We start from the raw sequence: 43161 nt of genomic DNA on the forward strand, positions 1-43161 counted from the left end.
CCGGTCGCCCTGGTGGCCCGGCCGGTGCCCCTGGGCCCCCCGGCGGCACCGGCGGCACCCACCCCAGCATGGGACATGTCACCCAGAACGGACCGCACGTCCCTCCCGGCACGCCCCTGCCTGGCCAGAACCCTCCCTCCGGCGCCCCGAACCCAGGCAGTCCGCAGAACGCTCCCGCCCCGCAGGGACGCCCGCCCCAGGCTCCCCCCGGACACCCCGGACACCCTGGTCAGCCCGGCCCGCAGGGACAACCGGGTCCACAGGGACGGCCTGGCCAGCCAGGCCCCCCCGCTATGGGGGCCCCTAGAGGCCCCGGCGGACCCTCTGGCGGCCAGCCGCCCATGAACCAGCAAGGACCTCCCCCGCCCAACGCCCTTCCCCCCGGAGTGCCCGGCGGCCCCGGAATGCCGCCGAACGGCCCCCCGCCCGGGAACCCCGGCGGCCCTCCGCCCCACGGCGGCCCGCCCAACCCCCAACACGGCCACCCGGCGCCCCCGCCGCCTCAGGAGGAGCCCGTCTTCCCCGCTGAGGCGATGGGCTCGACCCAGAACCTGCGGGCCGTTCCCGGCCCCGGCGCGAGCGCCGGTGAGCGCCCGCTGTACCGGGACGAGGTACCTGAGGACGCCGGAGCCGACACCGCGCAGTTCGAGGTCACGGGTGTCCAGGACTACGACGATTACGACGACTACGGGGACCCTTATCCCCCGCAGAACTCCAAGAAGCGCACCATCCTCATGGGCTCGCTCTTCACCGCCCTGCTGGTGGTGGCGGGCGGCGGCGCCTTCTTCTTCGCCAGCGGCGGCCTCGCCGACGGCGGCGCCAACGCCTCCACCGTCGGGGACGAGAGCGACGATCCGGGCGAACTGGCCCCGGACAGCCTGTTTCCCGAGCAGATCGACGTCGAGGGGCAGGGCTCGTTCAGCCGCGTGGCCATCGACGACATCGAGGACTGCGCCGCGGGCACACACGGCGACTACGGGCAGGTCCTCAGCGACAACGACTGCCGTCAGATGGTCCGCGCCTCGTACCTGAGCGAGGACGAGAACCACGCCGTGACCGTGGGTGTGGCGGCCATGCCCAGCGACTCCGAGGCCGAGGAGGCCATGGGAGCACAGGACCTGGTCGCCGCGCAGTGGTTCGCCGGCCTGCCCGGGGAAGAGGGCACCGCCGCCGAACGGCTCGGCTACTCCGGCGGCCACGGAAGCAGCGGCCAGTGGGGCCGCTACCTCCTCTTCTCCCTCTCCGCCAACAGCGACGGCAGCGGGGAGGAAGCCGAAGACGACGAAGAGGCCGACGCCACCGAGCTGCGCGACATCGGTGACGGCTTCATCGACTCCGCATACGACGCGCTCGCCGACGACCGCGCCTGAGGCGGAGCACCCGCTCCACGCGCACACACGAGGGACCGGAAGGGCGCCCGGATCGGAATCCGGGCGCCCTTCCGGCTGTGCCGGGTCAGAACCGATACCCCTGCCGACTCACTCCCGGTGCCCCTGGCACGGCAGCCCGCGTACTCGGCGGGTGAGGGAGGCGCGCTCCGCCACGTCCCCGTCGGCCGGGTAGCGCACCTCCTCCAGGCTCAGCCCCTGCGGACCGACCACGTGCACCGACGAGTCGCGCACCGCGGCCCCTAGGACCCTCCCCGGCCACTCGGCCTCGCGTCGCCCGTCCCCCACCGCCAAGAGGGCACCCACAAGGGCGCGCACCATGTTGTGGCAGAACGCGTCGGCCTGGATGGTGCCGGCGAGAAGGAACTCTTCCTCCCGGACCCACTCCAGCCGCAGCAGCTCCCGGATGGTGGTGGCACCCTCGCGCTTCTTGCAGAAGGCCGCGAAGTCGTGCTCTCCCAGCAGCAGCCGCGCGGCGCCGTTCATCCGGTCCGCGTCCAGCGGGTTGCGGTGCCACAGCACGTCCCTGCGGCGCAGCGGGTCAACACCGTAGGGAGCGTCGCTGACCCGGTACACGTAACGCCGGAACAGCGGCGAGAAGCGCGCGTCGAACCCGGGCGGGGCCAACCGGACACCGTTGACCCGGACGTCCTTCGGCAGCACCCCGGCCAGTCTCCGCAGAACCCGTTCCCCCTCGTTCTCCCAGGTCGTGAACGGAACGTCGACCTGGGCGACCTGGCCTCGGGCGTGTACCCCCGCGTCGGTGCGCCCGGCACACGTGACGGCGGCCTCCGGCAGCCGCAGCACCTTCGCCAGGGCCGACTCCAGCTCGCCCTGCACGGTGCGCCGAGCGGGCTGCCTGGCCCACCCGGAGAAGTCGGTGCCGTCGTAGGCGATGTCCAGCCGCAGCCGGACCGTAGTTTCCTTGTCGTCCATCCCCACCCCGATCAGTCCCCGGACGCGGCAGCGACGGGGCCGTCAAAACAAAGTGCCCGACCCCCGCAAGGGTCGGGCACTCCACGAGCGTGTCACCCGGGCCGCGGCCCGAGCATGATCCGCCCTACTTGTTCTCGGCGCTCTCCTCGGCGGCCTCGGTGGACTCCGTGGCGCTCTCCTCGGCGGCCTCGGTGGACTCCGTGGCGCTCTCCTCGGCCTTGGCCTCGGTGGACTCCGTGGCGGTCTCCTCGGCCTTGGCCTCGGTGGACTCCTCGGCCGGAGCCGCGGCAGCGGCGGCCGGAGCGGCGGGGGCGCTCATCGCCTCGACCAGCTCGATGATCGCCATCGGGGCGTTGTCGCCCTTGCGCGGACCGATCTTGGTGATCCGGGTGTAGCCACCGGGACGGTTCTCGAACCGCGGACCGATCTCGGTGAAGAGCTCGTGCACGACGGCCTTGTCCGTGATCTTGGTCAGCACCTGGCGACGGGCGTGCAGGTCGCCCCGCTTGCCGAGCGTGATGAGCTTCTCGGCGTACGGACGCAGGCGCTTGGCCTTGGCCTCAGTGGTGCGGATGCGGCCGTGCTCGAACAGCGAGGTGGCCAGGTTCGCCAGCATGTGCCGCTGGTGAGCGGGCCCGGAACCCAGACGGGCGCCCTTAGTAGGCGTGGGCATGGTGTCGTTCTCCTAGTGATGCGGTCCACGGCCACACTCGGCCGGAGACCTTTGGGCGACGAAGGTCTAGTACTGCTCCGTCTCGACGAAGGACTCGCCCTCGTCGTCCTCGGAGCCGAAGGAGTCGGCCGCGGTGCTGGGGTCGAATCCGGGCGGGGAGTCCTTCAGGGACAGTCCCATGTCGATGAGCTTCTGCTTGACCTCATCGATGGACTTGGCACCGAAGTTGCGGATGTCCAACAGGTCCTGCTCGGATCGGGCCACCAGCTCGCCAACGCTGTGGATGCCCTCACGCTTGAGGCAGTTGTAGGACCGGACCGTCAGGTTGAGGTCCTCGATCGGCAGCGCCAGGTCCGCCGCGAGCGCGGCGTCCGTCGGCGACGGGCCCATGTCGATGCCCTCGGCGTCGACGTTGAGCTCACGCGCCAGACCGAACAGCTCGACCAGGGTCTTGCCCGCGCTGGCCACAGCGTCACGGGGACGGATGGCCGGCTTGGTCTCGATGTCGACGATCAGGCGGTCGAAGTCGGTGCGCTGCTCGACTCGGGTGGCCTCGACCTTGTAGGTCACACGCAGTACCGGGGAGTAGATGGAGTCGATCGGGATCCGACCGATCTCCTGCCCCTGCTGCTTGTTCTGCGTCGCCGAGACGTAACCGCGGCCGCGCTCGACCGTCAGCTCCATCTCCAGCTTGCCCTTGCCGTTCAGCGTGGCGAGGTGAAGGTCGGGGTTGTGCACCTCGACACCGGCCGGCGGAGCGATGTCCGCGGCGGTCACCACACCGGGGCCCTGCTTGCGCAGGTACATCAGAACCGGCTCGTCGTGCTCGGAGCTGACGACCAGGCCCTTGAGATTGAGGATCATCTCGGTGACGTCCTCCTTGACCCCGGGCACGGTGGTGAACTCGTGCTCGACGCCCTCGATGCGGATGCTGGTCACAGCCGCACCGGGGATGGAGGACAGCAGGGTACGCCGAAGCGAGTTACCGATGGTGTAACCGAAACCCGGCTCCAGCGGCTCGATGACAAACCTCGAGCGCAGGTCCGAGACGACTTCCTCGGCGAGCGTGGGACGCTGTGCGATCAACATGGTCCGTGTTTTCCCTTCCACATGGCCGACCGCTATATGACGGCCACCGGACGGGCACCTCCGGATCGGCGGTGCCCTCTACTCGGATTCCTACCCTGCCCGCGCGTGCCCCATCCCGGGGCCACGCGGACAAGCACCCACGGAGCACCCGCGCGGTAGGAAGCGCGGGTGCCGGTGCGGATCAGACGCGGCGGCGCTTGGGCGGGCGGCAGCCGTTGTGCGGAACCGGGGTGACGTCCTGGATGGAACCCACCTCGAGGCCGGTCGCCTGCAGCGAACGGATGGCGGTCTCCCGGCCGGAACCCGGGCCCTTCACGAAGACGTCGACCTTGCGGACGCCGTGCTCCTGGGCGCGGCGGGCAGCGGCCTCGGCGGCCATCTGCGCGGCGTAGGGGGTGGACTTACGCGACCCCTTGAAGCCGACCTGTCCCGAGCTGGCCCACGAGATCACCGCACCGGTCGGGTCGGTGATGCTCACGATCGTGTTGTTGAACGTGCTCTTGATGTGAGCGTGCCCGTGGACAATGTTCTTCTTTTCCTTGCGGCGCACCTTGCGCGCGGCACCCTGACGGCCCTTAGGCGGCATGAGCGAAACTCCCAGAGATCATCGGTCCGTACGTTTCTTCTCGGACGCGGTTGGCTGGTCCGAGGCGGACTACTTCTTGGCCTTCTTCTTTCCGGCCACGGTCTTCTTCTTGCCCTTGCGGGTACGGGCGTTGGTCTGCGTACGCTGACCACGGACCGGGAGACCGCGGCGGTGACGGAAGCCCTGGTAGCTACCGATCTCCATCTTGCGACGGATGTCGGCCTGGACCTCGCGACGCAGGTCACCCTCGACCTGGTAGGTGGCGTCGATCCAGTCGCGCAGCTTGACCAGGTCCTCTTCGGACATCTGGTAGACGCGGGTGTTCCCGTCGACACCGGTTTCCTTCAGGGTTTCGATGGCGCGGGTGCGGCCAACCCCGAAAACATAAGTGAGAGCGATCTCCACCCGCTTGTCGCGGGGGAGGTCAACGCCGGCAATGCGTGCCATGTGGGCGAGACTCCATCCATACTTTTGCGGAGGTCTGACCCGTTCCATCCTCTCGTCGCCCAATCGACGAGGCCCCGGCCTCCGACCGGGGGTTCTCCCCCGCGCCCGTACGGGCGGCAGGAGATCGGAACAGGCTCTTGTTGTTACTCACCCGGCGGGAGGTGTCCTCCCTGCCGGGTCAAAGCTGTGCGGAAGCCGCGGAGCGTACCGGGGTCACTAACCCTGGCGCTGCTTGTGTCGCGGGTCCGAGCAAATGACCATGATCCGGCTGTTACGGCGGATCACGCGGCACTTCGCGCAGATCTTCTTCACGCTCGGCTTGACCTTCATGGTGACTCCGAACTCATCACATCACCAGTCTTGGGCCGTGCGGCCCCTGACGGGCTACTTGTAGCGGTAAACGATGCGCCCGCGCGTGAGGTCGTACGGGCTCAGCTCCACGACGACCCGGTCGTCGGGGAGAATACGGATGTAGTTCATCCGCATCTTGCCGCTGATGTGGGCAAGGACCGTGTGCTTGTTGTCGAGCTCTACCTTGAACATAGCGTTGGGTAGCGACTCGACAACGGAACCCTCGATCTCGATGGCGCCGTCTTTCTTCGCCATGTCCTCCACGCCTCGCTCATCAATTGGTTGATCATGACAACCCGACGCGACCCCAGTGGCCTCGCATGACACGAAGACTTCGGCGACCGCCGGTAGACCGGGTCGCCAAAGCCGAAACACACTGGAAGCTCGGGCCAACTGCAAGACAGGCGAACGTCGGTGAAATGACGTGGCACAAAGAAGGCAGACTGACCCAACAGCCCGCGTATGGGCAGTGCCAGTCTATCCCCTTCCGGCAAGTACTCCTAACCGAGAGGCGGAGAAGCCTACACCTTCCACACCGTCCGCCCGACGGAACGAACCGCACGGACCGCGGAACCGGCCGGGTTCAGCTCTGTTCGTCGCCTTGGCCGCGCTGGGCGAGGAGCACACCGAATGTGACCACTCCCATCAGGATCCCCCAGGGACCGAGCACCCACAGGAACCAAGGGTAGGAGGCGCCAGTCGTGAAGTAGACGATCAGCCAGATGAAGAAGCACAGGACGTTGACCCCGCCGTAGAGGACCCACGGCACCATCAGGGCCGGGTCCCGCAGGCGCAGCGGCACCGTACCGGCGCCGGAGTCCGTGGCGGCGGCCCGACCGACATCGGCCAGATCCCGCTCGGGCAGGTCGTTGGTGACCTCGGAGAGCTCTTCCACCGTCTTGGCCTTGTAGACCCCGCTGAGGCGCTGGGTGAACTCCTCGTGGTCGAGCCGCCCCTGAGCGAAGTGCTCCTGGAGCAGCTGCGCGACACGGTCGCGTTCGGAATCAGACGTTCGAATCGACGGCACCGGGTCGGACACTGCGCGCACCTCGCCTCTGAGTGGTCACCACCCCACTGCCCCGGTCGGTCACCGGTGGCGCGGGGGTGGGCCCGCCGTCACCAGGTCGGCTGGACGAACCCCATCTGCGAAATTTTATCGCGGTTCGACTCGCGTGCGGTCAACACCATCGGGCCATCCGCCGTGATCGCCACGGTGTGCTCGAAATGGGCGGCGCGGCGACCGTCCTTCGTGACCACGGTCCAACCGTCGTCGAGCTCCACGACGTGCTGCTTGCCGAGCGTGGTCATCGGCTCGATGGCCAGGCACATGCCCTCGACCAGCCGCATGCCGCGCCCGCGCTTGCCGTAGTTCAGGACGTGCGGGTCCATGTGCATCTCGGTACCGATGCCGTGGCCCCCGTACTCGCGCACGTTGCCGTAGCCGCCGTTGGCCGAGATGTGGCCGGCGATCGCGTAACCGATGTCCCCCAGGCGCTTGCCCGGGCGCATCTGCGCGATCCCCTGCCACATGGATTCCTCGCACACGCCCATCATCGTCAGGTCCTCGGACCTGCCCTCGCCGACCACGATGGTGACCGCGGAGTCACCGTGCCAGCCGTCGAGGATCGCACCGCAGTCGATGGAGACGATGTCGTTCTCGACCAGAACGCGCTCGGCGGTCGGGATTCCGTGAACGACCTCCTCGTTGACCGAGGCGCAGATCGATCCGGGGAATCCGTGGTAGCCCTTGAACGACGGGACGGCCCCGGCGTCCCGGATCACCTTCTCCGCGACCGCGTCCAACCCGAGGGTGGACGCCCCGGGCCGCACAGCGGCCCGGATGGCGTCCAGGGCGCGGGCCACGATCTGGCCCGCCGCCCTCATCTTGGCGATCTGTTCCGGCGTCTTGATCTGCACGCTCGGATCCGCCTTTCGAAACATCAGGCGGCCTACCGCTTCTCCGCGATGGCGGCCTTCGCGCGAGCCGTCACCTCGTCCACGGGACCCGTGGCCGAGATGGTGGCCAGCAGACCTTCGCCGGCGTAAAACTCGACCAGCGGAGCGGTCTGCTCGCGGTAGACCTTCAGGCGGTGCCGGATGGTCTCCTCACGGTCGTCGTCACGCTGGTACAGGTCGGCACCCTCGTTGTCGCACTTGCCCGTGCTCTGCGGGGCGTCGTACTCGACGTGGTAGACCCGACCGCACTCGGGGCAGGAACGGCGTCCCGAGAGGCGCTTGACGACCTCCTCCTCGTCGACCTTCAGCTCCAGGACGACGTCCAGGCCGCTGTCTAGGTCGACGAGCATCCCCTGGAGGGTCTCCGCCTGGGGGACGTTGCGGGGGAACCCGTCGAGCAGGAATCCCGTCTCCGCGTCGTCCTGGGCCAGACGGTCCTTGACCATGGCGTTCGTGACCTCGTCCGGGACGAGATCGCCGCGGTCCATGAACTCCTTGGCCTTCTTGCCGAGTTCGGTACCACCGCTGACGTTGGCCCGGAAGATGTCACCTGTGGACACCTTCGGGACCGACAGCTCTTCCGCGAGGATCTGGGCCTGAGTGCCTTTGCCGGCCCCAGGCGGCCCCACCAATACTGCACGCATTTATCGCAGAAAACCTTCGTAGTTCCTCTGCTGGAGGTGACTCTCGATCTGCTTCACCGTGTCCAGCCCGACACCGACCATGATCAGAATGCTCGTCCCGCCGAAGGGGAAGTTCATGTCGGCACCGGTGGCACCGAGAGCGACCATCGGCAGGAGAGCGATCACACCCAGGTAGAGAGAGCCGGGGGTCGTCAGCCGAGTCAACACGTAGTCGAGGTACTCGGCGGTCGGACGCCCTGGTCGGATACCCGGGATGAACCCACCGTACTTCTTCATGTTGTCGGCGACTTCAGTGGGGTTGAACGTAATGGCCACATAGAAGAACGCGAACCCGACGATCATGACGAAGAACGTCGCCATGTAGATGGGGTGAGTGCCCGTGAGGAAGTAGGTCTGGAAGAACTGGGCCACCGGGTGGGTGGAGTCCTGTCCCAGCAGACCGACGATCAGCTGCGGCAGGTACAGCAGCGACGAGGCGAAGATCACGGGGATGATGCCCGCCTGGTTGACCTTCAGGGGGATGTACGTGGAGCTGCCGCCGTACATCCGGCGGCCGACCATCCGCTTCGCGTACTGCACGGGGATGCGGCGCTGGGCCTGCTCCATGAACACCACCGCGGTGATCAGGGCCAGACCGGCGATGCAGATGATGGTGAAGATCCAGACCGAACGCTCCTCGTACAGACCCATGATCGAGGAGGGGAACATCGCGATGACCTGGGTGAAGATCAGCAGCGACATACCGTTGCCGACACCGCGCTCGGTGATCAGCTCACCCATCCACATGATGATCGCGGTGCCCGCGGTCATCACGAAGACGATCGTCACCATGGTGAGGATGTCCTGGTTGGGCATGTAGGTGGTCGAGGGGATCGAGTCCTGGAAAAGCGCGCCAGTGCGGGCCATGGCCACGATGGACGTGGCCTGCAGCACGGCGAGCATGAGGGTGAGATAGCGGGTGTACTGGGTGATCTTGCTCTGTCCGGACTGGCCCTCCTTCTTGAGGGCCTCCAGACGGGGGATCACCACCGTCAGCAGGTTGATGATGATGCTGGCGGTGATGTATGGCATCACCCCGAGCGCGAACACCGCGAGTTGCAGCAGCGCGCCACCGCTGAACAGGTTCACCAAAGCGTAGACACCGGACTGGTCCTGCGCGGTGATGAACTCCATCTGGTCCCGGATCGCCGCCGAGTCGATGCCCGGTGCGGGAATCACCGAACCCAGCCGGAAGATCGTCAGGATGAACAGTGTGAACAGCAGCTTATTGCGCAGGTCGGGCGTGCGGAATGCACGAACGAACGCACCTAGCACGTCTCCTCCTGCGCGGCTTCGGCGGCGGAACGGGTTCCAGACATCGCGGCCGATCCTGAATCGTCGTAGAACGTCAGCACCGGACCTGTCGCCCGGTGCTCGGAAGTCTTCACATTACGTCAAGCGGGGAACTCAAACAGACGGCACTGTAACAGTGATCACTCGACGGGCGGGTTCGTGAGGCATAACGATCGACACTCACCAACACGTGAGGGCGCCCGCCAGCCGGTCCTTCAAAGACCTGCTGAGCGGACGCCCCCCAGTATTCATCGTAGGGAGAACCCTACAGCTCGGTGACGGTGCCACCGGCGGCGGTGATCTTCTCCCGAGCGGAGCCGGAGAACGCGTTCGCGCTCACCTGCACGGCGACGGTGATCTCACCGGTGCCCAGCACCTTGACGAGCTGGTTCTTGCGAACCGCGCCCTTGGCGACCAGGCCCTCGACAGTGACCTCGCCACCCTCGGGGTAGAGCTCGCTCAGCTTGTCCAGGTTGACGACCTGGTAGTGCGTCTTGAACCGGGCGTTGCTGAAGCCCTTGAGCTTCGGGATCCGGCGGATGAGGGGCATCTGCCCACCCTCGAAGCCGGGACGCACGGTGTTACGAGCCTTCGTGCCCTTCATGCCGCGACCAGCGGTCTTACCCTTGGTAGCCTCGCCGCGGCCCTTGCGGGTCTTGGCCTTGTTGCTACCCGGAGCAGGACGCAGGTGGTGCAGCTTGAGCGGCTCGTCGGGGTTGTAGTCGCTCATTCTGCGACCTCCTCGACAGTGACGAGGTGCGAGACGATCGTGATCTGCCCGCGAACCTCAGGGCGGTCCTCGCGGACAGTGGACTTACCGATCCGGCCCAGGCCCAGCGACTGGAGAGTAGCGCGCTGCTTCTCAACGCCGCCGATCTTGGAACCGGTCTGCGTGATCTTGATCTTGGCCATGATCAGGCTCCTGCCTTCGCCTCAGAGCGAGCGCGCAGCATGGCAGCCGGGGCCACATCCTCGAGCGGGAGGCCGCGGCGGGCCGCGATCTCCTCAGGCTGGTTGAGGCCCTTGAGCGCCGCCACCGTGGCGTGCACGATGTTCAGCGGGTTGGACGAGCCGAGCGACTTGCTCAGGATGTCGTGAATGCCGGCGCACTCCAGGACGGCGCGCACGGGACCACCGGCGATCACACCGGTACCCGGGGCGGCCGGACGCAGCAGGACGACGCCCGCGGCTTCCTCACCCTGGACTCGGTGCGTGATCGTGCCCTGGATGCGGGGGACGCGGAAGAAGTTCTTCTTCGCCTCCTCGACACCCTTGGCGATCGCGGACGGAACTTCCTTGGCCTTGCCGTAACCGACACCGACCATGCCGTTGCCGTCGCCGACGACGACGAGAGCCGTGAAGGAGAAGCGACGGCCGCCCTTGACGACCTTCGCGACCCGGTTGATGGTCACGACCTTCTCGATGTAGGAGACACCCTTGTCTGCGGCGCCGCCGCGGCGATCGTCACGGCGATCACGCCGCTCGCCACCGGCGCCGCGCCGCGGTGCTGCAGCCATCAGTGATTCCTCTTCTCGTGCTTGTTCTTGGCCAGTACTGAGGTCATCGAACTAGAACTCCAGCCCACCCTCGCGCGCCGCATCGGCGAGCTTGGCAATACGACCGGCGTAACGGTTACCACCACGGTCGAAGACGACCGCGGAGATACCGGCGTCCTTCGCGCGCTGCGCGACGAGCTCACCGACCTTGACGGACTTGTCGGACTTGGTGCCGTCGGCACCACGCACGTCCGCCTCGACAGTGGAGGCGGCGACCAGGGTGTGACCCTTGGTGTCGTCAATGACCTGCGCGACGATGTGCTTGGAGGAGCGGAACACGGCCAGACGCGGACGCTCGCTCGTGCCCACGACCTTCTTGCGGACGCGGAACTGCCGGCGCTTGCGCGAGGTGGTGGCCTTCGCGGTGCGCTTACGGCTCACGGTGATGCCCATGCCTACTTACCAGCCTTTCCGGCCTTGCGGCGGATGTGCTCACCCTTGTACCGCACGCCCTTGGCCTTGTACGGGTCAGGCTTGCGCAGACCGCGGATGTTCGCGGCGACCTGGCCCACCAGCTGCTTGTCGATGCCCTCGACGTGGAGGATCGTCGGCTTCTCCACGCGGAACGTGATGCCCTCCGGGGGCTCCACGACGACCGGGTGGCTGTAGCCCAGCGAGAACTCCAGGTTCGCGCCGCGGGCCTGGACGCGGTAACCCACACCGTGGATCTCCAGCGTCTTGGTGTAGCCCTTGGAGACACCCTCGACGAGGTTGGCGATCAGCGCACGGTTCAGACCGTGCAGCGACCGGTTCTCCGGCTTGTCATCGGGACGCGCCACCGTGAGGATCCCGTCCTCGAAGGCGGCGGTGATCGGCTCGGTAATCGTGTGCTTCAGGTCGCCCTTCGGCCCCTTGACAGTGACGTCTTGCCCGTTAATCGTGACTTCGACGCCCTTGGGGACCGAGAGCGGCAGTCGACCGATTCGCGACATGCTTTTCGTCTCTCCCTATTACCAGACGTAAGCGAGGACTTCGCCGCCCACGCCACGCTTCTTGGCCTGCTTGTCGGTCATCAGGCCACCGGACGTCGAAATGATCGCCACACCGAGGCCACCCAGCACGCGCGGGAGGTTCTCCTTCTTGGCGTACACCCGGAGACCGGGCTTGGAGACCCGGCGGATGCCCGCGATCGAACGCTCACGGGTGGGGCCGTACTTCAGGTCGAGGACGAGGCTCTGGCCCACAGGGGCCTCCTCGCTCCGCCAACCCTCGATGAACCCCTCCTGCTGGAGGATCTCGGCGATGTGCGCCTTGATCTTGGAATACGGCATCGTCACGGTGTCGTGGAACGCCGAATTCGCGTTACGCAGACGCGTCAGCATGTCTGCGATCGGGTCGGTCATCGTCATGGCCGACTGGCCCTTCCTCACCGCGGTTTCCGAGTGCGGGCCTTCCCAGAGCCTGCGTACCTCGGGGTTACCCCCGGGCACTGCACAAACGGACCTACAGCGTGGTCGTGGGCACCGCGGTCCCTCGCGGGACTGCCGTGCCCTGTTGAATGGATGTCGCGGGCCCGTGTACCGCCTTCTACAGGCAGCCACGGATTCCGCGGAAAAGCCACCAGACGGTGGCAGTTCGGGGGGCCGATCGCGCTAGGACGCGCTCCTGATCGGCCCCACCGGAAACTACCAGCTCGACTTGGTGATACCGGGCAGCTCGCCCTTGTGCGCCATGTCACGGAAGCAGATTCGGCACAGGCCGAACTTCCGGAAGACGGCGCGCGAACGGCCGCACCGAGAGCATCGAGTATACGCGCGAACGCCGAACTTCGGCTTCCGCTGCGACTTGGCAATCAGGGACTTCTTCGCCATCTGTGGTTACCCCTCAGGCTTCCTTGAACGGGAAACCGAGCCGCTTGAGCAGGCTGCGGCCCTGGTCGTCGGTGGTGGCCGTGGTGACAACCGTGATGTCCATCCCACGCTGCCGGTCGACCTTGTCCGGGTCCACCTCGTGGAACATGACCTGCTCGGTCAGGCCGAAGGTGTAGTTGCCGTTCCCGTCGAACTGCTTCGGGGAAAGGCCACGGAAGTCCCGGATCCGGGGCAGAGCCAGGGAGAGCAGCCGGTCGGCGAACTCCCACATGCGGTCGCCGCGCAGCGTGACGCTGGCGCCGATCGGCATGCCCTCGCGCAGCTTGAACTGCGCGATGGAGTTCTTCGCCCGGTTGACCTTGGGCTTCTGGCCGGTGATCGCCGTGAGATCGGCGATCGCGCCCTGGATCAGCTTCGCGTCACGAGCCGCCTCGCCCACGCCCATGTTGATCACGATCTTCGTCAGACCGGGGATCTGCATGACGTTGGCGATGTCGAACTCGTCCTTGAGCCCCGCAGCGATCTCGTTGCGGTACTTCTCCTTGAGCCGCGGCATCGGAGGTGCGGTGATGTCGTTGGTAACCGTCATCAGATGTCCTTACCGGTGCGGCGGGAGACCCGAACCTTGGTTCCGTCTTCCTCGAAGCGGTAGCCGACCCGGGATGCCTTGCCGTCCTCCGCGAGCGCAACATTGCTCACGTGGATGGGGGCCTCCTTGGTGACGACCTCGCCCTGCTGGCCGCCCGCCGGGTTGGCCTTCCTGTGCTTCTTGACCAGGTTGACGCCCTCGACGACGACACGGTCTTCCTTCGGCATGGCCTTGACGACCTTGCCGGTGGCACCCTTGTCCTTGCCGGCGAGAACGATGACCTCGTCGCCAGATTTGATCTTCATCGCTTAGAGCACCTCCGGCGCCAGCGAAATGATGCGCATGTACTTCTTGTCACGCAGCTCACGGCCGACCGGGCCGAAGATGCGGGTGCCTCGCGGGTCCCCACCGTCCTTGATGAGCACGGCAGCGTTCTCATCGAAGCGGATGTAGGAGCCGTCGGGCCGGCGGCGCTCCTTAGCGGTGCGCACGATAACGGCCTTGACGACGTCGCCCTTCTTGACTCCAGCGCCAGGCAGGGCGTCCTTCACCGTGGCGACGATGGTGTCACCAACCCCGGCGTAGCGCCGACCCGAGCCACCGAGAACACGGATGGTAAGGATCTCCTTGGCACCCGTGTTGTCGGCGACCTTGAGTCGCGACTCCTGCTGAATCACGTCTGCTCCTGATGTGATGCGTGCGGTCCACTGCCGCACGGCTAGGTGGTCTCACCCCTCGCGTCGGCGGCCGACAACCAGTGTCGGCCGCCAACAGGCCGGGGTTACTTAGCCTTCTCCAGGATCTCCACGACGCGCCAACGCTTCGTCGCGGAGAGCGGACGGGTCTCCATCATGCTGACCCGGTCACCGACACCAGCGGAGTTCGCCTCGTCGTGCACCTTGTACTTGGTCGTCCGACGGATGACCTTGCCGTACAGAGCGTGCTTGACGCGGTCCTCAACCTCGACAACGACGGTCTTGTCCATCTTGTCGCTGACGACGTAGCCCTCACGCGTCTTGCGGTAGTTGCGCGCTGCGGTCTGGTTCTCACTCATTCGGCTGCTTCCTTCGTCTCCTCAGCCGACTCACCAGACAGCGGGACGATGCCCAGCTCGTGCTCGCGCATGACCGTGTAGATCCGCGCGATCTCGCGCTTGACAGTGCGCAGACGGCTGTGGTTGTCGAGCTGGCCGGTGGCGGCCTGGAAGCGGAGGTTGAAGAGCTCTTCCTTGGCTTCCTTGAGCTTCGTGACCAGGTCCTCGAGGGACTGGTCGCGCAGCTCGTGGGCAGTCACGGACTTCGCCACTACTCCCACACCTCCCGCTTAACAAACTTGCACTTCATCGGGAGCTTGTGCATCGCACGGCGCAGGGCCTCCTTGGCCACGGCCTCGGGCACGCCCGACAGCTCGAACATCACACGCCCGGGCTTGACCGGCGCGACCCACCACTCGGGCGAACCCTTACCGGAACCCATGCGGACCTCGGCGGGCTTCTTCGTCAGCGGGCGGTCCGGGAAGATGTTGATCCACACCTTGCCGCCACGCTTGATGTGACGCGTCATGGCAATACGAGCGGACTCGATCTGCCGGTTCGTCACGTACGCCGACTCGAGAGCCTGGATGCCGTACTCACCGAAGTTGACGGTCGTGCCGCCCTTGGCCTTGCCACGCAGGTCCGGGTGGTGCTGCTTGCGGTACTTAACCTTGCGAGGAATAAGCACTGGTCAGTCAGCTCCCCTCGGTCTTCGGGGCCTCGGCCGAAGCACCGGCCTTGGCCTCAGTGTTGGCGCCGCCGGCGGCGCCACCGCGGCGACGACGCTGCGGGCGCTCACGGCGCTGACCGCCACCGGCGGTGCGCTGAGCGGCCTGGGCAGCCTCGCGCTCGGCGCGGGTCACCGGGGCGTCGCCCTTGTAGATCCACACCTTCACGCCGATGCGGCCGAACGTCGTACGGGCCTCGAAGAAGCCGTAGTCGATGTCGGCGCGCAGCGTGTGCAGCGGGACGCGACCCTCGCGGTAGAACTCCGAGCGGGACATCTCAGCCCCACCCAGACGGCCACCGCACTGGATACGGATGCCCTTGGCTCCGCCCTTCATGGCGCTCTGCATGGCCTTGCGCATCGCGCGGCGGAAGGCCACGCGGCTGCTCAGCTGCTCAGCGACGCCCTGGGCGACAAGCTGCGCGTCGATCTCCGGGTTCTTGACCTCGAAGACGTTCAGCTGCACCTGCTTGCCGGTCAGCTTCTCCAGGTCCGTACGGATCCGGTCGGCCTCAACGCCGCGGCGGCCGATGACGATGCCCGGCCGGGCGGTGTAGACGTCCACGCGGACACGGTCACGGGTGCGCTCGATCTCGACCTTGGAGATGCCCGCACGCTCCATGCCACGGGTCAGCATCCGACGGATCGCGACGTCTTCCTTGACGTAGTCCTTATAGGACTTGTCGGCGTACCACCGGCTCTTGAAGTCAGTGCTGATACCGAGACGGAACCCGTGCGGGTTTACCTTCTGCCCCACTATCGGGTCCTTTCCTTCGTCTTGGACGAGGCGCCCGAGTTCTCAGCGACGACCACGGTGATGTGGCTCGTGCGCTTCGTGACCCGGAAAGCCCGGCCGAAGCCTCGCGGACGAATGCGCTTCAGGGTCGGACCCTCGTCCACCCAGACGCGCTCGACCACCAGAGTCTCGCGGTCCAGCTTGTCGTTGTGCTCGGCGTTGGCCATGGCGCTAGCCAGAACCTTGCCAACGGGCTCGCTCGCCGACTGGGGAGCGAACCGGAGCACCGCCTGTGCCTCGTCAGCGGGCAACCCGCGAATAAGGTCCGCCACCCGGCGAGCCTTCCGGGGCGTAACGCGGACGAACCGCGCCTGTGCCCTCGTTCCCATCGCTTTTCCCTCGCTCACGGAAATTCATCTCCACTCACCGTGGAGAAAGTGGTTCTTAACAACTGCTGCAACCGCTAACGGCGGCTACGGCGGTCTTCCTTGACGTGGCTGCGGAAAGTACGCGTGGGAGCGAACTCACCGAGCTTGTGGCCGACCATCGACTCCGACACGAACACCGGAACGTGCTTGCGGCCGTCGTGGACGGCGATCGTGTGACCGATCATCTCCGGGACGATCATGGATCGCCGGGACCACGTCTTGATGACGTTCTTGGTCTTCTTCTCGTTCTGGACTTCCACCTTCTTGATGAGGTGGTCGTCGACGAAGGGACCCTTCTTAAGGCTACGTGGCATCAGACGTGCTCCTTACCGCTTCTTCTTACCGCTACGCCGACGCCGCACGATCAGCTTGTTGCTGGCCTTCTTCTTGCTCCGGGTCCGGCCTTCCTTCTGGCCCCAAGGGCTCACCGGGTGACGGCCACCGGAGCTCTTACCCTCACCACCACCGTGCGGGTGGTCGATGGGGTTCATCACGACACCGCGGACGGTCGGGCGCTTGCCCTTCCACCGGGAGCGGCCGGCCTTGCCCCAGCGGATGTTGGACTGCTCGGCGTTGCCGACCTGACCAACCGTCGCGCGGCAGGAGACCTCGACCATGCGCATCTCACCGGAGGGCATACGCAGCGTGGCGTAACGGCCTTCCTTGGCGAGGAGCTGGATCTGCGACCCGGCGGAACGGCCCAGCTTGGCGCCACCGCCCGGCTTCAGCTCGACCGCGTGCACGAACGTACCCGTGGGGATGTTGCGCAGCGGGAGGCAGTTGCCCGGCTTGATGTCGGACTGGGACCCGTTCTCGACCCGGTCACCCTGCTTGAGGCCGGCGGGCGCCAGGATGTAGCGCTTCTCACCGTCCAAGTAGTGCAGCAGGGCGATGCGGGCGGTGCGGTTGGGGTCGTACTCGATGTGAGCAACCTTGGCCGGCACGCCGTCCTTGTCGTGACGACGGAAGTCGATCACGCGGTAGGCGCGCTTGTGGCCACCACCCTGGTGACGGGTGGTGATCCGGCCGTGGCCGTTACGACCGCCCTTGGAGTGAAGCGGACGGACCAGGGACTTCTCCGGCTCCGAGCGCGTGATCTCGACAAAGTCGCTCACGCTGGAGCCGCGACGACCCGGCGTCGTCGGCTTGTGCTTACGAATGCCCATCTTCTTCGCGCATTCCTTTACGTATTGCTTGACGTGTAGCGGTCAGACCCGGAAAAGGTCAGACACCGAAGATGTCGATCCGCTGGCCGTCGGCCACGCTGACAATCGCTCGCTTGGTGTCGGGACGCTTCCCGAAGCCGAAACGGGTCCGCTTGCGCTTACCCTTCCGGTTGATCGTGTTCACGTTCGTGACCTTCACCTCGAAGATCTTCTCGATCGCGATCTTGATCTGGGTCTTGTTGGCTTCGGGCCGGACGATGAACGTGTACTTGTTCTCGTCCATGAGCCCGTAGCTCTTCTCGGAGATCACCGGCTCGACGATGATGTCGCGGTGGTCAGCGATCCTCACTGGTCGTCCTCCTCGGACTCAGCGGCCTTAGAGGTACCAGCCGCGTGGGCCAGGAACTCGGCGTAGCCCGCCTCGGTGAAGACCACGTCGTCCGAGTACAGGACGTCGTAGGTGTTCACCTGGTCCGCGTCGAGGATGTGCACCTCTTCGAGGTTCCGCAGGGCGCGCCGGTTGTGCTCGTCCTCGCGGGCCAGGACGACGAGAACCTTGTCGGACTCGGTCACCTGGCGCAGCGCCTTCAGAGCGGTCTGCGTGAACTTGCCGTCCGTGTCCTCGGCCACGAAGTGGCTGACGACGTGGATACGGCCGTGGTTGGCCCGGTCGGAGAGGGCTCCGCGCAGGGCGGCGGCCTTCATCTTCTTCGGGGTCCGCTGGGAGTAGTCACGCGGCTGGGGACCGTGAACGGTGCCACCACCGGTGTACTGCGGGGCGCGGATCGAGCCCTGACGGGCGCGACCGGTCCCCTTCTGGCGGTAGGGCTTCTTGCCACCGCCGCGGACTTCGCCGCGGGTCTTGGTGGCGTGGGTGCCCTGCCGGCCAGCTGCCAGCTGGCCGTTCACGACCTGGTGGATCAGCGGAATGCTGACCTGCTGGGCGAAGACGGTCTCGGGGAGCTCCACGCTGCCCTTGGAGTCGCCTTCAGGGTTCTTGACCTCGATCTGGGCCATGACTTACTTGTCCCCCTTCACAGCGGTGCGGACGAGCACCAGACCGCCGTTGGGACCGGGCACAGCACCCTTGACCAGGATGATGCCCTTCTCCGAGTCCACGGAGTGGACGGTCAGGTTCTGGATGGTCTTGCGCACGTTGCCCATGCGCCCGGCCATCCTCATGCCCTTGAAAACGCGGCCGGGCGTCGCGCAACCGCCGATGGCGCCCGGGGTGCGGTGCGTCTTGTGCGTACCGTGCGAGGCGGACATACCACTGAAACCGTGGCGCTTCATCACACCGGCGAAGCCCTTGCCCTTGCTCTTGCCCGTGACGTCGACCTTCTGGCCGTCCTCGAACGAGGCCGCGTCGACTTCCTGACCGAGCTGGTACTCGGAGGCGTCAGTGGTGCGCACCTCGACGTAGTGGCGGCGCGGGGTCAGGTCGTTCGCGCGCAGGTAGTCGCCGAGGGGCTTGTTGACCTTGCGCGGATTGATCTGCCCGTAGCCGAGCTGGATGGCGGAGTAGCCATCGGAGTCCGGAGTCCGGATGCGGCTCACGACGCACGGACCGGCCTTCAGGACGGTGACGGGAACCATCTTGCCCGCGTCGTCGAAGACCTGGGTCATGCCGAGCTTTTCGCCCAGAACTCCCTTGATCTGCTTGGTGGCCATGTCTGTGCGTCCTTAAAGCTTGATCTCGATGTCAACGCCAGCCGGGAGGTCGAGCCGCATAAGCGAGTCGACCGTCTTCGGCGTGGGGTCGATGATGTCGATCAGCCGCTTGTGGGTGCGCATCTCGAAGTGCTCGCGCGAATCCTTGTACTTGTGCGGCGATCGGATGACGCAGTAAACGTTTTTCTCCGTCGGCAGCGGCACCGGGCCCGCGACCTGTGCGCCAGTTCGCGTCACAGTCTCAACGATCTTGCGCGCCGAGCTGTCGATGACCTCGTGGTCATAGGCCTTTAGCCGAATGCGGATCTTCTGTCCCGCCATGTGGCCTGTTCGTCCTTCGCTTCAGTGTCCGTAACGGTGAGCTGTCCCGGTCACAGACGCCCAGGCCCGTCGGCGAATCCGCCGGCGTGTTGGCCGTGAGCCCCTATTTCCTTGAGAAACCGCAACAGGGCTTGCCCCTGCGGTGCGTCACCGTCACAGAGCCCGATGACGTCTTTTCTGTGTGGTGGGCGGGCCGCCGTGAAGCGGCCCACCCACCACGTCGGGGCGGCTCTGGTGCCACCCCAACGTGCGTGCTACTTGAGGATCTTCGTGACGCGACCCGCGCCCACGGTCCGGCCGCCCTCACGGATGGCGAACTTGAGGCCCTCTTCCATCGCGACCGGCTGGATCAGGTTGACGGTCATCGCGGTGGAGTCACCGGGCATGACCATCTCCGTGCCCTCCGGCAGCGTCACGACGCCGGTGACGTCAGTGGTGCGGAAGTAGAACTGCGGACGGTAGTTGTTGAAGAAGGGCGTGTGCCGGCCACCCTCGTCCTTGGACAGGATGACGACCTGGCCCTCGAAGTCGGTGTGCGGGGTGGTCGTGCCGGGCTTGATCACGACCTGGCCGCGCTCGACGTCCTCGCGCTTGATGCCGCGCAGGAGCAGACCGACGTTGTCGCCAGCCTGACCGTTGTCGAGCAGCTTGCGGAACATCTCAACACCGGTGACGGTGGTGGTCTGCTTGTCTTCCTTGATGCCGACGATGTCAACGGTCTCGCTGACGTTGACGACGCCGCGCTCGATGCGACCGGTGACGACGGTGCCGCGACCGGTGATCGAGAAGACGTCCTCGATCGGCATGAGGAAGGGCTTGTCGGTGTCGCGCTCCGGCTCCGGAATGAAGGAGTCGACGGTGCCCATGAGCTCGAGGATGGCGTTCTTCCAGGTCTCCTCGCCCTCGAGCGCCTTCAGCGCCGAGACCTTGGTGACCGGGACGTCGTCGCCGGGGAACTCGTACTCGCTGAGCAGCTCACGGACCTCGAGCTCGACGAGCTCGAAGATCTCGTCGTCGTCCACCATGTCGGCCTTGTTCAGGGCGACGACGATGGCGGGGACGCCGACCTGGCGGGCCAGGAGCACGTGCTCCTTGGTCTGCGGCATCGGGCCGTCGGTGGCGGCCACGACCAGGATCGCGCCGTCCATCTGCGCGGCACCGGTGATCATGTTCTTGACATAGTCAGCGTGGCCGGGGCAGTCGACGTGAGCGTAGTGGCGCTCCTGCGTCTGGTACTCGACGTGAGCCACGGAGATGGTGATACCGCGCTCGCGCTCCTCAGGAGCGTTGTCGATGTCCTCAAACGGGGTGAACGGGTTCAGCTCCGGGTACGCGTCGTGCAGCACCTTGGTGATGGCCGCGGTCAGCGTGGTCTTGCCGTGGTCAATGTGACCGATGGTGCCGATGTTGACGTGCGGCTTAGTCCGCTCGAACTTTTCCTTCGCCACTGGAAGTCTCCTAGACGTACAGAACTATTTGACTGTGGTGTAACCCCGCAGACGCGGGGCACAGCCTGGTTACGTGTTCGCGACTACTCGCCGCGAACCTTCGCCACAATTTCTTGGGCGACAGCGGACGGAACCTCCGCGTAGGAGTCGAACACCATCGAGTAGTTGGCTCGACCCTGCGTACGGCTGCGCAGGTCACCCACGTAGCCGAACATTTCCGAGAGGGGCACCTGGGCCTTGACGAGGCGGACGCCGGAACGCTCGTCCATGGACTGAATCTGTCCACGGCGGGAGTTCAGGTCACCGATCACATCGCCCATGTACTCCTCGGGCGTGGTGACCTCGACGGCCATGACCGGCTCGAGCAGCGCAGGCTTGGCGAGCTTGACAGCCTCCTTGAAGGCCATCGAGCCAGCGGTCTTGAACGCCATCTCGGAGGAGTCGACCTCGTGGTACTGACCGTCCTGCAGCGTCACCTTGATGCCGACGAGCGGGTAGTGCGCGAGCACACCCAGCTCCGCGGCCTCCTGGCAGCCGGCGTCCACGGACGGGATGTACTCCCGCGGGATACGGCCACCGGTAACCGCGTTGACGAACTCGTAACCGGAGGCGTCGCTGCCCTCGTCCGCGACAAGCGGCTCGAGGTCGATCTTGACCTTGGCGAACTGGCCCGAACCACCGGTCTGCTTCTTGTGGGTGAAGACGTGGCCTTCAACCTTCTTGCGAACGGTCTCGCGGTAGGCCACCTGGGGCTTACCGATGTTGGCCTCGACCTTGAACTCGTCGCGCATGCGGTTGACGAGCACCTCGAGGTGCAGCTCACCCATGCCGGAGATCACGGTCTGCCCGGTCTGCTCGTCCGAAGCCACCTGGAAGGAGGGGTCCTCGTCGGCCAGACGCTGGATCGCGATGCCCAGCTTCTCCTGGTCGCTCTTGGTCTTCGGCTCGATGGCCACCTCGATGACCGGAGCCGGGAACGTCATGGACTCCAGGACGATCGGCGAGCTCTGCTCGCAGAGCGTCTCACCGGTCGTGGTGTCCTTCAGACCCATGACAGCGACGATGTCGCCCGCGCCGGCCTCGGCGATCTCCTCACGCTTGTTCGAGTGCATGCGGTAGATCTTGCCGATGCGCTCCTTGCGGCCCTTCAGGCTGTTGAGCACCTGGGTACCGGTGGTGAGAACACCCGAGTAGATGCGCACGTAGGTCAGCTTGCCCAGGTGCGGGTCGCTCATGATCTTGAAGACCAGGGCGGACATCGGCTCGTCGATGCTCGGCTTGCGCTCGAGCTTGGTCTCCTCGGACTCGTCCTTGGGGTCGTGGCCTTCGATGGCGTCGACGTCCTGGGGCGAGGGAAGGTAGGCGATGACCGCGTCGAGCAGGGGCTGCACGCCCTTGTTCTTGAACGCGGTGCCGCAGACCACCGGAACAGCGGTGCCGGCGATGGTGGCGCGACGGATCGCCGTGACGAGCTGCTCCTCGGTGGGCTCCTGGCCCTCGAGGTACAGCTCCATGATCTCGTCGTCGGCCTCGGCCAGCGTCTCGATGAACTGGTCGCGCGCCTCGCGAGCGGCGTCCACGTGGGTCTCGGGGATGTCGACCGTCTCGTACATCTCGCCGAGCTTGGCCTCGTCGTTCCAGACGTAGGCCTGCATCTTCACGAGGTCGATGACGCCCTTGAAGTCGCTCTCGGCACCGATGTTCAGCTGGATCGGCATGACGTTGGCGCCGAGGCGCTCACGGAACATGTCGACACAGCGCTGGAACTCGGCGCCGATCTTGTCCATCTTGTTGACGAAGCAGATCCGCGGGACCTTGTAACGGTCGGCCTGGCGCCAGACCTGCTCCGACTGGGGCTCGACGCCTTCCTTGGCGTCGAACACGGCGACGGCACCGTCGAGCACGCGCAGCGACCGCTCGACCTCGACCGTGAAGTCGACGTGGCCGGGCGTGTCGATGATGTTGATCGTGTGGTCGTCCCAGTGGGTGGTGGTAGCAGCCGAGGTAATGGTGATACCCCGCTCCTGCTCCTCCTTCATCCAGTCCATCGTGGCGGCGCCGTCGTGGACCTCACCCACCTTGTGGGTGACACCGGTGTAGTAGAGGATCCGCTCGGTCGTCGTCGTCTTGCCCGCGTCGATGTGGGCCATGATGCCGATGTTGCGGACCTTGGCCAGGTCAAGCAAAGTCTTAGCCATGAGGCTCGTCTTCCCTAGGTCTCAAGGAATCGATTCGCCGCGGGGTTACCAGCGGTAGTGGGCGAAGGCCTTGTTCGACTCGGCCATCTTGTGCGTGTCCTCACGCTTCTTGACAGCCGCGCCCAGACCGTTGCTGGCGTCGACCAGCTCGTTCATCAGTCGCTCGGTCATGGTCTTCTCACGACGCTTGCGCGAGTAAGAGACCAGCCAGCGCAGGGCCAGCGTGGTGGACCGGGAGGCGCGAACCTCGACCGGCACCTGGTAGGTCGCGCCACCGACACGGCGGCTGCGGACCTCCAGCGCGGGCTTGACGTTGTCCAGGCCTCGCTTGAGAACAACGAGCGGGTCCTGACCGGTCTTCTCCCGGGCGCCTTCCAGGGCGTCGTAGACGACGCTCTGAGCGATGGAGCGCTTGCCGTCGAGGAGCACCTTGTTGATCAGTGCGGTGACGAGCGGCGAGCCGTAAACCGGGTCGGTGATGAGCTGGCGCTTCGGCGCCGGGCCCTTGCGCGGCATGCTTACTTCTCCTTCTTGGCGCCGTAGTGGCTACGGGCCTGCTTGCGGCCCCGGACACCCTGGGTGTCGAGCGAGCCGCGGACAATTCGGTAGCGGACACCCGGCAGGTCCTTGACACGACCGCCGCGCACCAGCACGATGCTGTGCTCCTGGAGGTTGTGACCAATGCCGGGGATGTAGGCCGTGACCTCGATGCCGCTGCTCAGCTTGACGCGAGCGACCTTACGCAGAGCGGAGTTCGGCTTCTTCGGCGTAGTGGTGTAGACACGCGTGCACACACCACGACGCTGCGGACTCCCCTTCAGCGCCGGGGTCTTGTTCTTTGCGACCTTGTCCTGTCGGCCCTTGCGGACCAGCTGCTGGATGGTGGGCACCGCGTCTCCGTCTTCCTCGTGACCTACGCCGGTTCTCGTAGCCGATATCGCTATTGACCTGCTGAATTTCCCGAACCTCCCCGGCCCCCGGGGTCGGGCGTGTCGCACTCGTTCCCACGCATGGTGGATGGATGCACACCCGACCGAACGGCCGATTCACAGGAGGGGGTTCACATGCGCCGCGCGCCTTGCGTCCGTCCTGAAAGAGGCCCGGGGCGCCGCACACGCACGTGTGACCCGTCGACTCACGGGCACAATCACACAGGCTACCGCTAACCGAACAAGCGGTCAAAACGGTGTGCGACATGGCGAGAACAAGCGGAACCGGATCTCGCGTAACCGTGGGTCAGAACCAGTCTACGCGCTTCCGGACTCGTTTCGCCCCAAGTTTTCCGCCGAGAGGCGGTTGAGGGGCCGGTAATGCCTAAACGGCCGCTCCCAGAGGACTGATTATCCCCCAGAAGCGGCCGAGACGCTACAGCGCGAGCAGAATCGCGACCGAAATCACGGTCACGACGATGCCGACGACCGAGAAGACGGTGCCCGTGGTGATCAGGCCGAGGCCGTCCAGTGTGCCCCGCGACTCACCGATCGCCTTCTTGGCCTTGGGGCCGGTGACGAACAGCGCAAGGAGCGCCGTGATCACACCGACGCCCGGGATCAGCGACGCCACACCCAGCCACAGGGTGACATTGGCTCCGGGCTCGGTGTCCGCCAGGTAGTCGATGCTGTCATAACCGGGGTAGGCGTCGCCCACGTCCCCGCCCAGAGGGCTGTCGTCGAAACCCGGGAAGTCCTCGACCGCCCGGTCCCGGCGCCGCTTGGAGGTCCGGGGCTGTTCCGTCATCCCGTAGTCGGCCGGGGTGAAGCCGTCGTCGTACTCCGGCTCCTGCTCCTCCGCCTCGAACGAGGGCTCCCCGGGCTCCGCAGCGTCCCAGTCCGGCTGGGGCTCGAAGGCGGGCTCCGCTTGCCTCACTCCGTAGGACGGCACCGAACCGAGATCGGAAGGCACACCGGGTGCGATGCTGCTCCGGCCCTCCGCGGGTGCGCCGAGCTCGTCGTATGCCGGTTCGCCGTAAGGCTGCTGCCCCTGGGCTGCTCCACCGTAGGACGGTTCACCATAGGAGGACTGACCGTAGGACGGCTCATCGTAGGCCGTCCTCCCGAAGCCGGGATCACCCCGGTCATGGACGCCATAGCCCAACTCGTCGTGGGCACGGTCGTGCGGGCCACGGTCGTCCCAACCCAGTTCATCGTAGGTACGTTCGTCCCGGCCCAGCTCGTCGTAGGCCTGATCGCTCTCCTGGCCCCACCCGTGCTGCGGCTCTTCGGACCAGGGCGTGCCGACGGTCCCGTAGCCCTCGGGCTCTCGGGCCTCGCGCGGTGCGAGGGGATCCTCCTCGGGGGCCGGTGCCGGGAACATCCGGGTGTCTCCCTGCTGCTCGGGCTGCCATGAGTCGTCAGCGGCGGCGGGTGCCTCACCCCAGGGGCGCTCACCCCACGCGGGCTCAGCAACGGGCGCCTCGTCCCACGGTTTCTCCCACCGGGGCGGCTCCTCACCCCACGCGGGCTCGGCGGCGGGTGCCTCACCCCAGGGGCGCTCACCCCACGCGGGCTCAGCAACGGGCGCCTCGTCCCACGGTTTCTCCCACCGGGGCGGCTCCTCACCCCACGCGGGCTCGGGAACGGGCTCGTCACCGGTGTCCCGAACCTCCTTGGCCTTCGCGCGCGACTGCATGTCGGCGATGGCGGCCAAGGGGTCGGTGGAGGTCGCCACGGCGGCGGACAGCTCACCCGTGTCGGGGCCGTCGTCGGTCTCCGCCGGGGGCTCAGCGGTGTCCTCGGCCGGCGCGGGACCCCAGTCGGTGAAAGAGGGAACCTCCGGTGCCGACTCCTTGCGGCGCCGCTCCGCGTCGCGGACGACGTCCGGCAGGCGCGGATCGTTGCGGTCGAAGGCCCACGTGTTGCCGCTGCCGCTACCGATCCCGCCCTCGTCGGAGGGCACGGCCGCGGAGGACGGCGGTGAAAGCTCATCGTCGTAGCGGTCCCCGCCGTAGGTCGGGGTATGGGTCGGCTCGGTCCATTGCGGGACCGACGATTCAGCCCAGGGTTCCGTGGTTCCGGCACCCTTCCAGGCGCCTCCGCTCTCCCAGTCGTCCCCTTCGTCCGGCGCCGGCGACCAGCTGTCCAGGCCACCCGTGTCCCGCCGTTCGCGCGGCTGCTCCTGGCCGGGCCGAGGTGCCCACGAGTCGGACTGTAGTTCCCACGATCCCACGGTGTCGGTGGCAGCGTCGGCCCACGACTGCTCGTTTTCCGGCTCCTCCGGAGGCAGTGGAACCCGTGCGCTCGCAGCGATACCCGGGTAACCGCCGGTCGGGGCGTACCCCTCGGGCTCCACCGGTTCCGAGGGCTCCTCGGCCTGGACCGGTTCAGGGAAGCCCTCAGACGCGGAGACCCCCTCCGGTGCGGAGAAGCCCTCAGACGCGGAGACCTCCTCCGGCACGGAGAAGCCCTTCGGTTCGGGGAACCCCAGCGGGTCCGGCTCCCCGGGGACCCGCGTCACCGGCTTGTAGGCCTCGCTACCCGCGCCCGGGTACGAGATCGCACCCGGGACGAACGGGGCCTGGGTTTCACTCGGTGGCACCGGAGGCGTGGTGGGCGGCCCGCCCAACGCCTCCGGATAGGGCTCCACCATGGCCGGCCGCGAGGCGCTCAGCCCCGAGTAACCCCCGCTGTCGGGGAAGACCGCGTCACCGGACGGTGCTCCGCCCTGCTCCGAGCCCTCGCCGTCCCCCTGTTCCATGGGGTCCTGATACTCCGACTGCGTGCGGAAACGGTTCTCACTGGGCTTGAACCACGAATCCGCGTCCTCCTCGGACCTCCGGTTGCCCGGCGCTCCGCCCCCGTTTTCAGTCACTTGCCTGCTCTCCCGCCGGCGCCGTAGCGCCCTCTCCCCGTTCACACAGCAGTGTACGAACCGACAACGACGAAACGGCGGCGGGGCCACCCCCGGTGTGGGGGTGGCTGACCGCCGCCGTCAGATCAGCCAACGTACAGGTTGACGCTTACCGGTTGTACGGCCCGAAATCGTACTCCTCCAGCGGGACGGCTTCGCCGGACCCCTGACCGAAGGTGTACTCGCTGGGCTCTTCGTAACCGGAGACCGAGTACATCGAGGCCTTGGCCTCCTCGGTCGGCTCCACCCGGACGTTGCGGTACTGCGGAATACCCGTACCGGCCGGGATGAGCTTACCGATGATGACGTTCTCCTTCAGGCCGAGCAGCGGGTCGCTCTTGCCGTGGATCGCGTTCTCGGTGAGCACCCGGGTGGTCTCCTGGAAGGAGGCCGCCGACAGCCAGGACTCCGTGGCCAGCGAGGCCTTGGTGATACCCAGCAGCACCGGACGTCCGGCGGCCGGCTGGCCGCCTTCGGACACGACGCGTCGGTTGATCCGCTCGAACTTGGGCCGCTCGACCATTTCGCCGGGCAGCAGCTCGGTGTCACCCGACTCCAGGATGTTCACCCGCTTGAGCATCTGGCGGACGATGATCTCGATGTGCTTGTCGTGGATGGACACACCCTGCGACTTGTACACCTCCTGGACCTCCGACACGAGGTGCTGCTGCACCGCGCGCGGGCCCTGGATGCGCAGAACCTCGTGCGGGTTGATCGCACCCTGGATGAGCTGCTGGCCGACCTTGACGTGGTCGCCGTCGCTCACCAGGAGCTGCGCACGCATCGGCACCGGGTAGCCGATCTCGTCCGTGCCGTCGTCCGGGATGACGACGATCTTGCGGCTCTTCTCCGTGTCGTCTACCCGGATCCGGCCCTCCATCTCGGAGATCGGAGCCACACCCTTGGGGATGCGGGCCTCGAAGAGCTCCTGGACACGGGGCAGACCGTGGGTGATGTCCTGACCGGCCGAACCACCCATGTGGAACGTACGCATGGTCAGCTGGGTACCGGGCTCACCGATGGACTGGGCCGCGATGATACCGATCGCCTCACCGACATCCACCGGCTTACCGGTCGCCATGGAGCGGCCGTAGCAGGTGGTGCAGACACCGATCTTCGCCTCACAGGTCAGCGACGAGCGGATACGCACGCGGGTGAGCCCGTGGGCGACCAGCTTGTCGATGTTCTGCTCCGAGGTGTCGCTGAGCGCCGGCAGGATGAGCTTGCCGTCCGAGTCCAGCGTGTCCTCGGCGATGGTCCGACCGAAACCGGTGTTCTCGACGTTGTGCTTGCGCACGACGACACCCGCGGCGTTCTTCTCACCGATCTCGTGCCAGAGCGAGCGGTCGGTGCCGCAGTCGATCTCCCGGACGATGACGTCCTGCGCGACGTCCACCAGACGACGGGTCAGGTAGCCCGAGTCAGCGGTACGCAGGGCGGTGTCGGCCAGACCCTTGCGCTGACCGTGCGTGGAGATGAAGTACTCCAGCACGGACAGGCCCTCGCGGTAGGAGGACTTGATCGGGCGCGGGATCGTCTCACCCTTGGTGTTGGAGACCAGACCACGGATACCCGCGATCTGACGCACCTGCATCGGGTTACCGCGCGCACCGGACTGGACCATCATCCACACCGGGTTGTCGGCGGGGAAGTTGTCCTCCATGTTCTGGGCGACCTCGCCCGTGGCCTGGGTCCAGACCTCGGTGAGCTCCTGACGGCGCTCGTCGTCGGTGATCAGACCGCGATCGTACTCGCGCTGGATCTTGTCCGCCTTGCGCTCGTACCCGCCGAGGATCTCGGCCTTGCGCGGTGGCGCGACGACGTCCTCGATACCGATGGTCAGACCGGACCGGGTGGCCCAGCGGTAACCGGCGTCCTTCAGGGCGTCCAGGGTCGTGGCGACCTGGACCTTGGCGTAGTTCTCGGCGAGGTCGTTGACCAGCGTCGAGATCTGCTTCTTGCCCACCTGGAAGTTGACGTACGGGTAGTCGACCGGGGTGGCCTCGTTGAAGAGGTACCGACCCAGGGTGGTCTCCAGCACGTAGACGTCGTCCTGCTCCCAGCCCTCCGGCGGCGTCCAGTCCTTCGGCGCTGGAGCACCGTCGGCGATACGCAGCTGGATCCGGGCCTGCAGGTCCAGGTCTCCCAGGTCGTAGGCCATGATGGCCTCGGCCGGGGAGCGGAACGCGCGGCCCTCGCCGATCGCTCCGGCCTTCTCCGTCGTCAGGTAGTACAGACCGATGATCATGTCCTGGGTGGGCATGGTCACGGGCTTGCCGTCGGACGGCTTGAGGATGTTGTTGGTGGCCAGCATCAGCAGCCGCGCCTCGGCCTGGGCCTCGGCGGACAGCGGCAGGTGCACGGCCATCTGGTCACCGTCGAAGTCCGCGTTGAACGCGGTGCACACGAGCGGGTGGATCTGGATGGCCTTGCCCTCGACCAGCTGCGGCTCGAAGGCCTGGATGCCCAGGCGGTGCAGCGTCGGCGCACGGTTCAGCAGAACCGGGTGCTCGGTGATGACCTCTTCCAGGACGTCCCACACGACCGGACGGGACCGCTCCACCATGCGCTTGGCGCTCTTGATGTTCTGCGCGTGGTTCAAGTCGACCAGGCGCTTCATCACGAACGGCTTGAAGAGCTCCAGGGCCATCTGCTTGGGCAGACCGCACTGGTGCAGCTTCAGCTGCGGACCGACGACGATGACCGAACGGCCGGAGTAGTCGACGCGCTTACCGAGCAGGTTCTGACGGAAACGGCCCTGCTTGCCCTTGAGCATGTCGGACAGCGACTTGAGCGGGCGGTTACCGGGACCGGTGACCGGGCGGCCGCGGCGGCCGTTGTCGAACAGCGCGTCGACGGCCTCCTGCAGCATCCGCTTCTCGTTGTTGACGATGATCTCGGGGGCACCGAGGTCGAGCAGGCGCTTGAGGCGGTTGTTCCGGTTGATGACGCGGCGGTACAGGTCGTTGAGGTCGGAGGTCGCGAAGCGGCCACCGTCCAGCTGCACCATCGGACGCAGGTCCGGCGGAATGACCGGGATGCAGTCCAGCACCATGCCCATGGGGCTGTTGGTGGTGTTGAGGAACGCCGAGACGACCTTGAGCCGCTTCAGGGCGCGGGCCTTCTTCTGGCCCTTGCCCGTGCGGATGGTCTCCCGGAGCTTCTCCGCCTCGGCGTCCAGCTCGAAGTTGGACAGGCGGTCCTGGATGGCCTGAGCGCCCATGCCTCCGCGGAAGTACTTCCCGAAACGGTCCCGCATCTCGCGGTAGAGCATCTCGTCGCCCTCGAGGTCCTGGACCTTGAGGTTCTTGAACCGGCTCCAGACCTCGTCGAGGCGGTCGATCTCACGCTGGGCGCGGTCGCGCAGCTGGCGCATCTCGCGCTCAGCACCCTCGCGCACCTTGCGGCGAGCGTCGCCCTTGGCGCCCTGCTCCTCGAGCTCGGCCAGGTCGGCCTCGAGCTTGCGGTGGCGCTCCTCGATGGTCGAGTCGCGGCGCTGCTCCAGGTGCTGCTTCTCGACTGAGATCCGGGCCTCGAGCGACTGAAGGTCGCGCTCGCGGGCATCGGTGTCCACCCACGTGACCATGTAGGCGGCGAAGTAGATGATCTTCTCGAGATCCTTCGGCGCCAGGTCCAGCAGGTAGCCCAGGCGGGACGGCACACCCTTGAAGTACCAGATGTGCGTCACGGGAGCGGCCAGCTCGATGTGGCCCATCCGCTCACGGCGCACCTTGGCGCGGGTCACCTCGACGCCGCAGCGCTCACAGATGATGCCCTTGAAGCGGACGCGCTTATACTTACCGCAGTAGCACTCCCAGTCCCGGGTCGGACCGAAGATCTTCTCGCAGAAGAGTCCGTCCTTCTCGGGCTTGAGGGTGCGGTAGTTGATGGTTTCGGGCTTCTTGACCTCGCCGTGCGACCACTGGCGGATGTCGTCGGCCGTGGCGAGACCGATGCGCAGCTCGTCGAAGAAGTTGACGTCGAGCACTTAATTCGTCCCCTGCTCTCGAAGAATGCGGAAGTTAGACCTCTTCGACACTGCTCGGCTCCCGCCGACCCAGGTCGATTCCCAGTTCTTCCGCCGCGCGGAAGACGTCCTCGTCGCTGTCCCGCATCTCGATGGACATACCGTCACTGGACAGCACCTCCACGTTCAGACAGAGCGACTGCATCTCCTTGATGAGCACCTTGAAGGATTCAGGGATGCCCGGCTCGGGGATGTTCTCGCCCTTGACGATGGCCTCGTAGACCTTGACGCGACCCACCACGTCGTCGGACTTGATGGTGAGCAGCTCCTGGAGCGCGTAGGCGGCGCCGTAGGCCTCCAGCGCCCAGACCTCCATCTCACCGAAGCGCTGACCGCCGAACTGCGCCTTACCGCCCAGCGGCTGCTGGGTGATCATCGAGTACGGACCGGTGGAGCGGGCGTGGATCTTGTCGTCCACGAGGTGGTGGAGCTTCAGGATGTACTTGTAGCCGACGGAGATCGGCTCGGCGAAGGGCTCACCGGTGCGGCCGTCGAACAGGAGGGCCTTGCCGTCGTTGTTGATGAGGCGGTTGCCGTCCTTGTTCGGGCGGACCGACCTGATGAGGCCGCTGAGCTCGTCGCCGTGCAGGCCGTCGAAGACCGGCGTGGCCACACGGGAGTTCGGCTCGACCTCGGCCGCCCCGATCTCGTGCAGCGACTCCTGCCAGGCCTCCTCCATGCCCTCGACCAACCAGCCGTTCTTGGCCAGCCACCCGAGGTGGACCTCCAGTACCTGGCCGACGTTCATTCGGCCGGGCACGCCCAGCGGGTTGAGGATGATGTCGACCGGGGTGCCGTCCTCCAGGAAGGGCATGTCCTCCTGGGGCAGGATCTTCGCGATGACACCCTTGTTGCCGTGGCGGCCGGCGAGCTTGTCACCGTCGGTGATCTTGCGCTTCTGGGCGACGTAGACGCGGACCATCTCGTTGACGCCCGGGGCGAGCTCGTCACCGTCCTCGCGGCTGAACACGCGCACGCCGATGACCTTGCCGGTCTCGCCGTGCGGCACCTTCAGGGAGGTGTCACGGACCTCTCGGGCCTTCTCACCGAAGATGGCGCGCAGCAGGCGCTCCTCCGGGGTCAGCTCGGTCTCGCCCTTGGGCGTGACCTTGCCGACGAGGATGTCGCCGTCAACGACCTCGGCACCGATGCGGATGATGCCCCGGTCGTCGAGGTCGGCCAGGACCTCGTCGCTGACGTTGGGGATCTCACGGGTGATCTCTTCCGGGCCCAGCTTGGTGTCGCGGGCGTCGACCTCGTGCTCCTCGATGTGGATCGAGGAGAGGACGTCGTCCTGCACCAGACGCTGGGAGAGGATGATCGCGTCCTCGTAGTTGTGCCCTTCCCAGGACATGTACGCGACGAGGAGGTTCTTGCCCAGCGACATCTCGCCCTGGTCCGTGGACGGGCCGTCGGCGAGGACCTGCTTGGCCTCAACGCGCTGGCCATCGGCCACGATGGGGCGCTGGTTGAAGCAGGTGCCCTGGTTGGAGCGCTGGAACTTGCCCATGCGGTACGTGTTGCGCGAACCGTCGTCGGCCATCACGGTGACGAAGTCGGCGGTGACGTCCTCGACGACACCCGCCTTCTCCGCGACGATGACCTCGCCGGCGTCGGTCGCGGCGCGGTACTCCATACCGGTGCCGACGAACGGCGACTCGGCGCGGAGCAGCGGCACGGCCTGGCGCTGCATGTTGGAGCCCATGAGCGCGCGGTTGGCGTCGTCGTGCTCGAGGAACGGGATCATGGCGGTGGCGACCGACACCATCTGGCGCGGCGACACGTCCATGTAGTCGACCTCGTCGGTGCTGACCTGCTCGAACTCGCCACCCTTGCGGCGGACGAGCACGCCGCGCTCGGCGAAGGTGCCGTCCGGGTTCATCGGCGTGTTGGCCTGAGCGATGACGTAGAGGTCCTCTTCGTCAGCGGTCAGGTAGTAGACCTCGTCGGAGATGCGACCGTCGATCACCTTGCGGTACGGGGTCTCCACGAAACCGAAGGAGTTCACACGACCGTAGGCGGCGAGCGAGCCGATCAGACCGATGTTCGGGCCCTCAGGCGTCTCGATCGGGCACATACGGCCGTAGTGGGACGGGTGAACGTCTCGGACCTCGAAACCCGCGCGCTCGCGGGACAGACCGCCCGGACCCAGCGCCGAGAGGCGACGCTTGTGGGTCAGACCCGCGAGCGGGTTGGTCTGGTCCATGAACTGGGACAGCTGCGAGGTCCCGAAGAACTCCTTGATGGAGGCCACGACGGGACGGATGTTGATCAGGGTCTGCGGCGTGATGGCCTCGACGTCCTGGGTGGTCATCCGCTCGCGGACGACACGCTCCATCCGGGCCAGCCCCAGGCGGACCTGGTTCTGGATGAGCTCGCCGACGGTACGGAGACGACGGTTGCCGAAGTGGTCGATGTCGTCGGTCTCGATCGGGCGCGGACCGAGGTCGGTCTCCTTCTCCACCTCACCCGCGTGCAGGCGCACGAGGTAGTCGATCGTGGAGACGATGTCCTCTTCGGTCTGGGTGCCCTGGGTGTAGTCGGTGTCCAGACCAAGCTTCTTGTTGATCTTGTACCGGCCGACCTTGGCCAGGTCGTAGCGCTTGGGGTTGAAGTAGAGGTTCTCCAGCAGCGCCTGGGCCGACTCCTTCGTGGGCGGCTCACCCGGACGCAGCTTGCGGTAGATGTCCAGCAGCGCGTCGTCGGTACCCGCGGTGGGGTCCTTCTCCAGGGTGTTGCGGATCGACTCGTACTGGCCGAAGCGCTCCAGGATCTGGTCGGTGGTCCAGCCCAGCGCCTTGAGCAGGACCGTGACGCCCTGCTTGCGCTTGCGGTCGATGCGGACGCCGACGAAGTCGCGCTTGTCGACCTCGAACTCCAGCCAGGCGCCGCGAGACGGGATGACCTTGCAGCCGAACAGGTCCTTGTCCGAGGTCTTGTCGACGGACTTGTCGAAGTACACACCCGGAGACCGGACCAACTGGGACACGACAACGCGCTCGGTGCCGTTGATGATGAAGGTGCCCTTGACGGTCATGAGCGGGAAGTCGCCCATGAACACCGTCTGGCTCTTGATCTCACCGGTGTCGTTGTTGATGAACTCCGCCGTGACGAACATCGGGGCGGAGTAGGTCATGTCCTTGTCCTTGCACTCCTCCTCGGAGTACTTGGGCGGCTCGAACCGATGGTCGCGGAACGACAGCGACATCGTGCCCGAGAAGTCCTCGATCGGACTGATCTCCTCGAAGATCTCTTCGAGACCGGACTGCTCCGGAACGTCCTTGCGGCCAGCATTGCGGGCCGTCTCGACCCGGGTCTTCCACGCGTCGTTGCCAAGCAGCCAGTCGAACGACTCGGTCTGCAGGGCCAGAAGGTTGGGAACCTCGAGGGGCTCCTGGATACGGGCGAAAGAAACGCGGTGCGGACCAAGGGCGTTAGCGGAGGCGTTGCGCGAGGCTGCCAACAGGGGTCCTTCCGAAGGCTTGTGGCGGTTGAAGCGCGCACGCCAGACGATCCGTCACGAGAAGGACCGCCGCAACGCGGTTGAGACGGTCACATCGAGCGGGAACGGGCTTTCCGGATCCAGAATTTGGGATGGCGGAAGCCGTACACCAGCACAGGGATCACCAAAGGGCAGCGCAAAAGAGCAGTGTAGCCGAACACCACACCGCTGTCCACTCACGGTCCACAGCGCCACTCACGACACCGGCAGGATCACCCCTCGAGGGCGATCCGTCAAGCCCGCACCCCCCGGGGGAAGGCCCTGGACCATCAGGGTGAAACAGCGCGCCTGCCCTGGCCCCACGGGGGATGTGAGCCAACGGACACCCGGAGAAGTTCCCCCGCCCAAGGCGGGTAAACACTCGATCCGGGCACCGTCAAGATTCCCGGGACGGGAGATTATCGCGTCCCAGGGACAGTTCGCACACGGGAGACCCGGCGTTGCGCCCTCGAACCGCCTCAGCTTCGCACATCACCCAGCTCGCAGCAGGTCAGACACGGCATTGTTCACGACATACGGGACGTAGGACCGCACCACCCTGAGACGTTCGGGCATCGAATCCGGTCCGGAACCTCGGGGTTCGCGACCGACCGAATCCTCGGCACCGCTCCGGCACCACCCCGGTACCCCCGCAACCCGGCCGGTCCCGGACACGGGGCCCGTGTCCGGGACCGTAGGGCACAAGAAAGCGGCCGCCCCTCCCGGAGGAGGAACGGCCGCCTGACGCAGACCAGCGGACATCTGAGGCCCGCGGAGGACTACTTGAGGGTGACGGTGGCGCCGGCGCCCTCGAGGGCCTCCTTGGCCTTGTCCGCGTTGTCCTTGCTGACGCCCTCGAGCAGAGCCTTCGGGGCGTTGTCGACGAGGTCCTTGGCCTCCTTGAGACCCAGGCTCGTGAGGCCGCGGACCTCCTTGATGACCTGGATCTTCTTGTCGCCAGCGCTCTCGAGGACGACGTCGAACTCGCTCTGCTCCTCGACCTCCTCGGCGGCGCCACCGGCGGCGGGGCCGGCGACGGCGACGGCGGCCGGCGCGGCGGCGGTGACGTCGAACTTGTCCTCGAACTGCTTCACGAACTCGGACAGCTCAAGGAGGGTCATCTCCTCGAACGCGGCAAGCAGGTCCTCGTTGCTGAGCTTCGCCATGGTGCGATCTCTCTTTCTCTAACGACACGCGCGCCCGACGGCGCATCGTGCGAGCCAGTGGCCGGGCGCTGTAGGCACCCGCCGTGGTTCAAAAGGTTTAAGCGGCTTCCTCGTTGCGCTTGTCCGCCAGAGCCTGCGCGAGACGCACAGTCTTGGAGGGCAGCGCCTGGAAGACGGCGGCGGCCTGGCCCTGCTTGGCCTTGAGCGCACCCGCCAGCTTCGAGAGGAGAACCTCTCGGGACTCCAGGTCGGCCAGCTTGCTGATGTCCTCGGCGGCCATCGACTTGCCGTCGATGAGGCCGCCCTTGATCACCAGGGACGAGTTCTTCTTCGAGAAGTCACGCAGACCCTTGGCGGCCTCGACAACGTCCCCGTGGACGAAGGCGATGGCGGACGGGCCCTCGAGCAGATCGCTGATCTGCTCGTCGACACCGGCGTCCTTGACCGCGATCTTGGTCAGCGTGTTCTTGACGATGCGAAAACGCGCAGTCTGGCCGAGGCTGTGACGCAGTTCAGAGATCTGCGCGACACTGAGCCCCCGGTATTCGGTCAGCACGGCGCCGTTCGACTCACGAAGCTCGTTCGAGAGTTCGGCGACCGCGGCTGCCTTGTCCGGCCTCGCCATGGGACTCCTTCCAACAGTGAACGCTGGCGATTCCCAAGGACTCCCACGATCGGCGTCTGCACGAGAAAAAGCCCCGGGCGCGAGGCGCACGGGGCATGTCCGCGTTCTCAGCTCGCGACTGGCACGAACCCGGGAACGGGAAAGCTCTGGTGACACCTGCGCGGGCGCCCATCGTGGATGGGTCCTTAGGTCACCCGATCGGGTGACGACCAGCGGTCTTCGGCAATTACCAACAATAGCGGACTCCCGGAGGTGCTCGAACACATGAGGCACACATGACCGGTGATCCGCGACACGCGACGGGCCCCGCTCCCCCAGAGGTGACGGGGCCCGCGGCGGTCAGGCCAGTTTCGCTCAGGCCTTCAGGCCAAGAGAGACTAGGCCTCGAGCGGGATGCTCGGGCCCATCGTGGTGGTGACCACGGCCTTCTTGACGTAGCGGCCCTTGGCCGCGGACGGCTTGAGGCGCTGCACCTCGTCGATCGCGGCCTGGTAGTTCTCCACCAGCTTGTCGTTGTCGAACGACACCTTGCCGATGATGAAGTGCAGGTTCCCGTGGCGGTCCACGCGGAACTCGATCTTGCCGCCCTTGATGTCGGTCACGGCCTTGGCCACGTCCGGGGTGACGGTGCCCGTCTTGGGGTTGGGCATGAGGCCACGCGGACCGAGCACGCGGCCGAGGCGGCCGACCTTGCCCATGAGGTCCGGGGTGGCCACGACGGCGTCGAAGTCGAGGAAGCCGTTCTGGACCTTCTCGACCATCTCGTCGTCGCCGATGATGTCGGCGCCAGCGGCACGAGCCTGCTCGGCACGCTCACCGGTCGCGAAGACCAGGACCCGAGCGGTCTTGCCGGTGCCGTTCGGCAGGTTCACGGTGCCGCGGACCATCTGGTCGGCCTTGCGCGGGTCGACGCCCAGACGCAGGGCGACCTCGACGGTCGCGTCGAACTTGACCTTGGTGGTGTCCTTGGCCAGCTGCACGGCCTCGGCGGGGCTGTAGAGCCGGTCACGGTCCACCAGGTTGTTCGCCTGACGGTGGTTCTTGCTGCGCTTCACGCTGTTCTCCTACAGGAACATGTGGTCTCCGGGCCAGCGCCTGGCCCTGCCACTGTGGTTCTTGCCGTCGAGCTTCCGCGGCCTGAGCGACCGCGCGGAGAGCTACTTGACCTGGATGCCCATCGAGCGGGCGGTACCGGTGACGATCTTCTCCGCGGCTTCGATGTCGTCGGTGTTGAGGTCGGGCAGCTTCGTCTGCGCGATCTCACGGACCTGGTCGGCGGTGATGCTCCCGGCGGTGTTGCGGCCCGGGTCCGTGGCGGCCTTGTCGATACCCGCGGCCTTCAGGATCAGCTTCGGCGCCGGAGGCGTCTTGGTGATGAAGCTGAAGGAGCGGTCCTCGTAGATGGAGATCTCGACGGGGATGACGCTGCCGCGCTGGCCCTCAGTAGCAGCGTTGTACTGCTTGCAGAAGTCCATGATGTTGACGCCGTGCGGACCGAGAGCGGTACCGACGGGCGGCGCCGGGGTCGCCTGACCGGCGGGGAGCTGCACCTTGACGAGTGCGGCAAGCTTCTTCTTCGGAGGCATATCGGGTCCTTTGCCTGATCTGCGTTGTGTGCCGGCCCCTGCCTCCCTGACGGTGCTCCCCTGCCACGAGGGCACGGCGGCACCGCTGCCGAAGGAGGCTTTCCGCGGCGGAGCGCGGAGTCACGGCCCGTCGGGACCGGACGGGCCGGGGCGCGCACCACCGAGGTGGTACACGCGACAGTAGGTCCGCCCGGAAACGGGCGGACCTACCAAGTCTACGTCGTCCGGACAACTGGTCCGGGCGAATCAGATCTTGGAGACCTGATTGAACGAGAGCTCGACCGGGGTCTCACGACCGAAGATCGACACCAGCACCTTGAGCTTCTGGGTGTCCGGGTTGATCTCGCTGACGGTGGCCGGCAGGGTCGCGAACGGACCCTCCATGACCGTGACGGACTCGCCGACCTCGTATGCGACGTCGGAACGGGGCTCGGCACTGCCACCGGTGGCCGCGGCCTGCTGGGCCTGCTCCGGCTCCTCCTCCGGCTCGGGCGCCAGCAGCTTGGCGACCTCGGAGAGGCTCAGCGGAGCCGGCTTGTTGGACAGACCCACGAAGCCGGTGACACCGGGGGTGTTCCGGATGGCCGACCAGGACTCGTCCGTCAGGTCCAGGCGGACGAGCACGTAACCGGGCAGGACCTTCTCGGTGACCTGCTGGCGCTTACCGCTCTTGACTTCGGTGACCTCGTGCTCGGGAACCTCGACCTGGAAGATGAACTCCTCCATGTTGAGGGACTGGGTGCGGCTCTCGACGTTGGCCTTGACCCGCTTCTCATAGCCCGCGTAGGTGTGCACGACGTACCAGTCGCCGGGCAGCAGGACGAGCTCGTTCTTGAACTCCTCGACGGGGTCGAGACGGGGCAGCTCGGGCTCCGCTTCGGCCTCATCGGCCCCTTCAGTGCTCCCGTCGGCCTCTTCGGCCGGCTCCGGGCTGTCTGCGTCGGCCTGCTCGACCGCTTCCTCGGACAGCTCGCCCGCCAGGCCGGTCTCTTCCGCCGACGACTGATCCGGCTCCTCTTCGGGGAAGTCGTCAGAGGTCAGTGGGGACTCGGACACGGCTGCTCTTTCTCTCGTCGGATTCGCTAGTGCGTGCGACGCACACCGAACAGGCCGTGCGTCGAACCCAGTTGTGCCAGCTTACGGTCTCTCCGGGCGACACGGGACCAACGCGCGGACGAGCGGGGCCAAGGCCGTGAAAACGGCCACCGTCGAGAGGCGCCCCGGAATGGGGGGCTTAGGGGCCCTCGGGAACGCCCTCAGGCATGCCCTCAGGGACGGCTTCGACGCCCTCAGGACGGCCGAAGTTGCTGTAAAGCCAGGTCACAGCCTCACCGAAAGCGTAGTCGAGAAGAGAGACGTAGGAGAGGACCATCACCACGAACACCATGACGACGATGGTGTAGGTGACCAGTTCCTTACGCGTGGGCCAGCGGACCTTGCGCAGCTCGCCGACGACCTGCTTGGTGAACGTCACCGGACCGGTACGACGCGCGGGCTCCTTCTCGGGCTTGGCGTCGGCGTCAGTCTGAGTCACCTGGGGTCCTTAGGGTCGCGGGCTGCTTCAAATTCCCCGTAGTTCCTCGCCCCCGCGGCGGGGTGGCGAGAAATCGCCACCCCGGTCCCGCGTGCGGACTTGCAGGGCAGGAGGGACTCGAACCCCCAACCGCCGGTTTTGGAGACCGGTGCTCTGCCAATTGAGCCACTGCCCTTAGCGGAAACTGCGTTCCCACCATAGCCGGTCCTGAGTACTACCGCACACCCGAAAAGGTGTGACGCCTCCGTAACGACCGGCCGACGCGGATGAGTGTATGCCCTCTCCACCACTCCGGCCAAACCGTCTCGCGAGGGCATGACAACATGGGCAACATGACTGACCGACCCCGTGTCTCTGCACGTATCAGCGCCATCTCCGAGTCCGCCACCCTCGCGGTGGACGCCAAGGCCAAGGCCATGAAGGCGGAGGGCCGTGCCGTCATCGGTTTCGGCGCGGGAGAACCGGACTTCCCGACCCCCGACTACATCGTCGACGCCGCCGTGGCCGCTGCCCGCGAGCCCCGCTTCCACCGCTACACCCCCGCCGGTGGCCTTCCCGAGCTGAAGAAGGCCATCGCCGAGAAGACCAAGCGTGACTCCGGCTACGAGGTCGACCCCGCCCAGGTCCTGGTGACCAACGGCGGCAAGCAGGCCATCTACGAGGCCTTCGCCGCCATGCTCGACCCGGGCGACGAGGTCATCGTGATCGCCCCGTACTGGACCACCTACCCCGAGTCCATCAAGCTCGCGGGCGGTGTCCCGGTCTTCGTCGTCACCGACGAGAGCACCGGCTACATGGCCAGTGTCGAACAGCTCGAGGCCGCTCGCACCGACCGCACCAAGGTCCTGGTGTTCGTCTCCCCCTCGAACCCGACCGGCGCCGTCTACCCGCGCGAGCAGGTCCGCGCGGTCGGTCAGTGGGCGAACGAGAACGGCCTGTGGGTACTCACCGACGAGATCTACGAGCACCTGGTCTACGGCGACGCCGAGTTCTCCTCGCTGCCCGTCGAGGTCCCCGAGATCGCCGACCGCACCGTCATCGTCAACGGCGTCGCCAAGACGTACGCGATGACCGGCTGGCGTGTGGGGTGGATCATCGGCCCGAAGGACATCGTCAAGGCCGCGAGCAACCTGCAGTCGCACGCCACATCGAACGTCGCGAACGTCTCGCAGGCCGCCGCGCTGGCCGCAGTCACCGGCGACCTCACCGCGGTCGAGGAGATGAAGAAGTCCTTCGACCGGCGCCGCCAGACCATCGTGCGGATGCTCAACGAGATCGACGGCGTCGTCTGCCCCGAGCCCGAGGGTGCGTTCTACGCCTACCCGTCGGTGAAGGGGGTTCTCGGCAAGGAGATCCGCGGTAAGACGCCACGGAGCTCCACCGAGCTGGCCGAGATCATCCTCGAGGAGGCCGAGGTCGCCGTGGTGCCGGGCGAGGCCTTCGGTACCCCCGGTTACCTGCGCCTGTCCTACGCGCTCAGCGACGAAGACCTGGCGGAGGGCGTCGGCCGCGTCCAACGGCTCCTGGCCGAGGCCAAGTAGCTTCCCACGCCGGAACGCGCCCCGTGCCGAGCACGGGGCGCGTTCGTGTGTCCCCACCCGTGACGCTGGTCAATGTGGCGTTGGTCAATCATGGCCCGCTGGGTGCCTCACATGCGGCAGGCTTACGTCATGGAGACACCGACCACCGCTCGCCGATTGGACCGGCTGCCCAAAGCACACCTGCATCTGCACTTCACCGGCTCGATGCGCCACGACACCCTTGTGGAGTTGGCGGAGGAGCGGGGGGTACACCTGCCCCAGGCCCTGGCCAAGGAGTGGCCGCCCAAGCTCCGCGCCACCGACGAACGGGGTTGGTTCCGCTTCCAGCGCCTCTACGACATCGCCCGCTCCGTGCTCCGCAAGCCCGAGGACATCCACCGGCTCCTGCGCGAGGCCGCTGAAGACGAGAGGTCCGCGGGCTCCCGGTGGCTGGAGATCCAGGTGGACCCGAGCGGTTACGCGTCCCTCTTCGACGGGCTCACCGCGACCCTCGAACTCATCCTGGACGCGGCCCAGGCCGCCGAGCGCGACACCGGCGTCCACATCGGCCTGATGGTCGCCGCCAACCGCACCAAGCACCCCCTCGACGCCAAGGCGCTCGCCCGGCTGGCCCGCCAGTACAGCGGCAAGGGGGTCGTGTCGTTCGGCCTGAACAACGACGAACGCCGCGGCCGCGCCCGAGAGTTCGAGGGTGCCTTCCGCATCGCCAAGCGGGCCGGTCTCCTCTCCGCGCCCCACGGCGGTGAGCTCAACGGCCCCCGCAGCATCCGCGAGTGCCTGGACGAGCTCGACGCCGACCGGATCGGCCACGGCGTCCGCGCCGTCGAGGACCCCTACCTCCTGGAGCGCATCGCCACCCAGGAGGTCACCCTCGAGATCTGCCCGACCTCCAACGTGGGCCTCGGCGTCATCGAGGAACTGGACCACCTACCCCTCCGCAAGCTCTACGCGGCGGGAGCTCCCATCGCCCTCGGCACCGACGACCCGCTCCTGTTCGGTCCCAGGCTCCTGGAGCAGTACCAGATCACCCGCGAGGTGTTCGACTTCTCCGACCACGAGATCGCCGACCTCGCCCGCATGTCCATCCGAGGTGCCGGAGCCCCGGACTCCCTCAAGAAGGAGCTCCTCTCCGGCGTCGACCACTGGATCGCCAGCGAGCCAGAACCCATCACAGATCCTGCCGCTGAGGGTCAGTAGAAGCCGAAGGCCCGGAAGCCCGGAAGCCCGAAGGAGCAGAGGCACGGAGGTACGGAGGCACTGACGCACGGAGGCGCTGAGGCACGGAAGCACTGAGGCACGGAAGCACTGAGGCTCCAACAGGAACCAAAGGATGCCAAATACTACCTTGAGGGATTCTATTTATTTGGCATGGGTTACTTCCGCACCCCAGGCGCAGCCTGGGATTTTCGGGTGGCGACAGTCGGGGTTTCCCTGTTGGCTTAGGGTTCCCTCCTTTCCCGCCGCATGATTGTGGCCGTCTCCGCTGCGCGCGTCAAGGTCGTCGCCGTCGGGCGCTTCGCGCGTCAACGGCGCTCCACCTTGACCCGCTCCGCTACGACGGCGGGTTGGCGGCTATCGGGAAAGGGGGACGGGTGGTCGAGGTCCATGCCATTTCGGGCTCCGCCCGAAAAACGGAATCCCCTCGGCCTGGCGGCCGATGCCTGCCCCTGCGCCGGAGCGTCGACGGGTCGGGTGTCGCGGCCGGTCAAGGTGCGCGGCGAAAACCCCGAACAGCGCGGCCTGCGGCCGGGTGGGCCACTCCACCGGAGCCCACCGGTTGCGGGTGTCGCGGCTGGTCAATGCTCGCGGCGAAAACCCCGATGATCTTGCCCCTAGCTCCACCCTCGGCCGTCGAGACCGGCGACAGGAGCAAGATCATTCCCATACTGGAACACATTTGTCCGCTTTGCCCAGGAATGCGGCCAAGGGAGGCTGGGTCCCTTTCCTGGAAGGCTTCTTTCCGGGGAATGGGAAAGGCGGGTCGGGGTGGCCTGGTAAGGGTGTTATCACCTCCAGGATAGGTCCTTTCTGGGCCTTTCTTGGCATCCTTAGGGTATGACTTCTTCTTTCGGGCAGTGCGGGAATGCGGCGGGAAACACCCCCGCCGTGGCCGCCACGCGCACCGCCCGGGGAAAGATCGCCTCGGAGATGGCGGAGGTGCCCCCGACCGGAGCAGCTGGCCAGGTCCTGGACGTGATCTCGCAGGTGTTCGAGGACATGGAACAGGCCCAGCTTTCGATACTGCTGCGTCTGGCGCAGCTGGAGGCGG

49 protein-coding genes and 1 tRNA gene are annotated in these 43161 nt (G+C 66.5%); 4 read left to right on the top strand and 46 right to left on the bottom strand.

The window, feature by feature from the left end; genetic code table 11:
• The first annotated feature begins 341 nt into the window (after window positions 1-341).
• The gene (locus ACYVD1_RS25550) at window positions 342-1370 is read left to right on the top strand and encodes a hypothetical protein (RefSeq protein ID WP_460777047.1); all 1029 of its coding nucleotides are present in this window, start codon (window positions 342-344) and stop codon (window positions 1368-1370) included.
• A gap of 108 nt (window positions 1371-1478) precedes the next feature.
• Here the strand turns inward: ACYVD1_RS25550 and truA are convergent, their stop codons facing one another.
• The 46 genes from truA to ACYVD1_RS25780 all read right to left on the bottom strand — a co-directional run bounded on the left by truA (window position 1479) and on the right by ACYVD1_RS25780 (window position 39526).
• A complete protein-coding gene (truA, locus tag ACYVD1_RS25555) occupies window positions 1479-2324 on the bottom strand; it encodes a tRNA pseudouridine(38-40) synthase TruA (RefSeq protein WP_460777048.1) in 846 nt (281 codons plus the stop codon).
• Between the two features lie 124 nt (window positions 2325-2448).
• Window positions 2449-2997 (bottom strand): 50S ribosomal protein L17, encoded by a 549-nt coding sequence (rplQ, locus tag ACYVD1_RS25560; RefSeq protein ID WP_460777049.1) that lies wholly within the window; start codon window positions 2995-2997, stop codon window positions 2449-2451.
• Between the two features lie 66 nt (window positions 2998-3063).
• Complete coding sequence (locus tag ACYVD1_RS25565) at window positions 3064-4086, bottom strand: DNA-directed RNA polymerase subunit alpha (protein ID WP_460747654.1); 1023 nt, start codon at window positions 4084-4086, stop codon at window positions 3064-3066.
• A 181-nt stretch (window positions 4087-4267) separates the two neighbouring features.
• A complete protein-coding gene (gene rpsK / locus ACYVD1_RS25570; RefSeq protein ID WP_013156138.1) occupies window positions 4268-4672 on the bottom strand; it encodes a 30S ribosomal protein S11 in 405 nt (134 codons plus the stop codon).
• A 69-nt stretch (window positions 4673-4741) separates the two neighbouring features.
• Complete coding sequence (rpsM, locus tag ACYVD1_RS25575) at window positions 4742-5119, bottom strand: 30S ribosomal protein S13 (protein ID WP_460777050.1); 378 nt, start codon at window positions 5117-5119, stop codon at window positions 4742-4744.
• Window positions 5120-5335: 216 nt separating this feature from the next.
• Complete coding sequence (gene rpmJ / locus ACYVD1_RS25580) at window positions 5336-5449, bottom strand: 50S ribosomal protein L36 (RefSeq protein WP_026117481.1); 114 nt, start codon at window positions 5447-5449, stop codon at window positions 5336-5338.
• Window positions 5450-5503: 54 nt separating this feature from the next.
• Window positions 5504-5725: a translation initiation factor IF-1 gene (gene infA / locus ACYVD1_RS25585; protein ID WP_017578623.1), complete on the bottom strand. Its 222-nt coding sequence runs from the start codon at window positions 5723-5725 to the stop codon at window positions 5504-5506.
• A 328-nt stretch (window positions 5726-6053) separates the two neighbouring features.
• Window positions 6054-6509, bottom strand: a complete 456-nt coding sequence (locus tag ACYVD1_RS25590; protein ID WP_460777051.1) for a DUF1707 domain-containing protein — start codon at window positions 6507-6509, stop codon at window positions 6054-6056.
• A gap of 77 nt (window positions 6510-6586) precedes the next feature.
• Window positions 6587-7411, bottom strand: coding sequence for a type I methionyl aminopeptidase (gene map / locus ACYVD1_RS25595; protein ID WP_460777052.1), 825 nt, complete (start codon window positions 7409-7411; stop codon window positions 6587-6589).
• A gap of 8 nt (window positions 7412-7419) precedes the next feature.
• Window positions 7420-8070 carry an adenylate kinase gene (locus ACYVD1_RS25600; RefSeq protein WP_460777053.1) on the bottom strand — a complete coding sequence of 217 codons (651 nt, stop codon included), beginning with the start codon at window positions 8068-8070 and terminating at the stop codon, window positions 7420-7422.
• Window positions 8071-9384, bottom strand: a complete 1314-nt coding sequence (gene secY / locus ACYVD1_RS25605) for a preprotein translocase subunit SecY (RefSeq protein WP_460777054.1) — start codon at window positions 9382-9384, stop codon at window positions 8071-8073.
• Window positions 9385-9667: 283 nt separating this feature from the next.
• Complete coding sequence (gene rplO, locus ACYVD1_RS25610) at window positions 9668-10132, bottom strand: 50S ribosomal protein L15 (RefSeq protein ID WP_460747648.1); 465 nt, start codon at window positions 10130-10132, stop codon at window positions 9668-9670.
• Window positions 10129-10314, bottom strand: a complete 186-nt coding sequence (gene rpmD / locus ACYVD1_RS25615) for a 50S ribosomal protein L30 (protein WP_460747647.1) — start codon at window positions 10312-10314, stop codon at window positions 10129-10131. Before rpmD ends, rplO begins: the two co-directional genes overlap by 4 nt.
• Window positions 10315-10316: 2 nt before the next feature.
• The gene (gene rpsE / locus ACYVD1_RS25620) at window positions 10317-10919 is read right to left on the bottom strand and encodes a 30S ribosomal protein S5 (RefSeq protein WP_460777055.1); all 603 of its coding nucleotides are present in this window, start codon (window positions 10917-10919) and stop codon (window positions 10317-10319) included.
• Between the two features lie 51 nt (window positions 10920-10970).
• Entirely contained in the window at window positions 10971-11351 is a 381-nt protein-coding gene (gene rplR / locus ACYVD1_RS25625; RefSeq protein WP_460747645.1) for a 50S ribosomal protein L18, read from the bottom strand.
• A 2-nt stretch (window positions 11352-11353) separates the two neighbouring features.
• Window positions 11354-11890: a 50S ribosomal protein L6 gene (gene rplF, locus ACYVD1_RS25630; protein ID WP_460777056.1), complete on the bottom strand. Its 537-nt coding sequence runs from the start codon at window positions 11888-11890 to the stop codon at window positions 11354-11356.
• A gap of 18 nt (window positions 11891-11908) precedes the next feature.
• Complete coding sequence (gene rpsH, locus ACYVD1_RS25635) at window positions 11909-12307, bottom strand: 30S ribosomal protein S8 (protein ID WP_460777057.1); 399 nt, start codon at window positions 12305-12307, stop codon at window positions 11909-11911.
• 276 nt (window positions 12308-12583) lie between these two features.
• Window positions 12584-12769: a type Z 30S ribosomal protein S14 gene (locus tag ACYVD1_RS25640; RefSeq protein WP_460777058.1), complete on the bottom strand. Its 186-nt coding sequence runs from the start codon at window positions 12767-12769 to the stop codon at window positions 12584-12586.
• A gap of 13 nt (window positions 12770-12782) precedes the next feature.
• On the bottom strand, window positions 12783-13358 hold the full coding sequence (rplE, locus tag ACYVD1_RS25645; protein WP_460747641.1) for a 50S ribosomal protein L5: 576 nt from the start codon (window positions 13356-13358) through the stop codon (window positions 12783-12785).
• Window positions 13358-13663: a 50S ribosomal protein L24 gene (rplX, locus tag ACYVD1_RS25650; RefSeq protein ID WP_460747640.1), complete on the bottom strand. Its 306-nt coding sequence runs from the start codon at window positions 13661-13663 to the stop codon at window positions 13358-13360. Before rplX ends, rplE begins: the two co-directional genes overlap by 1 nt.
• Window positions 13664-13666: 3 nt before the next feature.
• Window positions 13667-14035, bottom strand: coding sequence for a 50S ribosomal protein L14 (gene rplN, locus ACYVD1_RS25655; RefSeq protein WP_460747639.1), 369 nt, complete (start codon window positions 14033-14035; stop codon window positions 13667-13669).
• 104 nt (window positions 14036-14139) lie between these two features.
• Complete coding sequence (gene rpsQ / locus ACYVD1_RS25660) at window positions 14140-14412, bottom strand: 30S ribosomal protein S17 (RefSeq protein ID WP_460777059.1); 273 nt, start codon at window positions 14410-14412, stop codon at window positions 14140-14142.
• Window positions 14409-14663: a 50S ribosomal protein L29 gene (gene rpmC, locus ACYVD1_RS25665; protein WP_460747636.1), complete on the bottom strand. Its 255-nt coding sequence runs from the start codon at window positions 14661-14663 to the stop codon at window positions 14409-14411. Before rpmC ends, rpsQ begins: the two co-directional genes overlap by 4 nt.
• Window positions 14663-15079, bottom strand: coding sequence for a 50S ribosomal protein L16 (gene rplP, locus ACYVD1_RS25670; RefSeq protein ID WP_460747635.1), 417 nt, complete (start codon window positions 15077-15079; stop codon window positions 14663-14665). Before rplP ends, rpmC begins: the two co-directional genes overlap by 1 nt.
• A 7-nt stretch (window positions 15080-15086) precedes the next feature.
• Entirely contained in the window at window positions 15087-15875 is a 789-nt protein-coding gene (gene rpsC, locus ACYVD1_RS25675; protein WP_460777060.1) for a 30S ribosomal protein S3, read from the bottom strand.
• A complete protein-coding gene (gene rplV, locus ACYVD1_RS25680) occupies window positions 15875-16243 on the bottom strand; it encodes a 50S ribosomal protein L22 (protein ID WP_460747633.1) in 369 nt (122 codons plus the stop codon). Before rplV ends, rpsC begins: the two co-directional genes overlap by 1 nt.
• A gap of 74 nt (window positions 16244-16317) precedes the next feature.
• Entirely contained in the window at window positions 16318-16596 is a 279-nt protein-coding gene (rpsS, locus tag ACYVD1_RS25685; RefSeq protein ID WP_460747631.1) for a 30S ribosomal protein S19, read from the bottom strand.
• Between the two features lie 12 nt (window positions 16597-16608).
• Window positions 16609-17448, bottom strand: coding sequence for a 50S ribosomal protein L2 (rplB, locus tag ACYVD1_RS25690; RefSeq protein WP_460777061.1), 840 nt, complete (start codon window positions 17446-17448; stop codon window positions 16609-16611).
• 58 nt (window positions 17449-17506) lie between these two features.
• Window positions 17507-17797 (bottom strand): 50S ribosomal protein L23, encoded by a 291-nt coding sequence (rplW, locus tag ACYVD1_RS25695; RefSeq protein ID WP_460747627.1) that lies wholly within the window; start codon window positions 17795-17797, stop codon window positions 17507-17509.
• A complete protein-coding gene (gene rplD, locus ACYVD1_RS25700; RefSeq protein ID WP_460777062.1) occupies window positions 17794-18465 on the bottom strand; it encodes a 50S ribosomal protein L4 in 672 nt (223 codons plus the stop codon). The genes rplW and rplD overlap by 4 nt, the downstream gene beginning before the upstream one ends.
• A 3-nt stretch (window positions 18466-18468) precedes the next feature.
• Window positions 18469-19119 carry a 50S ribosomal protein L3 gene (rplC, locus tag ACYVD1_RS25705; RefSeq protein ID WP_460747625.1) on the bottom strand — a complete coding sequence of 217 codons (651 nt, stop codon included), beginning with the start codon at window positions 19117-19119 and terminating at the stop codon, window positions 18469-18471.
• A gap of 12 nt (window positions 19120-19131) precedes the next feature.
• Window positions 19132-19440, bottom strand: a complete 309-nt coding sequence (gene rpsJ / locus ACYVD1_RS25710) for a 30S ribosomal protein S10 (RefSeq protein ID WP_013156110.1) — start codon at window positions 19438-19440, stop codon at window positions 19132-19134.
• A 254-nt stretch (window positions 19441-19694) separates the two neighbouring features.
• Window positions 19695-20888, bottom strand: coding sequence for an elongation factor Tu (gene tuf, locus ACYVD1_RS25715; RefSeq protein ID WP_460747624.1), 1194 nt, complete (start codon window positions 20886-20888; stop codon window positions 19695-19697).
• Window positions 20889-20971: 83 nt separating this feature from the next.
• On the bottom strand, window positions 20972-23086 hold the full coding sequence (gene fusA / locus ACYVD1_RS25720) for an elongation factor G (protein ID WP_460777063.1): 2115 nt from the start codon (window positions 23084-23086) through the stop codon (window positions 20972-20974).
• Window positions 23087-23131: 45 nt separating this feature from the next.
• Window positions 23132-23602, bottom strand: a complete 471-nt coding sequence (gene rpsG, locus ACYVD1_RS25725) for a 30S ribosomal protein S7 (RefSeq protein WP_460747622.1) — start codon at window positions 23600-23602, stop codon at window positions 23132-23134.
• A 2-nt stretch (window positions 23603-23604) separates the two neighbouring features.
• Window positions 23605-23976: a 30S ribosomal protein S12 gene (gene rpsL, locus ACYVD1_RS25730; RefSeq protein WP_014912437.1), complete on the bottom strand. Its 372-nt coding sequence runs from the start codon at window positions 23974-23976 to the stop codon at window positions 23605-23607.
• Window positions 23977-24451: 475 nt separating this feature from the next.
• Complete coding sequence (locus ACYVD1_RS25735; protein WP_460777064.1) at window positions 24452-26779, bottom strand: hypothetical protein; 2328 nt, start codon at window positions 26777-26779, stop codon at window positions 24452-24454.
• A gap of 262 nt (window positions 26780-27041) precedes the next feature.
• Window positions 27042-30920 carry a DNA-directed RNA polymerase subunit beta' gene (locus ACYVD1_RS25740; protein ID WP_460777065.1) on the bottom strand — a complete coding sequence of 1293 codons (3879 nt, stop codon included), beginning with the start codon at window positions 30918-30920 and terminating at the stop codon, window positions 27042-27044.
• Window positions 30921-30954: 34 nt separating this feature from the next.
• Window positions 30955-34422: a DNA-directed RNA polymerase subunit beta gene (gene rpoB / locus ACYVD1_RS25745; RefSeq protein WP_460777066.1), complete on the bottom strand. Its 3468-nt coding sequence runs from the start codon at window positions 34420-34422 to the stop codon at window positions 30955-30957.
• Window positions 34423-35219: 797 nt separating this feature from the next.
• The gene (gene rplL / locus ACYVD1_RS25750) at window positions 35220-35606 is read right to left on the bottom strand and encodes a 50S ribosomal protein L7/L12 (protein WP_460777067.1); all 387 of its coding nucleotides are present in this window, start codon (window positions 35604-35606) and stop codon (window positions 35220-35222) included.
• A 97-nt stretch (window positions 35607-35703) separates the two neighbouring features.
• Entirely contained in the window at window positions 35704-36231 is a 528-nt protein-coding gene (gene rplJ / locus ACYVD1_RS25755; RefSeq protein WP_460763850.1) for a 50S ribosomal protein L10, read from the bottom strand.
• 377 nt (window positions 36232-36608) lie between these two features.
• Window positions 36609-37286 carry a 50S ribosomal protein L1 gene (gene rplA, locus ACYVD1_RS25760; RefSeq protein WP_460777068.1) on the bottom strand — a complete coding sequence of 226 codons (678 nt, stop codon included), beginning with the start codon at window positions 37284-37286 and terminating at the stop codon, window positions 36609-36611.
• A gap of 102 nt (window positions 37287-37388) precedes the next feature.
• Window positions 37389-37817 (bottom strand): 50S ribosomal protein L11, encoded by a 429-nt coding sequence (gene rplK / locus ACYVD1_RS25765; protein ID WP_460777069.1) that lies wholly within the window; start codon window positions 37815-37817, stop codon window positions 37389-37391.
• Between the two features lie 246 nt (window positions 37818-38063).
• Window positions 38064-38873, bottom strand: coding sequence for a transcription termination/antitermination protein NusG (gene nusG, locus ACYVD1_RS25770; protein WP_460777070.1), 810 nt, complete (start codon window positions 38871-38873; stop codon window positions 38064-38066).
• Window positions 38874-39051: 178 nt separating this feature from the next.
• Window positions 39052-39351, bottom strand: a complete 300-nt coding sequence (gene secE, locus ACYVD1_RS25775; RefSeq protein WP_460777071.1) for a preprotein translocase subunit SecE — start codon at window positions 39349-39351, stop codon at window positions 39052-39054.
• Between the two features lie 102 nt (window positions 39352-39453).
• Window positions 39454-39526, bottom strand: a tRNA-Trp gene (locus ACYVD1_RS25780).
• Window positions 39527-39683: 157 nt separating this feature from the next.
• Here ACYVD1_RS25780 and ACYVD1_RS25785 point away from each other — a divergent pair.
• From ACYVD1_RS25785 to ACYVD1_RS25795, 3 genes are all read left to right on the top strand, one after another.
• A complete protein-coding gene (locus tag ACYVD1_RS25785; RefSeq protein WP_460777072.1) occupies window positions 39684-40892 on the top strand; it encodes a pyridoxal phosphate-dependent aminotransferase in 1209 nt (402 codons plus the stop codon).
• Between the two features lie 129 nt (window positions 40893-41021).
• Entirely contained in the window at window positions 41022-42089 is a 1068-nt protein-coding gene (locus ACYVD1_RS25790; protein WP_460777073.1) for an adenosine deaminase, read from the top strand.
• Between the two features lie 858 nt (window positions 42090-42947).
• Window positions 42948-43161 (top strand): hypothetical protein (locus ACYVD1_RS25795; protein ID WP_460777074.1); only part of this gene is annotated, 214 nt, incomplete at its 3' end.

The sequence above is a fragment of the Nocardiopsis nanhaiensis genome (genome assembly GCF_054778635.1).

Excerpts from the sequence above, each read along its gene's own strand:
- rplQ (WP_460777049.1), bottom strand. The coding sequence starts at position 2,997 with ATGCCCACGCCTACTAAGGGCGCCCGTCTGGGTTCCGGGCCCGCTCAC.
- infA (WP_017578623.1), bottom strand. The coding sequence starts at position 5,725 with ATGGCGAAGAAAGACGGCGCCATCGAGATCGAGGGTTCCGTTGTCGAG.
- rpmD (WP_460747647.1), bottom strand. The coding sequence starts at position 10,314 with ATGGCCAAGATCAAGATCACGCAGACCGGTTCCAAGATCGGCGGCGTT.
- rpsG (WP_460747622.1), bottom strand. The coding sequence starts at position 23,602 with ATGCCGCGCAAGGGCCCGGCGCCGAAGCGCCAGCTCATCACCGACCCG.
- rplL (WP_460777067.1), bottom strand. The coding sequence starts at position 35,606 with ATGGCGAAGCTCAGCAACGAGGACCTGCTTGCCGCGTTCGAGGAGATG.
- rplF (WP_460777056.1), bottom strand. The coding sequence starts at position 11,890 with ATGTCGCGAATCGGTCGACTGCCGCTCTCGGTCCCCAAGGGCGTCGAA.
- rpsQ (WP_460777059.1), bottom strand. The coding sequence starts at position 14,412 with ATGAGTGAGAACCAGACCGCAGCGCGCAACTACCGCAAGACGCGTGAG.
- rpmJ (WP_026117481.1), bottom strand. The coding sequence starts at position 5,449 with ATGAAGGTCAAGCCGAGCGTGAAGAAGATCTGCGCGAAGTGCCGCGTG.
- ACYVD1_RS25600 (WP_460777053.1), bottom strand. The coding sequence starts at position 8,070 with ATGCGTGCAGTATTGGTGGGGCCGCCTGGGGCCGGCAAAGGCACTCAG.
- rplC (WP_460747625.1), bottom strand. The coding sequence starts at position 19,119 with ATGGCCACCAAGCAGATCAAGGGAGTTCTGGGCGAAAAGCTCGGCATG.
- rplX (WP_460747640.1), bottom strand. The coding sequence starts at position 13,663 with ATGAAGATCAAATCTGGCGACGAGGTCATCGTTCTCGCCGGCAAGGAC.
- rpsH (WP_460777057.1), bottom strand. The coding sequence starts at position 12,307 with ATGACGATGACCGACCCGATCGCAGACATGCTGACGCGTCTGCGTAAC.
- ACYVD1_RS25550 (WP_460777047.1), top strand. The coding sequence starts at position 342 with ATGAACCAGCAAGGACCTCCCCCGCCCAACGCCCTTCCCCCCGGAGTG.
- rplJ (WP_460763850.1), bottom strand. The coding sequence starts at position 36,231 with ATGGCGAGGCCGGACAAGGCAGCCGCGGTCGCCGAACTCTCGAACGAG.
- rplD (WP_460777062.1), bottom strand. The coding sequence starts at position 18,465 with ATGGCCCAGATCGAGGTCAAGAACCCTGAAGGCGACTCCAAGGGCAGC.
- rpsM (WP_460777050.1), bottom strand. The coding sequence starts at position 5,119 with ATGGCACGCATTGCCGGCGTTGACCTCCCCCGCGACAAGCGGGTGGAG.
- truA (WP_460777048.1), bottom strand. The coding sequence starts at position 2,324 with ATGGACGACAAGGAAACTACGGTCCGGCTGCGGCTGGACATCGCCTAC.
- map (WP_460777052.1), bottom strand. The coding sequence starts at position 7,411 with ATGTTTCGAAAGGCGGATCCGAGCGTGCAGATCAAGACGCCGGAACAG.
- ACYVD1_RS25735 (WP_460777064.1), bottom strand. The coding sequence starts at position 26,779 with ATGGAACAGGGGGACGGCGAGGGCTCGGAGCAGGGCGGAGCACCGTCC.
- rplE (WP_460747641.1), bottom strand. The coding sequence starts at position 13,358 with ATGACGGTTACCAACGACATCACCGCACCTCCGATGCCGCGGCTCAAG.
- rpsE (WP_460777055.1), bottom strand. The coding sequence starts at position 10,919 with ATGGCTGCAGCACCGCGGCGCGGCGCCGGTGGCGAGCGGCGTGATCGC.
- ACYVD1_RS25790 (WP_460777073.1), top strand. The coding sequence starts at position 41,022 with ATGGAGACACCGACCACCGCTCGCCGATTGGACCGGCTGCCCAAAGCA.
- rplO (WP_460747648.1), bottom strand. The coding sequence starts at position 10,132 with ATGAGCGACTACAACCCCGACGAGCCGCTCAAGCTGCACCACCTGCGT.
- ACYVD1_RS25640 (WP_460777058.1), bottom strand. The coding sequence starts at position 12,769 with ATGGCGAAGAAGTCCCTGATTGCCAAGTCGCAGCGGAAGCCGAAGTTC.
- rplK (WP_460777069.1), bottom strand. The coding sequence starts at position 37,817 with ATGCCTCCGAAGAAGAAGCTTGCCGCACTCGTCAAGGTGCAGCTCCCC.
- rplB (WP_460777061.1), bottom strand. The coding sequence starts at position 17,448 with ATGGGCATTCGTAAGCACAAGCCGACGACGCCGGGTCGTCGCGGCTCC.
- rplV (WP_460747633.1), bottom strand. The coding sequence starts at position 16,243 with ATGGGAACGAGGGCACAGGCGCGGTTCGTCCGCGTTACGCCCCGGAAG.
- rplR (WP_460747645.1), bottom strand. The coding sequence starts at position 11,351 with ATGGGCATCACCGTGAGCCGTAAGCGCACCGCGAAGGCCACCACCTCG.
- ACYVD1_RS25785 (WP_460777072.1), top strand. The coding sequence starts at position 39,684 with ATGACTGACCGACCCCGTGTCTCTGCACGTATCAGCGCCATCTCCGAG.
- rpsS (WP_460747631.1), bottom strand. The coding sequence starts at position 16,596 with ATGCCACGTAGCCTTAAGAAGGGTCCCTTCGTCGACGACCACCTCATC.
- fusA (WP_460777063.1), bottom strand. The coding sequence starts at position 23,086 with ATGGCTAAGACTTTGCTTGACCTGGCCAAGGTCCGCAACATCGGCATC.
- rpsJ (WP_013156110.1), bottom strand. The coding sequence starts at position 19,440 with ATGGCGGGACAGAAGATCCGCATTCGGCTAAAGGCCTATGACCACGAG.
- ACYVD1_RS25565 (WP_460747654.1), bottom strand. The coding sequence starts at position 4,086 with ATGTTGATCGCACAGCGTCCCACGCTCGCCGAGGAAGTCGTCTCGGAC.
- rpsK (WP_013156138.1), bottom strand. The coding sequence starts at position 4,672 with ATGCCGCCTAAGGGCCGTCAGGGTGCCGCGCGCAAGGTGCGCCGCAAG.